General features: G+C 73.1%; 51 protein-coding genes. 24 read left to right on the plus strand and 27 right to left on the minus strand.

Annotation, left to right across the window (positions count from 1 at the left end):
• Positions 1-414: 414 nt before the first annotated feature.
• Positions 415-2400: an elongation factor G gene (locus FHS88_RS18035; protein WP_184486873.1), complete on the plus strand. Its 1986-nt coding sequence runs from the start codon at positions 415-417 to the stop codon at positions 2398-2400.
• Between the two features lie 64 nt (positions 2401-2464).
• A complete protein-coding gene (locus tag FHS88_RS18040; RefSeq protein WP_184486874.1) occupies positions 2465-4141 on the plus strand; it encodes a thiamine pyrophosphate-binding protein in 1677 nt (558 codons plus the stop codon).
• A gap of 51 nt (positions 4142-4192) precedes the next feature.
• On the opposite strand, the gene FHS88_RS18045 is transcribed toward FHS88_RS18040, so the two are convergent.
• The 14 genes from FHS88_RS18045 to FHS88_RS18110 all read right to left on the minus strand — a co-directional run bounded on the left by FHS88_RS18045 (position 4193) and on the right by FHS88_RS18110 (position 17295).
• Positions 4193-5368: a Bcr/CflA family multidrug efflux MFS transporter gene (locus tag FHS88_RS18045; RefSeq protein WP_338146649.1), complete on the minus strand. Its 1176-nt coding sequence runs from the start codon at positions 5366-5368 to the stop codon at positions 4193-4195.
• On the minus strand, positions 5365-6267 hold the full coding sequence (locus FHS88_RS18050; RefSeq protein ID WP_184486875.1) for a dihydrodipicolinate synthase family protein: 903 nt from the start codon (positions 6265-6267) through the stop codon (positions 5365-5367). Before FHS88_RS18050 ends, FHS88_RS18045 begins: the two co-directional genes overlap by 4 nt.
• A gap of 152 nt (positions 6268-6419) precedes the next feature.
• Positions 6420-7670: a molybdopterin molybdotransferase MoeA gene (locus FHS88_RS18055; protein ID WP_184486876.1), complete on the minus strand. Its 1251-nt coding sequence runs from the start codon at positions 7668-7670 to the stop codon at positions 6420-6422.
• On the minus strand, positions 7671-8201 hold the full coding sequence (gene mobB / locus FHS88_RS18060; RefSeq protein WP_184486877.1) for a molybdopterin-guanine dinucleotide biosynthesis protein B: 531 nt from the start codon (positions 8199-8201) through the stop codon (positions 7671-7673).
• Positions 8202-8280: 79 nt separating this feature from the next.
• Entirely contained in the window at positions 8281-9297 is a 1017-nt protein-coding gene (locus FHS88_RS18065) for a formate dehydrogenase subunit gamma (RefSeq protein ID WP_184486878.1), read from the minus strand.
• Positions 9297-9884 (minus strand): formate dehydrogenase FDH3 subunit beta, encoded by a 588-nt coding sequence (gene fdh3B / locus FHS88_RS18070; protein ID WP_456306808.1) that lies wholly within the window; start codon positions 9882-9884, stop codon positions 9297-9299. Before fdh3B ends, FHS88_RS18065 begins: the two co-directional genes overlap by 1 nt.
• Positions 9885-9908: 24 nt before the next feature.
• Entirely contained in the window at positions 9909-12848 is a 2940-nt protein-coding gene (locus FHS88_RS18075) for a formate dehydrogenase subunit alpha (RefSeq protein ID WP_184486880.1), read from the minus strand.
• Positions 12849-12872: 24 nt separating this feature from the next.
• Positions 12873-13109 carry a twin-arginine translocation signal domain-containing protein gene (locus FHS88_RS18080; protein ID WP_184486881.1) on the minus strand — a complete coding sequence of 79 codons (237 nt, stop codon included), beginning with the start codon at positions 13107-13109 and terminating at the stop codon, positions 12873-12875.
• A gap of 22 nt (positions 13110-13131) precedes the next feature.
• On the minus strand, positions 13132-13734 hold the full coding sequence (locus FHS88_RS18085) for a TorD/DmsD family molecular chaperone (protein WP_184486882.1): 603 nt from the start codon (positions 13732-13734) through the stop codon (positions 13132-13134).
• Between the two features lie 145 nt (positions 13735-13879).
• A complete protein-coding gene (locus FHS88_RS20595) occupies positions 13880-14512 on the minus strand; it encodes a DUF3306 domain-containing protein (protein WP_221244484.1) in 633 nt (210 codons plus the stop codon).
• Entirely contained in the window at positions 14509-15021 is a 513-nt protein-coding gene (locus FHS88_RS18095) for a DUF3305 domain-containing protein (protein WP_184486883.1), read from the minus strand. Before FHS88_RS18095 ends, FHS88_RS20595 begins: the two co-directional genes overlap by 4 nt.
• Complete coding sequence (locus FHS88_RS18100) at positions 15018-16058, minus strand: DUF6352 family protein (RefSeq protein ID WP_184486884.1); 1041 nt, start codon at positions 16056-16058, stop codon at positions 15018-15020. The genes FHS88_RS18095 and FHS88_RS18100 overlap by 4 nt, the downstream gene beginning before the upstream one ends.
• Complete coding sequence (locus FHS88_RS18105; RefSeq protein ID WP_184486885.1) at positions 16055-16603, minus strand: DUF6505 family protein; 549 nt, start codon at positions 16601-16603, stop codon at positions 16055-16057. The genes FHS88_RS18100 and FHS88_RS18105 overlap by 4 nt, the downstream gene beginning before the upstream one ends.
• The gene (locus FHS88_RS18110; protein ID WP_184486886.1) at positions 16600-17295 is read right to left on the minus strand and encodes a biotin/lipoate--protein ligase family protein; all 696 of its coding nucleotides are present in this window, start codon (positions 17293-17295) and stop codon (positions 16600-16602) included. Before FHS88_RS18110 ends, FHS88_RS18105 begins: the two co-directional genes overlap by 4 nt.
• 86 nt (positions 17296-17381) lie before the next feature.
• Here FHS88_RS18110 and FHS88_RS18115 point away from each other — a divergent pair, with 86 nt between their 5' ends.
• Positions 17382-19427: a 4Fe-4S dicluster domain-containing protein gene (locus tag FHS88_RS18115; RefSeq protein WP_211842490.1), complete on the plus strand. Its 2046-nt coding sequence runs from the start codon at positions 17382-17384 to the stop codon at positions 19425-19427.
• 106 nt (positions 19428-19533) lie between these two features.
• On the opposite strand, the gene aroC is transcribed toward FHS88_RS18115, so the two are convergent.
• The 3 genes from aroC to fabI are packed head-to-tail and all read right to left on the minus strand — an operon-like array spanning position 19534 to position 22133.
• Positions 19534-20640 carry a chorismate synthase gene (gene aroC, locus FHS88_RS18120; RefSeq protein ID WP_184486887.1) on the minus strand — a complete coding sequence of 369 codons (1107 nt, stop codon included), beginning with the start codon at positions 20638-20640 and terminating at the stop codon, positions 19534-19536.
• Positions 20641-20647: 7 nt separating this feature from the next.
• A complete protein-coding gene (locus FHS88_RS18125; RefSeq protein ID WP_338146651.1) occupies positions 20648-21286 on the minus strand; it encodes a LysE family translocator in 639 nt (212 codons plus the stop codon).
• A 4-nt stretch (positions 21287-21290) separates the two neighbouring features.
• The gene (gene fabI / locus FHS88_RS18130) at positions 21291-22133 is read right to left on the minus strand and encodes an enoyl-ACP reductase FabI (protein WP_184486889.1); all 843 of its coding nucleotides are present in this window, start codon (positions 22131-22133) and stop codon (positions 21291-21293) included.
• A 39-nt stretch (positions 22134-22172) separates the two neighbouring features.
• Between fabI and pdxH the strand changes: the two genes are divergently transcribed.
• The 5 genes from pdxH (at position 22173) to FHS88_RS18155 (ending at position 27094) form a co-directional block, all read left to right on the plus strand.
• Positions 22173-22853, plus strand: coding sequence for a pyridoxamine 5'-phosphate oxidase (gene pdxH, locus FHS88_RS18135; protein ID WP_184486890.1), 681 nt, complete (start codon positions 22173-22175; stop codon positions 22851-22853).
• A gap of 64 nt (positions 22854-22917) precedes the next feature.
• Positions 22918-24381 (plus strand): AAA family ATPase, encoded by a 1464-nt coding sequence (locus FHS88_RS21255; RefSeq protein ID WP_184486891.1) that lies wholly within the window; start codon positions 22918-22920, stop codon positions 24379-24381.
• 51 nt (positions 24382-24432) lie between these two features.
• Positions 24433-25311 carry a universal stress protein gene (locus FHS88_RS18145; RefSeq protein WP_184486892.1) on the plus strand — a complete coding sequence of 293 codons (879 nt, stop codon included), beginning with the start codon at positions 24433-24435 and terminating at the stop codon, positions 25309-25311.
• 127 nt (positions 25312-25438) lie between these two features.
• Positions 25439-26149: a pirin family protein gene (locus FHS88_RS18150; protein ID WP_184486893.1), complete on the plus strand. Its 711-nt coding sequence runs from the start codon at positions 25439-25441 to the stop codon at positions 26147-26149.
• Positions 26150-26269: 120 nt separating this feature from the next.
• Positions 26270-27094, plus strand: coding sequence for an aldo/keto reductase (locus FHS88_RS18155; RefSeq protein WP_184486894.1), 825 nt, complete (start codon positions 26270-26272; stop codon positions 27092-27094).
• 16 nt (positions 27095-27110) lie between these two features.
• Here the strand turns inward: FHS88_RS18155 and FHS88_RS18160 are convergent, their stop codons facing one another.
• Positions 27111-28520 (minus strand): TRAP transporter large permease, encoded by a 1410-nt coding sequence (locus FHS88_RS18160; protein ID WP_184486895.1) that lies wholly within the window; start codon positions 28518-28520, stop codon positions 27111-27113.
• Between the two features lie 4 nt (positions 28521-28524).
• Positions 28525-29073, minus strand: a complete 549-nt coding sequence (locus tag FHS88_RS18165) for a TRAP transporter small permease subunit (protein ID WP_184486896.1) — start codon at positions 29071-29073, stop codon at positions 28525-28527.
• A 197-nt stretch (positions 29074-29270) separates the two neighbouring features.
• On the opposite strand from FHS88_RS18165, the gene FHS88_RS18170 reads away from it, so the two are divergent.
• The 7 genes from FHS88_RS18170 to FHS88_RS18200 all read left to right on the plus strand — a co-directional run bounded on the left by FHS88_RS18170 (position 29271) and on the right by FHS88_RS18200 (position 37967).
• Complete coding sequence (locus FHS88_RS18170) at positions 29271-31286, plus strand: proton-conducting transporter transmembrane domain-containing protein (RefSeq protein ID WP_184486897.1); 2016 nt, start codon at positions 29271-29273, stop codon at positions 31284-31286.
• Between the two features lies 1 nt (position 31287).
• Entirely contained in the window at positions 31288-32247 is a 960-nt protein-coding gene (locus FHS88_RS18175) for a respiratory chain complex I subunit 1 family protein (RefSeq protein WP_184486898.1), read from the plus strand.
• The gene (locus FHS88_RS18180) at positions 32244-32912 is read left to right on the plus strand and encodes a hydrogenase-4 component E (RefSeq protein WP_184486899.1); all 669 of its coding nucleotides are present in this window, start codon (positions 32244-32246) and stop codon (positions 32910-32912) included. Before FHS88_RS18175 ends, FHS88_RS18180 begins: the two co-directional genes overlap by 4 nt.
• Positions 32912-34348 (plus strand): hydrogenase 4 subunit F, encoded by a 1437-nt coding sequence (locus FHS88_RS18185; RefSeq protein WP_184486900.1) that lies wholly within the window; start codon positions 32912-32914, stop codon positions 34346-34348. The genes FHS88_RS18180 and FHS88_RS18185 overlap by 1 nt, the downstream gene beginning before the upstream one ends.
• The gene (locus tag FHS88_RS18190) at positions 34345-35856 is read left to right on the plus strand and encodes a hydrogenase large subunit (RefSeq protein WP_184486901.1); all 1512 of its coding nucleotides are present in this window, start codon (positions 34345-34347) and stop codon (positions 35854-35856) included. The genes FHS88_RS18185 and FHS88_RS18190 overlap by 4 nt, the downstream gene beginning before the upstream one ends.
• Before the next feature lie 63 nt (positions 35857-35919).
• A complete protein-coding gene (locus tag FHS88_RS18195; RefSeq protein ID WP_184486902.1) occupies positions 35920-36453 on the plus strand; it encodes an NADH-quinone oxidoreductase subunit B family protein in 534 nt (177 codons plus the stop codon).
• Positions 36454-36638: 185 nt separating this feature from the next.
• A complete protein-coding gene (locus FHS88_RS18200) occupies positions 36639-37967 on the plus strand; it encodes a caspase family protein (protein ID WP_184486903.1) in 1329 nt (442 codons plus the stop codon).
• A gap of 9 nt (positions 37968-37976) precedes the next feature.
• Here FHS88_RS18200 and FHS88_RS18205 read toward each other — a convergent pair whose 3' ends face one another.
• Positions 37977-38402: a DUF1489 family protein gene (locus tag FHS88_RS18205; protein ID WP_184486904.1), complete on the minus strand. Its 426-nt coding sequence runs from the start codon at positions 38400-38402 to the stop codon at positions 37977-37979.
• 100 nt (positions 38403-38502) lie between these two features.
• On the opposite strand from FHS88_RS18205, the gene FHS88_RS18210 reads away from it, so the two are divergent.
• Together FHS88_RS18210 and FHS88_RS18215 are read left to right on the plus strand one after the other, a co-directional pair.
• Positions 38503-40854, plus strand: a complete 2352-nt coding sequence (locus FHS88_RS18210; protein WP_246420250.1) for a methyl-accepting chemotaxis protein — start codon at positions 38503-38505, stop codon at positions 40852-40854.
• 92 nt (positions 40855-40946) lie between these two features.
• On the plus strand, positions 40947-42002 hold the full coding sequence (locus FHS88_RS18215; protein ID WP_184486905.1) for an aspartate-semialdehyde dehydrogenase: 1056 nt from the start codon (positions 40947-40949) through the stop codon (positions 42000-42002).
• 12 nt (positions 42003-42014) lie between these two features.
• Here FHS88_RS18215 and FHS88_RS18220 read toward each other — a convergent pair whose 3' ends face one another.
• From FHS88_RS18220 to FHS88_RS18230, 3 genes are read right to left on the minus strand one after another with little or no spacing between them, the layout of a single operon-like run.
• The gene (locus tag FHS88_RS18220; RefSeq protein WP_184486906.1) at positions 42015-42881 is read right to left on the minus strand and encodes an EamA family transporter; all 867 of its coding nucleotides are present in this window, start codon (positions 42879-42881) and stop codon (positions 42015-42017) included.
• Positions 42878-43516 (minus strand): trimeric intracellular cation channel family protein, encoded by a 639-nt coding sequence (locus FHS88_RS18225; protein ID WP_184486907.1) that lies wholly within the window; start codon positions 43514-43516, stop codon positions 42878-42880. Before FHS88_RS18225 ends, FHS88_RS18220 begins: the two co-directional genes overlap by 4 nt.
• 27 nt (positions 43517-43543) lie before the next feature.
• Positions 43544-44785, minus strand: a complete 1242-nt coding sequence (locus FHS88_RS18230) for an MFS transporter (RefSeq protein ID WP_184486908.1) — start codon at positions 44783-44785, stop codon at positions 43544-43546.
• Between the two features lie 211 nt (positions 44786-44996).
• Between FHS88_RS18230 and sdhC the strand changes: the two genes are divergently transcribed.
• From sdhC to FHS88_RS18255, 5 genes are all read left to right on the plus strand, one after another.
• Positions 44997-45443 carry a succinate dehydrogenase, cytochrome b556 subunit gene (gene sdhC / locus FHS88_RS18235; protein ID WP_184486909.1) on the plus strand — a complete coding sequence of 149 codons (447 nt, stop codon included), beginning with the start codon at positions 44997-44999 and terminating at the stop codon, positions 45441-45443.
• Positions 45444-45447: 4 nt separating this feature from the next.
• The gene (gene sdhD / locus FHS88_RS18240; protein ID WP_184486910.1) at positions 45448-45843 is read left to right on the plus strand and encodes a succinate dehydrogenase, hydrophobic membrane anchor protein; all 396 of its coding nucleotides are present in this window, start codon (positions 45448-45450) and stop codon (positions 45841-45843) included.
• Between the two features lie 103 nt (positions 45844-45946).
• Positions 45947-47758 (plus strand): succinate dehydrogenase flavoprotein subunit, encoded by a 1812-nt coding sequence (gene sdhA / locus FHS88_RS18245; RefSeq protein WP_184486911.1) that lies wholly within the window; start codon positions 45947-45949, stop codon positions 47756-47758.
• 11 nt (positions 47759-47769) lie between these two features.
• Positions 47770-48552, plus strand: coding sequence for a succinate dehydrogenase iron-sulfur subunit (locus FHS88_RS18250; RefSeq protein WP_184486912.1), 783 nt, complete (start codon positions 47770-47772; stop codon positions 48550-48552).
• Between the two features lie 128 nt (positions 48553-48680).
• Positions 48681-50252 carry an ABC transporter substrate-binding protein gene (locus FHS88_RS18255; protein WP_184486913.1) on the plus strand — a complete coding sequence of 524 codons (1572 nt, stop codon included), beginning with the start codon at positions 48681-48683 and terminating at the stop codon, positions 50250-50252.
• Positions 50253-50295: 43 nt separating this feature from the next.
• Here the strand turns inward: FHS88_RS18255 and FHS88_RS18260 are convergent, their stop codons facing one another.
• The 4 genes from FHS88_RS18260 to FHS88_RS18275 are packed head-to-tail and all read right to left on the minus strand — an operon-like array spanning position 50296 to position 53972.
• A complete protein-coding gene (locus FHS88_RS18260) occupies positions 50296-51066 on the minus strand; it encodes a creatininase family protein (RefSeq protein ID WP_211842476.1) in 771 nt (256 codons plus the stop codon).
• Between the two features lie 46 nt (positions 51067-51112).
• Positions 51113-52645 carry a cryptochrome/photolyase family protein gene (locus FHS88_RS18265; protein WP_184486914.1) on the minus strand — a complete coding sequence of 511 codons (1533 nt, stop codon included), beginning with the start codon at positions 52643-52645 and terminating at the stop codon, positions 51113-51115.
• Complete coding sequence (locus FHS88_RS18270; protein ID WP_184486915.1) at positions 52642-53247, minus strand: DUF6134 family protein; 606 nt, start codon at positions 53245-53247, stop codon at positions 52642-52644. The genes FHS88_RS18265 and FHS88_RS18270 overlap by 4 nt, the downstream gene beginning before the upstream one ends.
• Positions 53247-53972: an SDR family NAD(P)-dependent oxidoreductase gene (locus tag FHS88_RS18275; protein WP_184486916.1), complete on the minus strand. Its 726-nt coding sequence runs from the start codon at positions 53970-53972 to the stop codon at positions 53247-53249. The genes FHS88_RS18270 and FHS88_RS18275 overlap by 1 nt, the downstream gene beginning before the upstream one ends.
• 119 nt (positions 53973-54091) lie before the next feature.
• Between FHS88_RS18275 and FHS88_RS18280 the strand changes: the two genes are divergently transcribed.
• Entirely contained in the window at positions 54092-54628 is a 537-nt protein-coding gene (locus FHS88_RS18280) for a SixA phosphatase family protein (RefSeq protein WP_184486917.1), read from the plus strand.
• 1 nt (position 54629) lies between these two features.
• Positions 54630-56216, plus strand: a complete 1587-nt coding sequence (locus FHS88_RS18285) for a CYTH and CHAD domain-containing protein (protein WP_184486918.1) — start codon at positions 54630-54632, stop codon at positions 56214-56216.
• The last annotated feature ends 19 nt before the right edge of the window (positions 56217-56235 follow it).

Raw genomic sequence — 56235 nt, forward strand, 5'->3', positions numbered from 1 at the left:
GAAGCCGGCACCGATGTACACGCCCTGCACCCGCGGGTCCCAGCCCTGCGCATTCGCCGCCATCGGCAGCGACAGCAGCGTCGCGGCAAGAAGCGTCTTCCTGAAGCTCATCGTCGTTCCTCGCATTCCGAGCCTGCATCGGCCCCGCCGATGCCCGTGTCGTCCCCCCTTGCGGGGTCTGGGATGCACATAACCACACTCCTCGGCGAATGGCGCGGCGTCCGTGGCGTCCTTTCAACATCTCCGGGGCGGTGTTGCATGCCGGTCACACCCTGTGGCTGCGCGGCGGCGACGGGGCGGCGGAGGTTTTTGCCCGCCTTGCCGCGCGCCCGGGTCTAGTCTCGCCCCTGGCGGCCCTTCCGCCAGGGCCGCCGCCAACACGGCCGGCCAACCGGCCGACAGCGGAGGAAGGCCATGAGCAACGCCCAGGACAAGGCCGCATCATCGTCGAGACCGGCCGAGGGGGCGCAGCCCCGTGCCGTCGCCCTCATCGGGCCGCAGGGCAGCGGCAAGTCCACCCTGTTCGACGCGCTGCTGGCCGCCGCCGGCAGCCCCTCCCCCCGCCGGGCCGATTCGCGCGCCCGGGCCATGGGGACCGAACTGCGCCTCGGCCATTGCGACTTCCTGGGCGAGCCCTGGGCGCTGCTCGACTGCCCCGGCTCCGTCGAATTCGCGCAGGAGGCCGCCGCCGCCCTCGCGGTCGCCGACCTCGCCCTGGTGGTCTGCGAGGCCGATCCAGCCCGCGCCGCGGCCCTCGCCCCCGCCTTCCACGCGCTCGAGCAGGCCGGGCTGCCCGCGATGGTCTTCGTCAACAAGGCCGACACGCTTGGCGAGACGCGCATCCGCGACACCATCGCCGCCCTCCAGGCCCATTCCCGGCGCCCGCTGGTGCTGCGCCAGGTGCCGATCCGCGAGGGCGGCCAGGTCACCGGCTATGTGGACCTGGTGAGCGAGCGCGCCTATCGCTGGCGCAAGGGCGAGCCCTCCGAACTGATCCGCATACCCGAACAGATGCAGGCCCGCGAGGCCGAGGCCCGCGCCGCGCTCGCCGAGGCGCTGGCCGACCACGACGACGCGCTGCTCGAGAAGGTGGTGGAGGATACGCTCCCGACACCCGAGGACCTCTATCGCCCGCTCCATGCCGATGTCGTCGCGGGCGCGCTCGATCCGGTCCTGCTCGGCGCGGCCGAGCGCCGGCACGGCGTGCTGCGGCTGTGGAAGGCGCTGCGCCACGATGCGCCGACGCCGCAGGAGACCGCCGCCCGCCGCGGCATCGCGCCCGAGGGCGAGGCGCTCGCGCAATGCTTCCGCACGGTTCATGCCGGGCATGGCGGGCGGCTATCCTATGTGCGCGTCTGGCGCGGCAGCCTGAAGGACGGTGCGACGGTGAACGGCGCGCGGATCGGCGGCATCACCCGCTTCCCCGCGGGCGAGCCCGCCAAGGTCGCCGAGGCCGGCATGGGCGAGATCGTCGCGCTCGGCCGGCTGGAGGGCGTCACGACGGGCGCCACCCTCTCGCCCTCCGGCACCGCCCCCGCGCTGACCTTCCCGGAGCCGCCGCCGCCCGTCTATGCGCTCGCCATCGCCACCGAGGACCGCAAGGACGATGTGAGGCTCTCCGGCGCGCTGCAGCGCCTCGTGGAGGAGGACCCCTCCCTCGGCATCCAGCACGATCCCGAGACCGGGCAGATCGTGATGAGCGGGCAGGGCGACATCCATCTCGGCCATGCCGTCGCGAGGCTCGCGGAGGCGCACGGGCTGCGCGTCTCCACCACCCGCCCGCGCATCGCCTACAAGGAGACGATTCGCGCGAGCGCCCGCCACCATGCCCGCCATCGCCGGCAGACCGGCGGGCATGGACAGTTCGCCGATGTCACGCTCGAGGTCTCCCCGCGCCCGCGCGGCGAGGGCTTCACCTTCGAGGACCGCATCGTCGGCGGCGCGGTGCCGCGCAAGTTCATCCCCGCCGTCGGCGAGGCGGCGGAGGAGGCGGCGAAGAAGGGCCCGCTCGGCAACCCTGTGGTGGACATCCATGTCACGCTGCTCGACGGCGCCTTCCACACGGTCGATTCCTCCGACATGGCCTTCGCCACCGCGACGCGCATGGCGATGCAGGAGGCGCTGGCCAAGGCCGACCCGGTGATGCTGGAACCCGTGGACCACGTCACGGTGCTCGTGCCGCAGGACAGCACCGCCGCCGCGCAGCGCCTGCTCAGCGGCCGGCGCGGGCAGATCCTGGGCTATGCGGAAAAGCCCGACTGGCCGGGCTGGGACGAGGTGGAGGCGCTGGTGCCCGAGGCCGAGCTGCACGACCTCATCATCGAGTTGCGTTCGCTCACCATGGGCCTCGGCACCTATCGCCGCCGCTTCGACCACCTCGCGGAGGCGCGCGGGCGCTGATCCCCCCTGGTCGCCGCGCGCAGGGCTGGCAGACTGCGCGCGGGACATCAGCGGGAACGTCGCCATGGAAAGCCAGTACACCGTCGCCGACCTCGTCGCGGACATCCTGCCGCGCATGGGCGTCGGCACGGTCTTCGGCATCGTCTCGGTGCACAACATCCCGATGCTCGACGCCATCGGCCGGCGCAACGCGCTGCGCTACGTGATGTGCCGCGGCGAGATGGGCGGGGCGCACATGGCCGATGCCTATGCGCGCGTCTCGGGCCATCTCGGCGTGCTGTTCACCTCCACCGGCCCCGGCATGGCCAACGCCATCCCCGGCCTGGTCGAAGCACGCTTCGCCGGCTCCCCCGTGCTGCACATCACGGGCCAGACCGCGACGCGGCACATCGACCGCGACGCCGGCACGGTGCACGACGTGCCGGGCCAGACGGCGATGCTCGCCGCCGCCTGCAAGGCCGCCTACCGCGTGCGCACGGCGAACGAGGCCTTCGGCGTGCTGGTGCGCGCCGCGGCCGAGGCGCTCTCCGCCCCGCGCGGGCCGGTGAGCGTGGAGATCCCGATCGACCTGCAGCGCGCCGCCATCGCGCGGCCCGCGGGCCTCGATGCGCTCATGCTGCCCGTCGCCGCGCCGCTGCCGCCCAACCCGGCCGAGCTCGACGCGGCGGCGGAGATCCTGGCCGTGGCGAAGCGGCCGATGCTGTGGCTCGGCAACGGCGCGAAGCAGGCGCGCGCGGCGGCGATGCGGCTGATGGGCCTCGGCTTCGGCGCCGTCTCCTCCTGGAACGGGCGGGGCATCATCCCCGAGGACCATCCGATGACGCTCGGGGGCATGCATGGCAACGGCTCACCGCGCGTGCAGGCCTTCTACGAGACGGTGGATGCGATGCTCGTCGTCGGCTCCCGCCTGCGCGGGCACGAGACGGGCGACTTCGCGCTGAAACTGCCGAAGGTTCTGATCCACGCCGATTGCGACCCCGCGGCCAATGGCCGGACCTATGCCAACAGCCTGTTCATCCATGGCGACGCCGCGCTGGTGATGGAGGGCATCGCCGACCGCCTGGCCGGCCGCGCCTCCGTGGAGCCGGGCTTCGCCGCCGACTTCGCCGCGATGAAGGCGCGCGCGCGGGAGGAGTATCTCGCGACGCTCGGCCCCTATGCGCCCTTCCCCGATGCGATCCGCGCCGCCCTGCCGCGGGATGGCGTCTGGGTGCGCGATGTCACCATCGCCAATTCCACCTGGGGCAACCGCATCTTCCCGATCTACGACCCGCTCACCGCCGTGCATCCGGTGGGCGTGGCGATCGGGCCGGGCCTCGCGCTGGGCATCGGCGCCGCCATCGCGGCCGAAGGGCGCAAGACCATCGCGATGTGCGGCGATGGCGGCTTCTCCCTCGGCCTGTGCGAGCTGTGGACGATGGCGCAGGAGAAGCCCGACCTGGTCGCGATGGTGATGAACGACGGCGGCTATGGCGTGATCCGCCACATCCAGGACGCGGTGGCCGATGGACGCCTGTTCGGCCACGACCTGATGACGCCGGATCTGCAGGGCCTCGCGGCGCTGGCGGGGCTGCCCTTCTTCCGCGTCTCCAGCGCCGGAAGCGTGGGCGAGGTCGTGGCGCAGGCGCTCGCGGTGCCGGGCCCGGCGCTGGTGGAGGTGGACATGCACGCCATCGGGCCGGTGCCGCCCTATGCGCCCTATGCGACGATGGGCAAGCACGCCGAACGCGCGCGGCGGTGACGGCGGGGGGCTTCGCACGCGAGGGCCGGACGGCCTTCGCGAAGCGAGGCCTCAGGGGGCGAGGACGCGGCGGGCGGTCCATCCCGCAACGGCGCAGGCCGCGACCAGCGCCGCCATGGGCACGGCCGTGCCGTCCTGCAGCGCGCCGAGCAGGCCGCCCGCCAGCGCCCCGGTGCCGAACTGCAGCGTGCCCATCAGCGCCGAGGCATTGCCCGCCACCGCGCCATGCGGGCCCATGCCGAGCGCGACCGTCAGCGGCATCACCGCCCCGATCATCGCGACGTAGCAGAACAGCGTGACGACGATGCCCGGAAAGCCGCCCAGCCCCGTCAGCGCCACGGCGAGCAGCGCGAGCCCGGCGACGAGCGCGACAGTCAGCACCACGGGGAGCAGCCGCGCCGCGGGCACGCGCTGCGCGAGCCGCGCGGTGAGCTGCCCGGCCAGCATGATGCCGACGGCATTCGCCCCGAAGTAGAAGCCGTAATGCCCCGGCGCGACGCCGTGCAGCTCCATGAACACGAAGGGCGAGCCGGTGATGTAGGCGAACATCCCGCCGATGATGAACCCGCCCGAAAGCGCATGGCCCATGAAGCGCGCATCGAGCAGCAGCCCTCGCCACACCCGGAGCGTCGCCAGCACGCCATCGCGCCGGCGCCGTTCGATGGGCAGCGTCTCGGGCAGGAACAGCGCCACCACCGCCAGCATCGCCGCGCCGTAGAGCGCCAGCAGCGCGAAGATGCCGCGCCAGCCGAACCAGGGCAGCAGCGCGCCACCGATGATCGGCGCCATGATCGGCGCGACGCTCATCACCAGCATCAGCGAGGCCATCAGCCGCACCGCGCCGCGCTCGTCCGTCACGTCGCGCACCACCGCGCGCGCGATGACCATGCCCGCGCAGCCGCCCAGCGCCTGGGCCAGCCGCGCCGCGGTCAGAGCGCCGATGTCGGGCGCCAGCGCGCAGGCCACCGAGGCGAGGCTGAACAGCCCGAGCCCGACGAAGAGCGGCCCGCGCCGCCCCAGCCTGTCCGCGAGCGGCCCGTAGAACACCTGCCCCGCCGCCATGCCCAGGAAATAGATGGCGAGCGTGCCCTGCACCGCCCCCGGCGTCGCCTGCAGCGAGGCCGCCAGCGCCGGGAAGGCCGGCAGATACATGTCCACCGAGAACGGCCCCATGGCCGCCAGCGCGCCGAGGATCAGCGCGTAGCGGCGGTGCGAGGCGCCGCTCACGCCTGCGGCGCCTCCGCCAGCGCGCGGGCGGCGAGCGCGAGCGCCTTCTCCACCGCCGCCCGCCCCTCGGCCGAGAGCGGTGCCTGCGGCGGCACCGGCTCGCCCACCGCGAAGCCCTGGATCTGCAGCGCGCCCTTGATGCAGGCGGCGAGCGAATGGGCGGCGAAGAGCTCGTTCACCCGCCACAGCACGCGCTGCAGCGCCATCGCCGCATCCCACTTCCCGGCGCGGCAGAGGTCGTAGAGGCGCACGCTCTCGCGCGGGATGGCGCAGGCGGGCCCGGCCATCCAGCCCTTGCCGCCGATCAGCATGACCGCCGCCGGGATGTGCGCCGAGGCCGCGAAGACGCCGAGCCTGCCCTCGCAGCGGTTCAGGATCGAGAGCAGGCGGCCCGTGTTCGTCGAGGCATCCTTGATCAGCACGATGCGGTCGTGGCGCGAGAGCGTCTCGATCGCCGGAAGCGAGAGGTCCGAGCGCTGGAAGTTGGGGTTGGTGTAGAGCACCACCGGCAACGGCGTGGCGTCCGCGATGGCGGTGAAATAGGCGACGACGCCGGCCTCGGAGACCGGGAAATAGGCCTCCATGATCGCGAGGATGCCGTCCACGCCGATGGCGGCGTAGTCCTTCGCCTGGCGCACCGCATCCGCGGTGGTGGTCGCGGCGACGCCGGCCACGACCGGCACGCGGCCGCGCGTCTGGTCCACCACGATCTCGACGATGCGGCGGCGTTGCGCGGCATCGAGATAGGCGAACTCCCCCGTGCTGCCGAGCGGCGTGAGGCCATGCACGCCGGCCGCGATCAGGTGGTCCACCAGGCGGCGCAACTCGCCTTCGAGGACGGCGCCATCCGGGGCGACGGGAGAGACGAGATAGGGAAAGACGCCTGAAAAGCCGCTCATGGTCGCGACACCTCGCTATGGCCTCGAAGGGGCGGCCGCAGCCATGGCATGGCGCCGCGAGGGCGGCAATCGGCCGCACCCGGCGTCGCTTCCCGCGCCGATCCCGCCGAAGCAGCGCGACGCCCGGCGCGCAGGGGCGGCAAGCCCGCCCGCTACAGCGCGCCGGCGAAGGGCAGCACGATCAGCGGATCACCCGGCGCGACCTCCGTCACCGCCTCGGGCAATTCCGCGAAGCCGTCCGACTGCGTGAGGGAGGAGAGCAGGCCCGCGCCCTCGCGGGCGAATTTCCGCGCGCGGGTGACGCCATTCGCGGTCGCGAGCGTGACGCGGACATACTCCCGCCGCCCGGCCTTCTTGCGGTAGGCGAAATCCGCGATCGCGGCATGGCGCGGCAGGGGCTCGGGCGCGGCGCCGGCGAGCCGCAGCAGCAGCGGCCGCGCGAGGTGCAGGAAGCACACCACCGCCGCGACGGGATTGCCCGGCAGCCCGACGACCGGCACGCCGCCGATCACCCCCATCGCCGCCGGCCGGCCGGGCTTCACCGCGAGCCGCCAGAAGACGAGGCTGCCGCCCGCCTCGATCGCGGCGCGCACATGGTCCTCCTCCCCGGTCGAGACGCCGCCGCTCGTCAGCAGCAGGTCGTGCCCCTGCGCGGCGGCAGCGAGCGCCGAGGCGGTGGCATCGGCCGCATCGGGCAGCCTGCCGAGGTCCGTGGCCGTGCAGGGCAGCCCGGCGAGCAGGGCAAGCAGCGTGAAACGGTTGCTGTCATAGGTCTGCGCCGCGCCGAGCGGCGTGCCGGGCTCGGCGAGTTCGTCCCCGGTCGAGAACACGCCCACCCGCGGCAGCCGCCGCACCGCGAGGCGCGCGAAGCCGAGCGCGGCGGCAAGGCCGATCTCCGCCGGGCCGAGGCGCCGGCCGGCCGCGAGCGCGACGCTGCCGGCCGCGACATCCTCCCCCGCCGGCCGCGCATTGGCGCCGCGCACAAGGCCGGGCGGGACGAGGATGGCCTCGCCCTCGCGCGCGACATCCTCCTGCATGACGCAGGTATCGGTGCCGGGCGGCATGGGCGCGCCGGTGAAGATGCGGATCGCCTCCCCAGGGCCCGCCGGCGCCGCCCAGGCCTGGCCCGCGGCGACGCGGCCCGCCTCGCGCAGGCGCGTCGGCGCGGCGGGGTCGAGGTCGGCATGGCGGAAGGCCCAGCCATCCACCGCCGCGTTGAAGAAGGGCGGCAGCGGCGTCCCGGCGACGAGATCATGGGCAAGCACACGGCCGCGCGCGGCGGCGAGCGGCACCGCCTCCTCCCCCGCCAGCGGCGGCACGCGCGCGGCGATCAGGGCCTGCGCCTCCTCCACCGACATCAGCGCGCCGCCGAAGGCGAAGCAGTCGTCGGAGAGCTGCGCCATTCAGGCCTCCTGCCGCATGTCCCAGCGGATCGCGCAGAGCGGCGCGGCATGGGCCGTCACAAGGTCCGCCACGCCTTCGATGTCGTCGAGGTCCACGCGCGGCAGGTCGTAGGGCGGCGGGGTGTCGGAGGCCACCGCAACGATTCCCGGCATCTCCGGCCGCATCCAGGGCTTGCCGTTGGCCGCGCGGTGGACCTCGATCTTCGGATGGGCGTCGCGCTTGAAGCCCTCGACGAGGATGAGGTCCACCCGGTCCATGCGCGCGAGCAGCTCGGGCAGGGCGGGCTCGGGCGCGGTGCCGAGCTCGGTCATCAGGGCCCAGCGCAGGCCCGAGGCGACCATCACCTGCCGCGCCCCGGCGCGGCGATGCTCGTAGGAATCCTTGCCCGGCACGTCCACGTCGAAGCGGTGATGGGCGTGCTTGAGGGTGGAGACGGAAAGCCCCCGCCGCATCAGGCAGGGCAGCAGCTTGACGATCAGCGAGGTCTTGCCCGCCCCGCTCCATCCCGCGAGGCCGATGATCCGCGTCACGGCGGCGATCCCTTCAAAAGGCACGGGCGCACGGCCTTCGCCATGCGCCCGTCATGCATGACGGTGCGGATCGCGGCGCTCAGTCGGCGCCGGCCGCCTTGGCCGTGCCGGGCGCATCCGCGCCACGGCCGGAGGCGAGCTCCTTCTCGACCCACAGGTTGTGATGCTGCTTCGCCCAGTTGAGGTCAACCTGCCCGGTCGTCATGGCGGCGGAGGCGCCCTCCATCCCGATCGTGCCGATGTAGATGTGGGCGAGCATCACCGCGATCATCAGCACCGAGACGATGCTGTGGATCATGTGGCTGAGCTGCATCCCCGCGATGTCGGTGAACATGAAGGGGAAGACGAGCATGTAGCCGGTGACGGCCACCGCCGCCCCGCCGAGGATGGTGATCCAGAAGATCCCCTTCTGCCCGGCGTTGAAGCGGCCGCTGTCCGGATGCGCGTTGCCGATCAGCCCGCCGCCGGCCTTGAGCCAGCGGATGTCCGTGCCGTTCGGGATGTTGTCCTTGATCCAGAGCAGCAGCATCAGCACGAGGCCGAGGGTGAAGGGGAAGGCGAGGAAGTTGTGCGCGTACTTCCCCCACTGGCTGATGGCCGTGAAGGCCTCCGGCCCCACGATCGGCAGCAGGATGTGCCGCCCGAAGGTCAGGTTCAGCCCCGAGAGCGCGAGGATGATGAAGGTCGAGGCCACCATCCAGTGGTTCGCGCGCTCGAGCAGGTTGAAGCGCTGGATGGTGCGCCCCGAGGGCCCGCCCTCGATCGGGATGCGGCCCTTGGAGAGGCGGAACAGCACCAGGATGCCGAGCATCCCGAGCACCGCCACGCCGCCCACCCAGGCGAGCGTCACGTTGTGGAAGTCCCGCCAGGACCGGCCCGCGGGCTGGATCAGGTTCGCCGCCTGCTGGTCGGGAATGGTGATGCGCCCGGCGACACGCCCGCCCTGGAGCGCCTTGAGCACTTCCAGCTCGTCGGCCACAGGCGGCAGCATCGGCGTCGGGTTGCCCGGCACGCCGGTGACCTGCGGATTGGTCTGCGCGTGGCCGGCAACCGGCGCGGCCAGGAGCAGCGCGAAGGCGAGGAACAGCGCGCGCATCAGATCGCCACCGTCTCGCGATAGGCAGTGCGCCAGCCCCAGGCGCCCGAGCCGTAGCCGCGCTTCTGCACGCGCTCGCGGTAGATCTGCGCGATCACCGCGCCATCGCCGGCCAGCAGCGCCTTGGTCGAGCACATCTCGGCGCAAAGCGGCAGCTTGCCCTCGGCGAGGCGGTTCGAGCCGTACTGGATGTACTCGGCCTGCGTGTTGTCGGCCTGCGGGCCGCCGGCGCAGTAGGTGCACTTGTCCATCTTGCCCCGGCTGCCGAAATTGCCGACGCGCGGATACTGCGGCGCGCCGAAGGGGCAGGCGTAGAAGCAGTAGCCGCAGCCGATGCACAGATCCTTGTCGTGCAGCACCACCGCGTCCGCCGTGGTGTAGAAGCACGACACCGGGCACACGGCGGCGCAGGGCGCATCCGTGCAGTGCATGCAGGCCATGGAGATCGAGCGCTCGCCCGGCTTGCCGTCGTTGATGGTGACGACGCGCCGGCGGTTGATGCCCCAGGGCACCTCGTGCTCGTTCTTGCAGGCGGTGACGCAGGCGTTGCACTCGATGCAACGCTCGGCGTCGAGAAGGAACTTCATGCGGGCCATCTTCGTGGTCCTCCCTTACGCCGCCGCACGGATCTGGCAGAGCGTGACCTTCGTCTCCTGCATGAAGGTCACGGGGTCGTAGCCGTAGGTCGTCACGGCATTGACGGATTCGCCGAGCACGATCGGGTCGGTACCCTGCGGGTACTTGCCGCGCTGGTCCTCCTGCATGAACCAGCCGGCGAAGTGGAAGGGCATCCAGGCCACGCCGGGCCCCACGCGCTCGGTGACCAGGGCCTTCATGCGGGTCCACTTGCCTTCCGGCATCTCGGGCCCGCGCACCTGCACCCACTGGCCGTCGCGGATGTTCCGCGCGGCGGCGTCACGCGGGTTGATCTCGATGAACATGTCCTGCTGCAGCTCGGCGAGCCACTTGTTCGAACGCGTCTCCTCGCCGCCGCCCTCATACTCCACGAGCCGGCCGGAGGAGAGGATGATCGGATAGTTCGGCGCCACCTGCGCCATCCGGTTCTGGATGGACTGGCCGAGATGCGGCAGGCGGAAGCCGCGCCGGTCGGGCAGCGTCGGATACTGCGCGATCAGGTCGGTGCGCGGCGTGTAGATCGGCTCGCGGTGCACCGGGATCGGGTCGGGCAGGTTCCACGCATTCGCCCGCGCCTTGGCGTTGCCGTAGGCCATCACGCCGTGCTCCATGGTCACGCGAATGATGCCCATGGAAAGGTCGGTCGCCCAGGAGGCGGTGCCGCCCTGCCGGGCGATGGAGGCCTTCTCCTCCTCCGTCAGTTCGGCATCCCAGCCGAGGCGCGCCATCACCGCGGTCGTGAACTCGGGATAGCCGTCGGTCAGTTCGGATCCCTTGGAGTAGGAGCCTTCCGCGAGCAGCGAGACGCCGTTGCGCTCCACGCCGAAGCGCGCGCGGAAGGTGCCGCCGCCCTCCTTCACATGGAGGTTGGTGTTGTAGAGGATGTGCGTGCCCGGATGGCGCCATTCCGGCTTGCCCCAGCAGGGCCAGGGCAGGCCGTAGAAGTCGCCGCGGATCTCGGCCGGCGCATCCTCCTTTGCGCGCAGCGTGACCAGGTCGAACTTGTCCTGGTGCTGCATGTGCAGCTTCAGCCGCTCCGGGGACTGGCCGGTGTAGCCGGTGCTGATCGCGCCGCGGTTGATCTCGCGCAGGATGCTCTCGGCGGTCGGCTCGTTGTTGCGGATCTCGTAGTTCTTGAAGATCTCGGCCTGGAAGCGGATCGGCATGTTCCGCCGCTCCGCCGCGCGGTCGAGCGCGCCGGCGAGCTGGTAGAGCGCGAAGTAGTCCGACTTGGATTCGAAGATCGGCTCGACGATCTTCTCGCCCCACTGCACCGAGCGGTTCGAGGCCGTCCGGCTGCCGCTGCATTCGAACTGCGTGCAGATCGGCAGCAGGTAGGTGTTGTCCCGCCGGCCCGAGAGCACGGCGAAGGTGGTCGGGTGCGGGTCGGCCACCACCAGCAGGTCGAGCTTCTCGAGGCCCTTCACCGCCTCGGGCATGCGCGTGACGGTGTTGCCGCCATGGCCGAACACCATCATGGCCTTGAAGTTGTCGCGCTGCGCGAGGCCGGTCTGCGCGTTCACCGGCATCGTCGCCGCGTCGAAGTAGCGGGTGGTCGGAATGCCCGGCGTGGTCATCATCTGCGGGCTGTCGAAGCGCGCGACCATGCTCTCGTAGGAGACGTTCCAGACGCGCGACCAGTGCCGCCACGCGTTCTCATCGAGGCCGTAATAGGCCGGCAGGGTCGTCACATCGAGGCCGAAATCCGTCGCACCCTGCACGTTGCAGTGGCCGCGGAAGATGTTCGCCCCATTGCCCTCGCCGCCGACATTGCCGGTGGCGAGCAGCAGGATCGAGAAGGCACGGACATTCGCCGTGCCGACCGTCTTCTGCGTGGCGCCCATGCACCAGATCAGCGTCGCCGGCTTCTCCTTGGCGAACATCTCCGCCACCTTGCGGAGCTGCGCGCCGGGCACGCCGGTCACGCGCTCGACCTCGGCCGGGTTCCACTTCGCGACCTCGGCGCGGACATCGTCCATGCCGTAGACGCGGCTCCGGATGAACTCCTTGTCCTCCCAGCCGTTCTCGAAGATGTGCCAGAGCATGCCCCAGATGACGGGGATGTCGGTGCCCGGGCGGATGCGCACGTATTCGGTCGCGTGGGCGGCCGTGCGCGTGAATCGCGGGTCGATGACGATCATGTTGGCGCGGTTCTGCTCCTTGCCGCTGAGCACGTGCTGCAGCGACACGGGATGCGCCTCCGCCGGATTCCCGCCCATGATGATCATGGTCTTGGAATTGCGGATGTCGTTGTAGGAATTGGTCTGCGCGCCGTAGCCCCAGGTGTTCGCGACCCCCGCCACCGTCGTCGAGTGGCAGATGCGCGCCTGGTGGTCCACGTTGTTGGTGCCCCAGAAGGCGGCGTACTTGCGGTAGAGATACGCACCCTCGTTGGAGAACTTGGCGCTGCCCAGCCAGAACACGGAATCGGGGCCGGAGGCCTGGCGGATCGCCATCAGCTTGTCGGCGATCTCGTTCAGCGCGGTCTCCCAGGTCAGGCGCTGCCACTGGCCGTTGACCAGCTTCATCGGATACTTGATGCGCCGGTCGCCGTGCACGAGCTCGCGCACCGCCGCACCCTTGGCGCAATGCGTGCCGCGGTTGATCGGGCTTTCCCAGGTCGGCTCCTGGCCCACCCAGACGCCGTTCTGGACCTCGGCCGTGACGGTGCAGCCGACCGAGCAATGGGTGCAGATGTTCTTGATGCGCCGCACCGGCTGCTGATGGTCCATCGGCCCGGCGGCGGCCGGGCGGACGGTGGTCAGCGGGATGGCGCCGAGCGCCGACAGCCCGACGCCCGTAACACCCGCCTGCTTGAGGAAGGCGCGGCGGTCGAGCCCGCCCGAGGACAGCCCGGCATAGGCCGCGGCCAGGCGCTGGCGGCCGGCGCGCGCTTCGGAACGCTTGATCAGCATGGGGTTTGCCTCCCTCTTGTCTCGTCAGCCGCCGTAGCGGTTGGTGCGGTAGAAGGCCTGCACATGCGCGCTGTTGGCCTGGTAGCGCGCCTTCAGGCGATCGGCCTCGTTCTCCTTGCGCGCCGTCCCGGCCGGCACGGAATCCGCGCGGATCGGACCGGCTGCTTCCGCCACGCCGGCCGCGGCGGCGGCCGCGCCCCCGATCCCGAGCGCCTTCAGGAACCCTCGACGTTCAGCCACCTGCTTGTCCCTCGTGCTCATGGTCCGTGCCTCCCGGCCTCGCTCATTCCGGCAGCCCGAGGGCTGCCTGCTCGATCTCGATCACGATGCGCCCCAGCGCGCCCACGGCGCGGTAGAAGCGCGCGGCCTCCGCCTTCTCAAGGTCGGCGAAGAAGCGGCCGGCCCAGGGGCGCAGATGCCGCTGGAAGAAGGTCTCCGCCTCGGCCGCGCCGCCCGCGAAGCCGCCGGAAAGCAGCCCCGCATAGACCTCGCATTCCGAGGCGATGTGGTCCTCCGGCTCCGCCACGCCGGCGGCGCGCTCCAGACCGAGGCGCAGCATGTCGCCGCGCAGCTCCGCCAGGGGCCGTTCGTGCAGGAAGCCGGTCAGGTAGTAGGATGCGTAAGGAAGAAGCTCGCCGCGGCCGAGACCGATGAAGAGGTCGTGGTATTCGCGCTCGACGGCGACGGGATCGGTGGCGGCAGCGGCGGCGGCGAGGCCGCGATAGGCCTCTCCCAGCGGCGTGGGCTCGCCGCGAAGGCCCGCCAGCGCCGAGAGCAGCCCGGCATCCGGCGCGGCGATCATCAGACGCCCGAGCAGCGCGAAAAGCCGCGCCCGCTCGGTCGTCAGCACGTCCGCCCTGCTGTCTGCCGTGCCCTGCCCGGACATCTTCAGACCTCGTCCCCGCTCCCCGAAAACCCGATCAATCTACTCCGGATCGTGCCCCCGCCGCAATGCATTGGAGTCGTTGTTCTTTCAGCGGAACCGGCTTGTTGTTGCGAATGCTTCGCAACATCAAATAGAGGCGCCGTATTCAGGCCGGCATGGCGGAGCCGTGCCGGCGCGGCGCGGGCGCGGCCGGCCGCTCATCCCCGGGCGCGACCGGCGGCGGCGCGATGGCCTCGGCCGCCGGCGGCTCCGGCTCGGCGGGCGCCGGAGCGGGCGGCATCTCGGCGCCGGCTGCAACCGCCACCTGCACCGGCCCCTCGGCATCCGGCGCAGGCCGGTCCTCCCGCCGTTCCTCGCCCTCGAGGCCGAGGATGCGCGCGGCCATGCGCTGCACGTCACCGGGCAGATCGAGGCCGAAGCCCGGCACGCCGTCCGGCGCGTTGAAATCCCAGGCGTAATCCGCCGGCCCCACGAAGTCGCGGATCGCCGGATCGAGCGACCACGCCTTGCGCAGCGCCGCATGCCGCAGCGCCGCCGGCACGCCCTTGCGCAGGAAGGCGGTGAAGTCGCTCTCCGCGGTCAGGGACTCGATCGGCGGCAGGGAGGCGGGGTCGAAGGGCGGCTCGGCCGGCTCCGCCCCGGCGGCGGGCGCCGGCGCGGCGGGTGGCGCCGCTGCGGGCGCGGCGCGCGCCGGCGCCTCCGGCTCGTCGAGCGGTTGCCCGGCCTCGGCGGCGCGCTTGCGGCGCGACCAGCGGGAGAGGAAGCCGTCCTCGCTCATGCCTCCTCCACGCGCGAACGCCGGCCGAGCGCATCGGTGTCGGCGCGGTCGCGCTTGCGCTTGTGGAACTCCCGGACGCGATGGTGCTCGGCGACGAAACGCTCCACCACCAGCCGCAGCCGCGGCGGCATCGGCAGCGCCTCGAGCAGGTCTGAGCCCGACTCGGCATAGAGCTGCGCCTCGCCCGCATCCACCGTGACCGTCTGCAGCGCATAGCCGGGCGCGGCCTCGGTCGGGCGCAGCACCACCCACACGCGCGGCGGCTCCTGCTGGAGGTTGTGGATGTAGTTGTCGGTGTCGGTCGGATGGAGCGCGACCTCGGCCTGCCCGGCGAGGAAGAGCGTGCGCCCCCCCTCCTCGCGCAGCACGGTCCAGGGCGGCACGTCGGGGCAGTCCTCGAGCACCTCGCGCGGCTGCCACACATGCTCGGCCCAGGGCGTGACGCCGGGCCGGCGCTCCACCACCACGCCGACCGCGATGCGGACCGTGCCGGGCACCTCGAGGCTCATGCCGCCGCCTCGCGCGCCATCAGCGGCAGGCCGGCCGGCAGGTTCTGCGGCTTCATCCGCACGCGGTTCGCCGCATCCATCGCCAGCGCGAGATAGACCGGCCGCCCGGCCACCCGGGGCAGGACGCGCGCGGCGTCGCGGAACTCCAGCACGCCGAGCCAGAGGATGCGCGCGAGGCGCTCCTGCCGCACCTTCCGGCCATGCCAGAGATCGTTGGCGATCGCGGTGGCCTCGGCATCCAGGCCGACATGCCAGGTCCAGTCGCGGTCCTCGATCACCGGCACGGCGCGGATCGCCACCTCCTCGCCCAGCATGTGGCGGATGAAGCGTTCCAGCATGCGGGCGATGCCGCGCGCGCCCTCCCGCCCCTCGGCGATGTCGAGGGCGAAGTCGTGCGCGTCCGACCGGCCGTGATAGAGATGGGCATTGGCCTCGTTCAGCACGTCGAGCTCGACCTCGCGCGGCGGCGCGCCGGCCTCCACGAGCAACTGGCCGAGCGCGCCGAAGCCGCCGTCCCGGCCGCGCATCTCCACGACCTCCTCGTCGGCGAGCAGCGTCGCGCCCTGGTGGATGCCCGCGCGCTGGGTGCGGTAGAGCAGCTCGCCCGCGCGCAGCACGAAGGGATCGCCCTCGCCTTCCAGCGCGGCGCGCGCCACGAGATGCGTCAGCATCTGCAGCAGGATGGGCGGGATGCCCGCGACACCCTCCCGGTAGAGGGCGAGCCAGGCGGCCTCCAGCGAGGGCTGCGCCATCACGCGGTCGCGGAAGCCGAGGAAGTGGCGGAAGTTCTCCCGCGCGTCGGCATCCGCCAGCGCGGCGATGCGCGCCGCCTCCACCGGCTGCTCCGGCTCGGCCATCAGCGCGGCGTGCAGGGCGCGCTCGGCCGCGCAGGCCTCCTCGGGCGGCACCAGTTCGGGCCGGGCGAGGAAGGCGCGCCAGAGATCCGGCGTGGCGGCGAGCCGCCCGTGCTCGTCGAGGTCGCAGAGATGGTGGCCGGAGGCGACCCAGAAATCGCCGGGGGCGAGAAGGCCGCTCATCGCGCATTCCTCGCCATCCGCGCGAGGTCGGGGCGCAGCGGCGGCTCCTCCTCGCCCTCCACCGCCACCGCGGCGAAGACGGGCAGGCTCTCGAAGGCGCGGTGCTCCCGCGGGCGTTCGTGCAGGGTGCGGAAACGCTCGCGCACGGCGCCATCCTCCAGGCTGCGGCTCAGCGCGACCAGCGTGCCGGGGGGGTGTTCGCAGAGGGATTCGGCGAAGGCGACCTCCTCCTGCGCCGCCGCGCGCGCCGCCGCCTCGTCCGGGGCGCCGTAGGCGGCGCGCAGATGGGCGGCGAGGGCGGCCACCGCCTCCTCCCGCTGCGCCGGCGTCGCGCTCGCCACCTGCACCAGCGTGGACCAGCCGAAGGAGGACAGGCCGAGGAAGCCGGCGCGGAAGGCCTGGCGCCGCTTGCCCTCCAGCCTCTCCACCTCCTCGTCCCAGAAGCAGAAGCCGCCGGGCACGGCCCATTCCCCGGGCTCGGCCGCGCGCGGGAAGACCAGCGCGTCCGAGGGGTCGAGCCGGATGGTGCGCAACAGCCGCGTCATGCCGCGACAGCCTCGGCCAGCGGCCGGCGTTCGCGCGCCGCGCCGCGCTGGATGACGAGATCCCCCGTCGCGGGATCGAGCCCGCGCCGCGCGCCCTCGGCCAGCGCCGGATCGAGCCGCGCGAGGTAGCGTTCCGCCACCACCCGGAAGCCGCCGGCCTGCCAGTCCGCGAGATTGGCCATCAGGTGGCGCGCCCAGGCGGCGGTCATCTCGGCCGGCGTCGTCTCGTTGAAGCCTTCCTCGAACAGGGTCGTCCGCCCCGGGTCTCGGCCCGGCTCGGCCTCGGCGACATCGGCGAAGGCGGCCTCGATCCCGACCACCAGCCAGGGCGGGACCGCCGCCTCCGCGCAACCGGGTGGGGCGGCGAGCTTGGCGCGGCCGACCACGCCGCCATTGACGCGGATCGTCGCCGGCCAGTCGAAGGTCAGCGGCACCTCGGGCGGGCCCAGCGCGCCGGCGGCGTCGGCGAAGGCGGCGAGGCCCGCGATCAGCGCCGGGCGCGCGGCGGCGAGCGGCTGTTCGGGCTCGAGCACCACCGCCGCCTCGATGCGCGACCAGGACCGCACCCAGACGAGGCAGCCCGCGCCGTGGCGCGGCGCCTCGGCGATGGCGCGCGCCATGGCATCGCCCGCCTCCCGCAGCGGGATGATCGGGCTGAAGACGCTCGGCAGGTCGGGCAGGCCCTCGGACACTCCGCTCCCTCGCACTCCGGTGACCCGCGGCATATATGCGCCCGGCCCCGCGCGTCCAATCGGGGCCTTGCGGGGGATTTGGGACGATGGGCGGAACGGAGGGGCGCATCGCCCTGGTGTGCAGCTGCGAGGACAGCATGGTCCTCGACGGGCGGGCGATCGCGCGCGGCTGCGGGGCGGAGCTGCGGACCGCGGAACAGCTCTGCCAGGCGCAGCTCGACCGCTTCATGGCGGCCCTTGCCACCGGCCGGCCGCTGACGGTGGCCTGCACCGCCCAGGCGCCGCTCTTCGCGCAGGAAGCCGCCGAGGCCGAGGCCCCCGCACCCGCCTTCGTCAATGTGCGCGAGCACGCGGGCTGGTCGCGTGAGGGCAAGGCCGCGGGCCCGAAGATGGCCGCGCTGATCGCCGCCGCGGCGGTGCCCATGCCGGCGACGCCGCTGGTGCCGCTCGAAAGCCGCGGCGTGGCGCTGGTGCTCGGCCGCGACGCCGCGGCGCTGGAGGCGGCGTCGCGGCTGCAGGACAGGCTCGACCTGACGGTGCTGCTGACCGGGGCGGAGGAGGTGACGCCGCCCCGCGCCGCCCCCTTCCCGGTGATGAAGGGCCGCGCCCGCGCCGCGCGGGGCTGGCTCGGCGCTTTCGAGATCACGGTGGACGGGGCGGCGATGCCCCGCCCCTCCTCGCGCGCGCGCTACGAATGGGGGCCGGGCAAGGACGGGGCGATCAGCCGCGCCGACATCGTGCTGGACCTCAGCGGCGGGCAGCCGCTGTTCCCCGCCCATGAGGTCCGCCAGGGCTACCTGCGCGCCGACCCGGCCGATGCGGCCGCCATCGAGCGCGCCATCGCCGCCGCGGCCGAGCTGGTCGGCACCTTCGACAAGCCGCGCTTCGTCGCCTTCGAGGGCGCGCTCTGCGCCCATGCGCGCAACCGGCGCAAGGGCTGCACGCGCTGCCTCGATCTCTGCCCGACCGGCGCCATCACGCCGGGCACCGGGGAGCGCAAGGACCAGGTCGAGATCAGCGCCGAGATCTGCGCCGGATGCGGCGCCTGCGCCGCGGTCTGCCCGACCGGCGCGGCGACCTACACCCTGCCACCGCCCGCAGCACTCGCGGCGCGCCTGCGCGCGCTGCTGCTCGCCTATCGCGAGGCGGGCGGCGAGGCGCCGGTGGTGCTGGTCCATGACGAGGCGCAGGGCGAGGCGATGCTCGATGCGCTCGCGCGCCATGGGGAGGGGCTGCCGGCGCGCGTGCTGCCGCTGCGCGTGAACGAGCCGACGGCGCTCGACCTCTCGCTGATCACCGGCGCCTTCGCCTGGGGCGCGAGCGCGCTGCGCGTCCTGCTGCCGGGCCGGCGCAGGCATGGCGCGGAGGGGGTTCTGCGCAACCTCGACTACGCCAATGCGGCGCTGGCCGGGCTTGGCCTCGGCCACGCGGCGCCGCGCGCGGCCACGATCGAGACGGACGATCCTTTCGCGCTGGGCGAGGCGCTGGCGGCGCTGCCGCGCGCGCCCTTCGCCTTCGCGCCCTCCACCCACCAGGCGATCGGCACGCCGCGGGAGATGGCGCTGCAGGCCTTCCGCGCGCTGCGCGCCGCCGCGCGCGCGCCGGCCGGGACGGTGCCGATGCCCGCCCTCGCCCCCTTCGGCGCGGCGCTGGTGGAGACGGGCGGCTGCACGCTGTGCCTCGCCTGCACGAGCGTCTGCCCGACCTCGGCCTTCAGCGCCAACCCCGACAGGCCGCAGCTGCGCTTCCTCGAGGATGCCTGCGTGCAATGCGGCCTCTGCGCCGCGACCTGCCCGGAGAAGGTCATCACGCTCGAGCCGCGGCTGAATTTCTCCGAGGCCGCAGCGTCGCCGCAGGTGGTCAAGGAGGAGGAACCGGCGGCCTGCCCGCGCTGCGGCAAGCTGTTCGGCACCAAGGCCTCGATCGCGCGGGTGAAGGCGAAGCTCTCGGCGCACTGGATGTTCGCCGACCCGGCGCGCGCTGCGATCCTGGAGCTTTGCGAGGATTGCCGCATCACCGAGGCGACGACGGGCGGGCTCGATCCCTATGCCGGGCCGGAGCGGCCGGTGACGAGGACGACGGAGGACTACCTGCGGGAGGCGGAGCGGGCGAAGCGCGAAGGCAAGGCGTAGCGCCGCGGGCGGGGAGCCGCCCGGAAGGCCCTTCGGTCCGGGTCGCCGCGGCGCCGCTCCCCTCTTGAGGGGCGCGAGGCATCCGGGTGCGGCGGGTTCCCGCCCCTCAGTTCCTCGGCAGCCGCGCGGTGGCCGGGGCGTCCGGGTTCTGCGCCCGGTGCCGCAGCAGGTGATCGGCGAGCACGATGGCCATCATGGCCTCGCCCACCGGCACGGCGCGGATGCCCACGCAGGGATCGTGGCGGCCCCTGGTCTGGACCTCCACCTCTCGCCCATGGCGGTCCACCGAGGCGCGCGGCGTCAGGATGGAACTCGTCGGCTTGACGGCGAAGCGCGCCACGACCGGCTGGCCGGTGCTGATGCCACCGAGGATCCCGCCCGCGTGGTTCGACTGGAAGGCGACGGTGCCGTCCGGGTTCATGCGCATCTCGTCGGCATTCTCGGCGCCGGTGAGGGCGGCGGCGCCGAAGCCGTCGCCGATCTCGACACCCTTCACCGCGTTGATGGACATCAGCGCGCCCGCGAGATCCGCATCGAGCTTGCCGTAGATCGGCGCGCCGAGGCCGGGGGGCACGCCCTCGGCCACGACCTCGATGACCGCGCCGACGGAGTTGCCGGATTTGCGGAGTTCCAGCAGCCGTTCCTCCCAGCGCGCGGCGGCGGCGGGGTCGGGGCAGAAGAAGGCGTTCTTCTCCACCGCATCCCAGGACCAGTTGGCGGGGTCCACCCAGTCCCCGCCCATGGCGACGAGGGCGCCGCGGATGCGGACATCGGGGCCGAGCACCTTGCGCGCCACCGCGCCGGCGGCCACCCGCATCGCCGTCTCGCGCGCGGAGGACCGTCCGCCGCCGCGATAGTCGCGGATGCCGTATTTCAGTTCGTAGGTGAGGTCCGCATGGCCGGGGCGGAAGCGTTCGGCGATCTCGGAATAGTCCTTCGAGCGCTGGTCGGTGTTTTCGATGTGCAGCGCGATGGGCGTGCCGGTGGTCAGCCCGTCCATCACGCCCGAGAGGATGCGGACCTGGTCGGGTTCCTGGCGCTGGGTGACGAATTTCGACTGGCCGGGGCGGCGGCGGTCGAGGAAGGGCTGGATGTCGGCCTCGCTCAGCGCCAGGCGCGGAGGGACGCCGTCCACCACGCAGCCGATCGCGGGGCCGTGGGATTCGCCCCAGGTGGTGACGCGGAAGAGGTGGCCGAGGGTGTTGTGGGACATGGCTCGGTTAGTGTGCCGGGCGGCGCACCAGCGCTAGCATCACGCCGAGCGTGCAGAGCAGCGCACCGCAGCCTTGACGCAGCCGAATCACCAGCCGCGCGCGGCGCGTCATGCCCGCCCGCGCCGCACCAGCGCCGATGGCGACCACAAGGTCCACACCGGTGTTCAGCAGCACCGAGACGGCGCCCAGTACGACGAAGCCCGCCACCGGGTCGCCCTTCGCCGGGTCGAGGAACTGCGGGATGAAGGCGAGGAAGAAGGCTGCGGTCTTGGGATTGAGCGCCTCGACCAGGATGCCCTCGCGGAATGCGCGGTTCCCTCCGCTCGCGGGCGGGATGGCGAGGTCGAGCGGCCGGCCCGCTTCCCGAATGGTGCGCAGGCCGATCCAGACCAGGTAGGCCGCGCCGGCCAGCTTCACGAGGGTGAAGGCTTCCGCGCTGGCCAGCAGCAGGGCCGACAGGCCGAGCGCGCCCGCCGCGACATGTATGAACCCGCCGATGCCGGTGCCGAGGGAGGAGGCAACGCCTTCTCCGCGCCCGCCCGAGAGGCTGCGCGCCGCGACATACATGATGCCTGGCCCCGGCGTGACGGCCAGAAGCAGTGCCGCGCCGATGTAGAGCAGAAACCCACCCGCGTCGAAGGGCACCCTGTCAACCCTTCTCCACCGTGATATCCGGCGCATCCGGGTTCTTCATCCCCACGATGTGGTAGCCGGAATCCACGTGGTGCACCTCGCCTGTCACCCCCGCCGCCAGGTCCGACAGCAGGTAGAGGCCGGACCCGCCCACCTCCTCGATCGTCACGTTGCGGCGCAGCGGCGAGTTGTACTGGTTCCACTTCAGGATGTAGCGGAAATCGCCGATCCCGCTCGCCGCGAGCGTCTTGATCGGCCCGGCGGAGATGGCGTTCACCCGGATGCCGCGCTCGCCGAGGTCGGTCGCCATGTAGCGCACGCTGGCCTCCAGCGCCGCCTTGGCCACGCCCATCACGTTGTAGTGCGGCGTGACGCGCTCGGCGCCGAGGTAGGAGAGGGTCAGCAGCGACCCGCCCGCCTCCATCAGCGCCGCCGCCCGCTGCCCGACCGCGACGAAGGAGAAGCAGGAGATGTCCATCGCCTGCAGGAAGGCCGCGCGCGGCGTGTCGAGGTAACGGCCGCGCAGATACTGCTTGTCGGCATAGCCGATGGCATGGACCAGGAAGTCGATCTTCCCCCAGGCCTTGGCCACCGCGTCGAAGGCGGCGTCCATCGAGGCGTCGTCCGCCACGTCGCAGGGCAGCACGAGGGAGGAGCCGACGCTCTCGGCCAGCGGCTTCACGCGCTTCTCCAGCGCCTCCCCCTGGTAGGTGAAGGCGATCTCGCCGCCCTGGGCGGCGACCGCGCGGGCGATCCCCCAGGCGATGGAGCGGTCGTTCGCGACGCCCATGATCACCCCGCGCTTGCCCTGCATCAGGGTGCCGGTCGCGATCCGGGGTTCTGGCGCGGCGTCGTTCATCACTCGTGACCCGTCCTCTGCATGGTCGGGGGTGGTGCCATGGCGGGGGGGCGCGGGCAAGGGGTTCGCGCCCCTTGCCGCCCCGCCGCCCCGCCCCGATACAGGCGGCAGCAAGGAGTTGCGCAGATGAGCGGCATCGCCACCACCGAGGATCCGATCGCCATCTTCGAGGCCTGGCTGGCGGAAGCCACGGCCTCCGAGCCCAACGACCCGAACGCCGTCTGCCTCGCCACCGCGACGCCGGAGGGCCTGCCCTCGGCGCGGATGGTGCTGCTCAAGGGCGTGGATCGCCGGGGCTTCGTCTTCTACACCAACCTCGAGAGCCGCAAGGGCACTGAGCTCGCCGCCAACCCCAACGCCGCGCTGTGCTTCCACTGGAAGTCCCTGCAGCGCAGCGTGCGCGTCGAGGGCCCCGTCGAGCCCGTCAGCGCCGCGGAGGCGGATGCCTATTTCGCCTCCCGCGCGCGCACCTCGCGCCTCGGCGCCTGGGCGTCGAAGCAGTCGCGCCCGCTTGAATCGCGCTTCGCGCTCGAGAAGGCGGTGGCGGAATACGGGCTGAGATATGCCGTGGGGGAGATCCCGCGCCCGCCGCACTGGTCGGGCTTCCGGGTGCTGCCCCGGCGCATCGAGCTGTGGCGCGACATGCCCTTCCGCCTGCACGAGAGACGGCTGTTCCACCGCGAGGGCGAAGGGTGGCGGATGGAGATGCTGTATCCGTGACGGGGCGCGCGCGCGCCGTCGTGCCGCCGATGCCCCGCGCGGGCCGGTGCGCGCGCGGCCTGCCGTGATTCCGCCCTGCCAGGCCGAGGCCGCCGCCTTCCTCGCCCGGCTCTCCGGCGCGCGCCCGGTCGAGACGCATATCTCGGCCGTCTATGTCGGCCACGACACCGCCTGGAAGATGAAGAAGGCGGTGGCGCTCGGCTTCCTCGACTTCACCGCCCTGGCCGACCGCGAGCGTTTCTGCCGGCGCGAGCTGGAACTGAACCGGCCGCAGGCGCCGGGCATCTACCGCGACGTGGTGCCGCTCACGCGCGGCCCCGACGGCGCGCTGCGCGAAGGCGGAGAAGGCGCGCCGGTCGAATGGGTGCTGCGGATGGCGCCGATCCCGGCCGGGGACTTCCTCGATGCGATGCCGCTGACCGAGGCCCTGCTCGATGCCGTGGCCGATGCGGTGGCCGCGATGCACGCCGCGGCGCCGAGGGCCGCCACGGACGCCCCGGCGCGCATGGGCGCGATCCTCGAAGGCAATGTCCCCTCGGCGCTGCGTGCGGGGCTTCCGGCGCAGCGCATCGCGGCCTGGGCGGCGGCGGCGCGGGCCGAACTCGCCCGCGTCGCGCCCGCCCTCGCCGCCCGCGATGCCGCGGGCTTCGTGCGCCGCTGCCATGGCGACCTGCATCTGGGCAATCTCTGCCTCTGGGAGGGACGCCCGGTGCCCTTCGACGCGCTGGAATTTGACGAGACGCTCGCGACCATCGATGTCGGCTACGACCTCGCCTTCCTGCTGATGGATCTCGACCTGCGGCATGGCCGTGGCGCGGCGAACCGCGTGCTCAACCGCTACGTGGCGCGCAGCGGCGATGCCGGGCTCTGCGCCGGGCTGCCGCTGTGGCTCTCCCTGCGCGCGATGATCCGCGCGCATGTCGAGGCGGCGCGGGAGCGGCCATGGCAGGCGCTGCTCGATGCGGCCGAGGCGCATCTGCGGCCCGCGCCGCCGCGCATGGTGGCGGTGGGCGGGTTGCAGGGCACCGGCAAATCCACCCTCGCACGCGCGCTCGCGCCCAGCCTCGGCCGGGCGCCAGGCGCGCTCGTGCTGCGCACGGACGAGGTGCGCAAGCGGCGCTTCGGCGTCGCGCCCGAGCAGCGCCTGCCCCCGGAAGCCTACGCCGAGGCCGTCAGCGCGGAGGTGCACGAGGAGGTCCATGCGATGGCCGCGGCCGCGCTCGCGGGCGGGCAGTCGGTGGTGCTCGACGCGGTGTTCCTCGATGCGCGCCAGCGCGCCCGCGCCGAGGCTGTCGCGCGGGCCGCCGGCGTGCGCTTCGACGGGCTGTGGCTCGAGGCGCCGCTCGCGGTGCTGCGCGCGCGCGTGGCGTCGCGCCGCGACGACGCCTCCGACGCGACCGAGGCGGTGCTGCTGCGCGCCGCGCAGGCGGATCCCGGCCCCATCACCTGGCACCGCATCCGCGCCGAGGACGGCGCGCTCGCCGCGGCGCGGGCGGCCCTTGGCATGGATGCCGGTTCCATGTGCTAGGATGGGTCGTCGCGCGCCGGCGAACGCGACGCGAGAGGGGAGCTTCGTACCATGGCCTATCGTCGCCTGCTGCTGCCGCTGACGGGAACCGCCGCCGGCGAGGCTGCGCTCGCCACAGCGCTGATCACCGCCCGGATCTGGGGTTCGCACGTCCATTGCCTGCATGTGCGGGTGGATGCGCGGGACGTGGCACCGCTGGCCGGCGAGGGCCTGTCGGGCGCGATGATCGAGGAGATGATGGCCGCGACCGAGCGCGAGAGCGGCGAGCGCGCCGAGCGCGTCCGCGCCCTGTTCGAGAGGTTCACCGCCGGCCTCGGCGGCGTCACCCTCGCCGACAACCCCGACACCGCGGCCAAGACCGAAGGGCCGACCCTCTCCTTCGAATCCATCGCCGGGCGGGAGGAGGACATCGTCGCGCAGACCTCGCGCCTCTATGACATGGCGGTGGTGCCGCACCCGGATGCGGGCGAGGATGTCTCCTCCTCCGACGCGCTGCACGCCATCCTGTTCGATTCCGGCCGCCCGGTGCTGATCGCGCCGCGCACCGCGCCCGCGGACATCGGCACGCGCGTCTGCGTGGCCTGGAACGGCACGGCCGAGAGCGCAGCCGCGGTCGCCGCGGCGCTGCCCTGGCTGCACAAGGCCTCCGCCGTGCGCATCCTCTGCGCCGACGAATACCAGCGCCGCGGCCCGAAGGCCGAGGGCATCCAGGCCTATCTGCGCTGGCACGCGATCGAGGCCGAGATCTTCCCCTTCAAGCCCCAGACCCGCGAGGTGGGCGCGGGGCTGCTGGGCGCGGCGCGCGACTTCGGGGCGGACCTGCTGACCATGGGCGCCTATTCCCATTCCCGCCTCAGGCAGCTCATCCTCGGCGGCGTCACGCGGCATGTGCTGGAGAACGCCGAGATCCCGGTGATGATGTGCCGCTGAGCACGGCATCATCACCGCACTGAATGGAGATGATCCGCCCGGCTGCGTGGCGCGCGGCCGGGATGTGCCCCATCTGCCGGAACGACAGGACGGCCCGCCCGCGCGGGCCCGGCAGATGGAGCGAACCATGATCGAACGCCGCCCCTTCTCGAGCCTCGGCAAGGCGAATTTCGGCTGGCTCAACGCCAACCACCATTTCTCCTTCGGGCGCTACATGAACCCCGAGCGCATGGCCTGGGGCCGGCTGCGCGTCTGGAACGACGACGAGATCGCCCCCGGCACGGGCTTCGACCCGCATCCGCACCGCGACATGGAGATCATCACCTATGTCCGCGAAGGGGCGATCACGCACAAGGACAGCATGGGCAACGAGGGCCGCACCGAGGCCGGCGACGTGCAGGTGATGAGCGCCGGCACCGGCGTGGTCCATGCCGAGTACAACCTCGAGCCCGGGCGGACCACGCTGTTCCAGATCTGGATCCTGCCCGACCGCCAGGGCGTGAAGCCCTCCTGGGGCGCGAAGAAGTTCCCGAAGGAGAAGCGCGAGGCGGGGTTCGAGGTGCTGGCCTCCGGCCGGCCGCAGGATGCCGGGGCGGGCGCGCTGCCGATCAACGTGGACGGCGCGGTGCTCGCCACCACGATGCGCAAGGGCCAGACGCTGGTACAGCCGCTCGGGGCCGGACGCGCGGCCTATCTGGTGCCCGCGCGCGGCGCGATCACGGTGAACGGCACGGCCGCGCAGGCGCGCGACGGCATCGCCATCCGCGACGAGCGGGAGTTCACCATCACGGCCGATGACGACGCCGAGATCGTGATGGTCGAGGTCGCGGCCGAGTAGCGCCCCGCCCGTGCCGGCGGCCCGTGCGGGCCCTTCGCGCCGCACGGCCCGCCCGGGGCGGATCCCGGACCGGCGCGAACTGGTCTAGCCTTGGCGCCTGATGTGCCCGGAGGCCCCGCCATGCCGACCCTGCCCGACGGAACCGCCATCCCCGCCCTCGGCCAGGGCACCTGGCACATGGGAGAGAGCCGCGCGGCGCGCGAGCGGGAGGTCGCGGCGCTGCGCCTCGGCCTCGACCTCGGCATGACGCTGATCGACACCGCCGAGATGTACGCCGATGGCGGCGCGGAGGAGGTGGTGGGCGAGGCCATCGCCGGCCGGCGGGATGAGGTCTTCCTCGTCTCCAAGGTCTATCCGCACAACGCCTCCCGCCGCGGCGCGGTCGCGGCCTGCGAGCGCAGCCTGAAGCGGATGCGCGTCGGCACGATCGACCTCTATCTGCTGCACTGGCGCGGCTCGGTGCCGCTGGAGGAGACGGTGGAGGCCTTCGAGGCGCTGCAACGCGCGGGCAAGATCCGCCACTGGGGCGTGTCGAACTGCGACGTGGACGACCTCGAGGAACTCGGCCCCGCGCTGGCCCGTTGCGCGACGGACCAGGTGCTCTACAGCCTCGAGCACCGTGGCGCGGAGTTCGACCTGCTGCCCTTCTGCGCGAGGCACCGCATGCCGGTGATGGCCTATTCGCCGATCGGGCAGGGCGGCAAGCTGCTGCGGCACCGCGCGCTGCACGAGGTCGCCGCGCGCCATGGCGCGACGCCGGCGCAGGTGGCGCTGGCCTGGACGCTGCGGGATCCGAACATCGTCAGCATCCCCAAGGCGGCCGACCCGGCGCATGTGCGCGAGAATGCCGCGGCGCGGGAGATCACGCTGACGGGCGAGGACCTCGCGACTCTGGACGCCGCCTTCGCCCCGCCCAGGCGCAAGCGCGGGCTGGCGATGTTGTAGCGGCGTGTCGCCGCCGTCAGCGGAACACCGGCACCTCGTCCTGCTGCGGCTCCGGCGCCGGCACCTCGATGCGCACGCTCGCCGGGTCCACCCCCGTGCCGCGGTCGAGCCAGTAGGTCACGCTCTCGGGCCACATGATGACGATGGCCACGAGCGTGAGCTGCAGGCACAGGAACGGGATGGCGCCCCAGTAGATGTCCTTGGTCAGCACCTCCTTCGGCGCGACGCCGCGCAGGTAGAACAGCGCGAAGCCGAAAGGCGGGTGCATGAAGGAGGTCTGCAGGTTCACGCAGAGCAGCACGCCGAACCAGACGAGGTTGATGTCGAGCTTCTGCGCCACCGGCACCAGCAGCGGCACGACGATGAAGGCGATCTCGAAGAAGTCGAGGAAGAAGGCCAGCAGGAAGACCGCGATGTTGACCGCCACCAGGAAGCCCGTCTGCCCGCCGGGAAGGTGGCTGAGCAGGTGCTCGATCCAGATCGAGCCGTCCACGCCCTGGAAGACCAGGGTGAAGACCGTCGCGCCGATCAGGATGAAGATCACCATGGCGGTGATGCGCATGGTGTTGCCCATCGCCTCGAACAGCAGGGCCCAGGTGAAGCGGCGGTTGATCACGGCGACCACGATCGCGCCCATCGCACCCATCGCGCCCGCCTCCGTCGGCGTCGCGAGGCCGAGGAAGATGGTCCCGAGCACCAGGAACATCAGCACCAGGGAAGGCACCATGCCCTTGATGACGCGCCAGTAGAGCGGCCAGCCGCGGATGGTGCGCGCCTCCTCGGGCAGCGGCGGCACCTTCTGCGGCCAGATCAGGCTGACCACCGCGATGAATGCGAGGAACAGCAGCACCTGCATCATCGCCGGGCCGACCGCGCCGGCATACATGTCGCCCACGCTCTTGCCGAGCTGGTCGCCAAGCACGATCAGCACGAGGGATGGCGGGATGAGCTGCGCGATGGTGCCCGAGGCCGCGATGACGCCGGTCGCGATGCGCATGTCGTAGCCGTAGCGCAGCATGATCGGCAGGCTGATCATGCCCATTGCGATCACGCTCGCGGCCACCGTGCCGGTGATCGCGCCCAGGATCGCGCCCACCACGATGACCGCATAGGCAAGCCCGCCCGGCACCTTGCCGAACAGCTGCCCGGTCCCTTCGAGCAGATCCTCCGCGAGCCCGCAGCGTTCGAGGATCGCGCCCATCAGCGTGAAGAACGGGATCGCGAGCAGCACCTCGTTCGAGAGGATGCCGAAGACGCGCAGCGGCAGGTTGCCGAGATAGGCCGGGGTGAAGAAGCCGAGCTCGATCGAGAGGAAGCCGAAGAACAGCCCGACGGCCGAGAGGCTGAAGGCCACCGGGAAGCCGAGCAGGAGGAAAACCACGAGGCCGCCGAACATCAGCGGCGGCATCCATTCGAGGCTGATCATCGCCTCACTGCTCCAGCTTCTCGTAGGCGGCGACGCGCGCCGCATCGTCCTCGATGCCGCGCAGCGCGGCGATGCGCTTGACCAGCTCCGCAAGCCCCTGCAGCACCACCAGCGCGAAGCCGAGCGGCAGCAGCAGCTTCACCGGCCAGCGGATCAGCCCCCCGGCATTGGGCGAGACCTCGGCCCGCAGCCAGGAATCGAGGAAGAAGGGCCAGGTCATCCAGGTGAGCAGCGCCATGCCCGGCAGCAGGAAGAAGACGATGCCGAAGACGTCGATCCAGAGCCGCGTGCGCTCCGAGGCCATGCCATAGACGAGGTCCACCCGCACATGCCCGTTGCGCCGAAGCGTATGCGCCGCGCCGAGCATGACGATGCCGGCGAAGAGATACCACTGCACCTCGAGCCAGGCGTTGGAACTGAGCGAGAAGCCGTAGCGCATCACCGCATTGCCCGCGCTGATCGCGCAGGCGGCGAGCACGCACCATTCGGCGGCCTTGCCGAAGGCGGCACTCAGCGCGTCCACGCCGCGGCTCAGGCCGAGCAGCGCGCGCATCTACTCCGTGGCCGGGCCCTTCGAGGCCCTCTCCCGCTGGCGGCGCATGGCGCCCTGCCCCCCATCTTCTCCCGGCCGCGGACCGGGGCGGCGCCGTCCTAGACCCGGCGCGGGGCCAATGCAAACCTCCCCCCGGGGCTGGCCTGCCGGTCGGGCGGGGCTTATCCTGTGCGCGTGACTCGGTGCCGACGCCGTCCATGCTGACGGCCCTCGCCCTGCTGGTCGGTGCGCTGCTGGCGCTCGGCGTCGCCGCGCTGGCGCTCGCCCGCAGCGCCGCAGGGGCGAAGACGGTGCATGGCGCCTGCGTCGGCGCTGGCGCGGTGCTCGTGCTGGGCGGGCTCGCCGGGCTTTCCGGCGGCGCCACGGCGCTGGACCTGCCCTTCGGCCCGCCTTGGGGGGCGATGCGCCTCGCGCTCGATCCGCTCGCCGCATGGTTCCTGCTGCCGCTCGGCATCGTGGCCGGCTGCGCCTCCCTCTTCGCGCTGGGCGGGATCCACGGCCCCGTGCCGGCACGGCTGCTTCTGCCCTGGCCGATCTTCCTCGCGGGCATGCTGCTCACGGTCCTCGCGGCGGACGGCTTCACCCTGCTGCTGGGCTTCGAGGCGATGTCGCTCGCCTCCTGGGCGCTGGTCGCGCACGATACGGCCGAGGCGGAAAACCGGCGCGCCGCACGCATCTATCTTGGTTTCGCGGGCTTCGGCGGGCTGACCCTGGTGCTCGCGCTGGGCCTTTCGGCGGGCGGGGCGGGGGATGTCGCCTTCGCGGCCCTGCGGGAGGCGCCGCCGGATGGCTGGCGCGCCGCGGCGGTGTTCGCCCTCGTGCTCGCGGGTGCGGGGTCGAAAGCCGGGCTGTTCCCGCTGCATGTCTGGCTGCCGCTCGCCCACCCCGCGGCGCCGAGCCACGTCTCGGCGGCGATGTCCGGCGCGATGACCAAGGTCGCGCTCTATGTCCTCGTGCGTTTCGCCTTCGACCTGATGGGCGCCGCGCAGCCGCTCTGGCTCGGCATGCCGCTGATCGCCCTTGGCGCCGCCTCGGCGGTCATCGGTGCGCTGCGCGCGGCGCTGGAGGAGGATGCCAAGACGCTGCTCGCCTGCTCGACCGTCGAGAATGTCGGGCTGATCGCGATCGGGCTCGGGCTCGCGCTGGCTTTCCGCGGGGCGGACCTTCCCGCGCTGGCCGCGCTCGCCACCGCCGCGGCGCTGCTGCACGCGCTGAACCACGCGGTGTTCAAGACGCTGCTGTTCCTCGCGGCCGGCGAGGTGCTGCACGGCGCGCTCTCCCGGCGCCTGGACCGCCTCGGCGGACTCATTCACCGCATGCCCTGGACGGCCTGGGCGGCGCTGGCGGGCGCGGGCGCCGCGGCGGCGCTGCCGCCGCTCTCGGGCTTCGCCTCGGAATGGCTGCTGCTGCAGGCGCTGCTCGCGGCCTGGCGGGTCGGCGATCTCGCCTTCCAGATCGGGGTTGCGGCGACGGCGGCGCTTGCGGCGCTGGCGGCCGCGCTCGCCGCCGCGGCGATGGTCCGCTTCTGGGGGCTGGTCTTCCTCGGCCGCCCGCGCTCGCCGCGCGCGGCGGGCGCAGAGGAGAGCGGCGGCGCGGCGCGCATCGCGCTGCTGGTGCCGGCGGGGCTGACGGTGCTGCTCGGCCTCCTGCCGGGCGTGATGCTCGACCTGGCCGAGCCGGCGCTGCGCCAGCTCTCGGGCGTGGCGGCGCCGCGCGCGGGCTTCCTTGCGGTCGGCGCCGCCGATGGCGGGGCGCGCTACTGGCCGCTCGCGGCGGCGCTGCTCCTGGCCGCGGCAGTCGGCGCCGCGCTCTGGGCGGTGCGCCGGCGGGCACCGCCGGGCATCGCGCGCGGCCCGACCTGGGATTGCGGATTCATCGCCGCGCCGGCGCATCTGCCGTTCGGGGACCCGGCGACCCAGCCCAGCGCCGCCGGCTTCGCCCAGCCCCTGCGGCGGATGCTCGGCGACAGTCTCCTCGCGGCGCGCGAGCACGTGACCATGCCGCCGCCGGGCAGCACGGCGCCGGCGCGGCTCGATGCCGGCTTCCGCGATCCCGCGCTCGCCGCCCTCGAAGGCCCGCTGCCGCGCTGGCGGGATGCGGTCGCCGCGCAGGCCGAACGCCTGCGCGACCTCTCGATCCGCCAGTGCCTGGGGCTGAGCTTTGGGGCCGTGGTGCTGATGCTCGCGCTGCTCGCCTGGCTGGAGGCGCGCTGAGATGGCCCTCGTCTGGTCCCTGCTCGCCCAGGCGCTGCATGTCGCGCTGATCCTCGCCGCCGCGCCGGTGCTGGCGGGCGTGGTGCGCTGGCTCAAGGCGCGGATGATGGGAAGGCGCGGGGCGCATCCGCTGCAGCCGCTGCGCGACCTGCTGAAGCTGCTGCGCAAGACGCCGGTGCTCGCGGAGAACGCCTCCGCCGTCTCGCGCGCCGCGCCCTATGTGGCGGCGGGTGCGGCGATCGCCGCGGCGGCGCTGGTGCCCTCCTTCGCGCGCGGCATGGCCTTCGCCCCGCTCGCCGACCTGATCCTCGTGGCCGGGCTGCTGGCGCTCGGGCGCGTGGCCATGGCGCTGGCGGGGATGGATGTCGGCACGCCCTTCGGCGGGCTCGGCGCCGCGCGCGAGATGAGCTTCGCCGCGCTGGCCGAGCCGGCACTGGTGGTCGTGGCGCTGACGCTCGCCATCCTCGCCGGGACGACGAACCTCGATGCCATCGCCGCGACCCTGCGCGAGGGCGGGCTCGGCCTGCGCGTCTCGCTCGGCTTCGCGCTGGTGGCGCTGCTGGCGGTGGCGGTGGCGGAGAATGCGCGCATCCCGGTGGACAACCCGGCGACGCATCTCGAACTCACCATGGTGCACGAGGCGATGATCCTCGAAGCCTCGGGCCGTCACCTCGCGCTGTGGGAATACGCGGCGATGCTGCGGCTGACGCTGTGGCTCGCCCTGATCGCGGCGGTCTTCCTGCCCTTCGGCCAGGCGCCGGCGGGGGCGGCGCCGCATCTCTGGATGGTCGGGCTGCTTGCCTGGGTGGCGCAGATGGGCGCGCTGGCGCTGGCGCTCGCGGCCTTCGAGAGCGCCATCGCCAAGATGCGCGTCTTCCGCGTGCCGGAGTTCCTCGGCGCGGCGATGCTGCTCGGGCTGCTCGGCGCGGTGCTGCTCTTCGTCTCCACGAGGCTCACATGAGCTTCGGTCAGCTCGGCTACGATGTCGCGCATCTGCTCGGCGGCGGGGTGCTGCTGCTCTCCTTCGTGCTGCTCTACCAGCGGCGGATCGGGGCGGTGATCAACGCCTTCGCCATGCAGGGCGCGCTGCTGGCGCTGGCCGCGGCCTGGGCGGCGCACGCGCAGGGCGTGGCGGGGCTCTACCTGACGGCCATGCTCACCATGGCCGCGAAGGGCGTGCTGATTCCGCTCGCGCTGCATGCCACGGTCCGGCGGCTCGACCTGCACCGCACGGTGGAGACGGCGCTCGGCATCGGGCCCTCCCTGGTGGCTGGCGTGGGGCTGGTGGCGCTCGCCATCCTCGTGGCGCTGCCCGCGACCGAGGGCGCGCGGGCGCTGGCGCGCGAGGATCTCGCGCTCGCCCTTTCGGTCGTGCTGCTCGGCATGCTGATGATGATCACGCGACGCAACGCCATCAGCCAGGTGATCGGCCTGCTGTCTCTGGAGAACGGGCTGATCCTCGCCGCCATCGGCGTCGCGGGCATGCCGCTGGTGGTCGAGCTCTCGACCGCCGCGCTGGTGCTGATGATCGCCGTCGTCGCCGCCGTCTTCGCCTTCCAGATCCGCGAGCGCTTCGACACGCTGGACACGGCGAGCCTCGAGGAACACCGCGGGGAGCGGCGCTGATGTCCCTGCAATGGGCCATCGTCTTCCTGCCCTGGCTGGGCGCCGCGGCGCTCGCGGCGGTGCCGCGGCTCCGGCCGGCGACGGCGGGCAATGTCGCGCTCAGCGGCCTGACCTTCGCCATGGCGCTCGCGCTGGCGGCGCAGCCCTTCGGGCAGGAGGGCTGGACGCGGGTGGACGCGCTGAACCTGCCCTTCCTCGTGCTCTCCGCCTTCGTCGGGCTGACCACCGCGGTCTTCTCGGCCGCGACGCTCGACCAGGAGGGCTTCGACCACTGGCGCATCCGCGCCTACCACGCCGCCTACCAGGTGTTCATGGGCGCGCAGTTCCTCGCCCTGCTTGCGGACAATCTCGGCGTGATGTGGGTGGCGATCGAGATCGCGACCCTCGCCACCGTCTCCATGGTCGCGGTGCACCGCACGCCCGCCGCCTTCGAGGCGGCTTGGAAGTTCTTCATCCTCTGCGGCGTCGGCATCGCGCTCGCGCTGTTCGGCACCATCGTGCTCTATCTCGCCGCGCAGCCGCTGCTGCACGAGGAGAACGGGCTGTCCTGGGCGGCGCTGATGCAGGTGGCGCCGGACTGCGCGCCGGGCACGCTCAACCTCGCCTTCGCCTTCCTGCTGCTCGGCTACGGCACCAAGGCGGGGCTGGTGCCCCTGCATTCCTGGCTGCCCGATGCGCATGCGGAGGGGCCGGTTCCGATCTCGGCGGTGCTGTCGGGCCTGCTGCTCAACGCGGCAATGCTCGCGGTGCTGCGCGCGAAGTCCATCGTGGGCGCGAACCCGGAGGCGATCGCCCCGGGACCGTTCCTGCTCGGGCTCGGGCTCGCCACGGTGACGCTGGCGGCGATCGCGCTGTGGCGGCGGCGCGATGCGCGGCGTTTCTTCGGCTGGAGCAGCATCGAGCACATGGGGATCGCCGCCTTCGCCTTCGGCCTCGGCGGCGCTGCCGCGAACCTTGCCGGACTGCTCCACCTGCTCGGGCACTCGCTGGTCAAGAGCGCGGTGTTCTTCGGCGTCGGCCGCGCCGCGCAGGCGAAGGGCAGCCAGAAGATCGCGGACATCCAGGGGCTGGTGACGACGCATCCGGCGCTCGGCTGGGGCCTCGCCATCGCCATCGCCGGCATCGCGGGGCTGCCGCCGATGCTGCTCTTCGCCTCCGAGTTCCGCCTGCTCTCGGCGGCGGCGGCGCAGATGCCCTGGCTCGCGCTCGCGCTCGCGCTCGCCATGGTGGTGGCGCTGGCCGCGCTGGTCACGGTGCTGCAGGCGATGTGCTTCGGCCCGCCCACGCCGGATGCCGCGGGCGCCCTGGATGGCTGGCGCGAGGCCGCGGCCGCCGCGCCGCTCTGGCTGCACCTCGCCGTCGCGACGGCGCTCGCCCTCGCCATGCCGGCCGGGCTTGCGGCGATGCTCGCCGAGGCGGCACGGGTGATCGGATGAGCGCCGTCTCCCTCATCCGCGCCGGCGCCCCGCAGGGCGCGCGGCCTTTCGAGCGGCACCTGCTCGGGCCCGAGGCCTGGTCCCGGCTGCCGCAGGCGCTGGCAGCCGATCCCTCGCTGGCGCTGCTCGCCCTCTGGGCCGAGCCGGGCATGGTCCATGCCGCCTTCCTCGACGAGGCGGCCGGCGCGCCGCTGCTCGCCTCCGTCCCCGCCGAGGGCGGGCGCTACGCGGCCCTCTCGCCCGCGCGCCCCGGCGCGATCCGCTTCGAGCGCATGATCCGCGACCTCTGGGGCCTGGTCGCCGAGGGCGCGGTGGATCTGCGCCCCTGGCTCGACCACGGCCGCTGGCCGGTGATGGGCCCGATGTCCGCCAGCCCCGCGCCGATGCCCGGCGCCGAGCCGCCGCAACCGGCGTTCCTGCCGGCCGAGGGCGAGGGCATCCACCAGATCCCGGTCGGGCCGATCCATGCCGGCGTGATCGAGCCCGGCCATTTCCGCTTCCACATCCAGGGCGAGGTCGTCGTCCGGCTGGAGGCGCGGCTCGGCTACAAGCACAAGGGCACGCTCTCGCTCATGCTCGGCAAGTCGCCGCGCGCCGCAGCCGCCTTCGCGGCGCGGCTGTCCGGCGATTCCACCGTGGCCCATGGCTGGGCCTTCGCCGCGGCGGCGGAGGCCGCGCTCGGCCTCGCCGTGCCGCCGCGCGCCGTCGCGCTGCGCGCGCTGATGGCCGAGCTGGAGCGCATCCACAACCACCTCAACGACTGGGGCTTCGTCTGCAACGACGCCGCCTTCGCCTTCCCCCACGCGCGCTGCGGCCTGCTGCGCGAGGGCGTGCTGCGCGCCTGCCAGGCCGCCTTCGGGCACCGGCTGATGATGGACCGCGTGCTGCCCGGCGGGGTCGCGACCGACCTTGCCCCGGACGGCGCGGCGGCGATCCTCGCGGCGCTCGCGGCCGTCGAGGCCGAGGTCCCGGCGCTGATGCGGATCTACGAGAGCCATGCCAGCCTTCAGGACCGCGTGGTCGGCACCGGCTTCCTCGACCCCGCCCATGCCCAGGCCTTCGCCGCCGGCGGATTCGTCGGCCGCGCCTCCGGCCGCCGCTTCGATGCGCGCTTCATGCCGGGCTATGCGCCTTACGACCTTCTGGCCCCGCCGGTGGCGGTCGAGGCCGGCGGCGACGTGGATGCGCGCGTGCGCGTGCGCGTCGCGGAACTGCGGAACTCCGTCATGCTCGCGCGCCGCCTGCTCGCGGAACTGCCGGAGGGCGCGACGATGGCCCCGCTGCCGGAGGGCGGCGGCGAGGGGACGGCGCTGATCGAGGGCTTCCGCGGCGAATGCCTCGCCTGGATGCGGCTGGACGATGGCGGGCTGATCCGCGGCGTCTTCCTGCGCGATCCGTCCTGGCTGCAATGGCCGCTGCTGGAGGCGGCGATCGAGGGCAACATCGTGGCCGACTTCCCGCTCTGCAACAAATCCTTCAACTGCTCCTACAGCGGCGTGGACCTGTGAGGCCGTCATGATCCGCTTCGACGCGACCGGCGCGGCGCCTCCCCTGCCCCGGAGGCACGCCTGATGCTCTGGCCCCGGCTCGCCCGCGCCCTGCTCGCGAAGCCGCTGACCGACCCGGCGGTGGCCGCGCCCGCGGAAACCGTCGCGGCACTCGCCGAGCGGCTGGCCGCCACGGCGCGCGCGCGGCTCGGGCGCAGCCTCGCGATCCGCGAGGTGGATTCCGGTTCCTGCAACGGCTGCGAGCTCGAGGTGAACGCGCTGCAGAACGTCGCCTACGACCTCGAGCGGTTCGGGCTGCGCTTCGTCGCCTCCCCGAAGCATGCCGACGTGCTGCTGGTCACCGGCCCGGCCTGCCGCAACATGGCCGAGGCGATGGAGCGCGCGCTCGCCTGCACGCCCGAGCCGCGCTGGGTGGTGGCGGCCGGCGACTGCGCGGTGGATGGCGGCGTGTTCAAGGCCAGCTACGCGACGCATGGCGGCGTCGGCGCGGTGCTGCCGGTGGACCTGCTGATCCCGGGATGCCCGCCGAGCCCGGCACAACTGCTCGAGGGGCTGCTGGCGCTGCTCGAGGCCGAGGCGGAGCCGCGCAAAAAATAGGGCCGGCTGGACGGATCCAGCCGGCCCACAGACCCCATCCCGCAGGAGGGGCAGTGCTGCGACGGCCTGCCGGGAATAAGCCGTCGCGACGCCCCCCTTATCGCCCCTCCGGCCTCACGGCGCCGTGGCAGCGGCCTTAATTTCCTGCAACTATTGGAGAATGGGTGGCCCAAGGGAGGTCCCGCATGCCCCCACGCATCCTGCGCGCCGTCCTCGCGGTGGCGGCGCTGTGCCTTCTCGCCGCCGCGTGGCCCGGGGCGGCGCTCGCGCAGCAGCGGGTCGCGCTCGTCGTCGGCAATGGCGCCTACCGCGCCGTGCCGCGCCTCGCCAACCCGGTAGCCGATGCCGAAGCCGTGGCGGAGGCGCTGCGCGCCGCCGGCTTCCGCACCGAACTGCTGCGCGATGCCGGCAAGGAAGCCCTCGGGGCCGCGCTGCGCCGCTTCGGCGCGGCGGCGGAGGGCGCCGAGCTCGCGCTGTTCTACTTCGCCGGCCACGGCATCCAGATCGGCGGGGAGAACCACCTCCTGCCGGTGGATGCGCGCCTCGCCCATGTGCGCGACGTGGACTACGAGCTGGTCGGCGTGCCGCTGGTGCTGCGGACGATGCAGGGCGCGCGGGCGCGGGTGCTGATCCTTGACGCCTGCCGGGACAACCCGCTGGCGGCGCAGATGCGCGGCCTCAGCGCGACGCGCTCGGTCGGCCGCGGGCTCGCGCGGGTCGAGAGCGTGGATCTCGGCACCCTGATCGCCTTCTCGACCAGCCCCGGCGCGGTGGCGCTCGACGGCGCCGGGCGCAATAGCCCCTTCACCCAGGCGCTGGTCCAGCACCTCGCGACCCCGGGGCTGGAGATCCGCCAGTTGATGACGCGGGTGCGGCGCTCGGTGGTCGAGGCGACGGGCGGGCAGCAGATCCCGTGGGACAACAGCAGCCTGATCACCGAGGTGGTGCTGCGGCCGGGCCGGGCGCCGGCGGTCGCGGCGGCACCCCCGCCGCCGGCACCGGCCGTCGCGGCGCCGGCACCGGCGCGGCCCCAGGCGCCAGCCCAGGCGCCGCCTGCCCAGGCCGCCCTCGCGCCCGGCGCCTCGGCCCGGATCATCGAGGTGGCGACGCGGCAGGGCATCCCCCTGCCCAACCCCATGCCGGCGGTCGCCGCGGCCCGCGGGGCGCATCCGCTGGTCGGCATCTGGGGCGGCGAGGCGCGCTGGAACCGGGCCGGGCGCACCTACATCCTCGCCGTGCTGTCGGTGGATGCGGCGAGCGGCACGGCGGATGTGCTGATGGGCACCGGCGCCGGCGTGCCCGGCACCATGGCGTCCGGCTACCCGCCCGGCTGGGCGCGCGTCGCGGCGCGGGTCTCGGGCGGGACGCTGCGCTGGCAGGACGAGCGGGGCGACCTCTACGAGGCCCGGCGGACGGATTTCTTCGGCGAGCTCGTCGAGATCAAGCACACGCGGATCGGCGGCGCGCGTGTCGGCAACCCGAGCGGCGAGATCGCGCTGCCGCGGCTCGAATAGCGGCCGCGCTCAGATCAGGCAGAGCTCGGCGAGGTCCTTGCGCAGCCGGGGCGGCAGGCGATCGAGGCCGAGGGCCGCGGGGCGCTCGCGCGCCACATCCGGCGGCGCTTCCTCGGGCTTGAGGTAGCGCCAGCCCTGGAAGGGCTTCACCGGCCGGGCCTCGACCGGGACCAGGGTGGGGTCGAGCAGAAGCGCCGCGCAGGGCACGCCCTCGTCCCATTCCTCCTCCCGGATGCCGAGGATGCGCTGGCGCACCCGCACGAAGCCGGCCACCACCCAGTAGATGGAGCCTCCGGCCGTGACCTCCTCGATGCGCTTGGGGAACATGCGCGTCCAGGCGCGCAGCGGCGGGTCCGTGCGCAGCCGCTCCTGCTGGATGGCCGCAAGTTGCGCGACGTCCTTGGGCCCGACGGAGAGCTTGATGAGGTGCAGCACGCCCCTGCATGTCGCACCCGGCCCGGAGTCGGCAAGGGGCAAGGCTCGGTCGGGCGGCATCCCCGCCGCTTCACCGCGGCTTAAGGCAGGCGCCGGCAGGATGCGCCGTCCCGACCTGCACGAGGCCCCTATGCGCGCATTCCAGAACCTGTCCGTCGGCCTGAAACTCGCCACCGCCGGCCTGCTCACGCTCCTGATGCTCGGCGGGATCATCGGCACCGTCGTCCTGACCGGAGAGGAGCTTTCCGCGACCGTGGCGCGGCAGGAGCGGCTCAGCGAGGCGAGCCGGCTGCTGACCCAGGCGACGAGCGCCGCCTCCGGCGCGCCCTTCCGCGAGCGGATGGTGCTCGGAGCGAACACCGCGCAGGAGGTGGAGGCGGCGCGCGAGGGCGCGGCCGCGGCGCTGGCCGCGACGGTGCGCGACACCCGCCGCGCCGCGGAGATCGCGGGCGACCCCGCGGCCGCCGCAGCACTGGCCCGCGTCGCTGAGGATGCCGAGGCCTACGGCACCGCGATCGCCGCACAGGCACAGGAGCGCCTGGCCGTGCTGCGCGCGCGCGACGAGGTCTTCTTCGCGCGGACCGCCGAATACGACCAGTCCTTCGAGAGCGCGAACGCGACGATCGAGTTCGACCTCTCCGGCGAATTGCGGGAGGATGTGCGGGCGCGCTTCACCACCTTCCATCAAGGCGTGAACGACATGCGCGCCTCGACGCTGCGCTACCTCGCCACCGGGGACGCGGCGCAGGCGCAGCGCGCGCGGCGGGCGGCGGCGCAGGCGCGCGTGCACATGCGCGGCGCCATCTCGGCCATCGGCGGCAATGCGCGCGCGAAGGAGGAGCTGGAGCGCATCGGCCGGCTCGCCGAGCAGGCGGCGGAAGGGGCCTTCGCGGCCATCGACACCGGCCTCGCGCTCGCGCGGATGACCGAGGAGCAGGCGCGGCCGGCGCGCGAGCGGATGCTGGAGGCGGTCGCCGCCGCCAATGCCCGCCTGCACGAGCTCAACGCCGCGGCGGGGGATGCGGTCTCCTCCGCCCTGACCGGGCAGACCCGCACGGTGCTGGGCACGGCGGCGGCGATCGCGCTGGTCCTGCTGCTCGCCGCCGTGGTGCTCTCGCGCAGCATCGGCGCGCCGCTCGGCCGCATGGCGACGACCATCACGGCGATCGCACGCGGCGATGCCGGCGTGACCGTGAGCGACCGCGGCCGGCGCGACGAGATCGGGCGCATCGCCGAGGCGGTGGAGGAGCTGCGCAGCACGGTCGGCGAGGCGTTCCGCCGTGGCCAGATCATCGAGCAGATCCCGATCGGCGTGATGATCGCGGACCCGAAGGACGGGTTCCGCATCAGCTACGCCAACGCCTTCTCGATGGACCTCGTCCGCCAGATCGAGGACCACATGCCCGTCAAGGCCGGCGAGGTGATGGGCCAGTCCATCGACATGTTCCACAGGAACCCGGGGCGCATCCGCGCCATGCTCGCCGACCCGGCGAATCTTCCGCACAAGGCGCGGGTGCGCATGGGGCCGGAGACCCTTGATCTCACCGTCACTGCCGTGCGCGATGCCTCCGGCGCCTATGCCGGGGCGCTGCTCGCCTGGCACCGCGTGACCGAGCAGGCGCGGCTCGCCGACACCTTCGAGGCCGATATCGGCGCCGTGGTGAACTCGGTGGCCAGCGCCGCGACGCAGCTCCAGGAAGCGGCGCAGAGCCTGACCGAGGCCGCCGCCGGCGCGGGCCGCGAGGCGCTCGCCGTCTCCGAGGCCGGGATGCAGGCCAATGCCGATGTCCAGGCGGTCGCCGCCGCCGCCGAGGAGATGGCCGCCTCCGTCGAGGAGATCACCCGGCGCGTCGCCGAGGCCGCCGAGGTCGCCCGCCAGGCGGTGGCCGAGGCCAAGGCGACGGATGCGACCGTGCGCGGCCTCGCCGAGGCGGCCTCGCGCATCGGCGACGTGGTGCGCCTGATCGGCGAGATCGCGGGCCAGACCAACCTGCTCGCGCTGAACGCGACGATCGAGGCCGCCCGCGCGGGCGAGGCCGGCAAGGGCTTCGCCGTGGTGGCGAGCGAGGTGAAGAACCTCGCCGGCCAGACCGCCAAGGCGACCGAGGAGATCGGCCGCCAGATCGCGGAGATGCAGGGCGTCACGACCCAGGCGGTGGACGCCATCCGCGCCATCGGCACCACGGTGGACCGCACCAGCGACATCGCCACCGCCATCGCCGCCGCGGTGGAGGAGCAGGGGGCGACCACGCGCGAGATCGCGCGCAGCGCCGCGCAGGTCGCCCAGGCGACCGAGACGGTGGCCCGCCGGATCGAGGGGATCCGCTCGGCCGCCGAAGCAACCGGCGGGTCGGCGGGGGCCGTGCTTCAGGCCTCCGGCGTGCTTTCCGGCGATTCGGCGACGCTGCGCGAGCGCGCCGAGGGCTTCCTGCGGGCCATCCGCGCCGCGTGATGGTTGCGCGCCCGTCGCGGGTGGCGGTTTGCCCTCCCCGCGACGGCGCCGCGCCTGCTACAGCACGCCTGCAATCTCGGGCAGGAGTGGTGATGGCCTACAGGGTCGCAGTCGTCGGCGCGACCGGCGCGGTCGGGCGGGAAGTGCTCAAGACCCTCGCCGAACGGGGCTTTCCGGTCGGCGAGGCCGTGGCGCTGGCCCAGGGCCGCACGGTGGGGGCGGAGGTCTCCTTCGGCGAGGCGGCGGTGCTGAAGGTGCGCGACCTCGACCGCTTCGACTTCGCGGGGATGGACCTCGCGCTGTTCTCGGCCGGCGCGGCGGTCTCGGCCGCCCATGCGCCGCGCGCGGCGGCCGCAGGCTGCCTCGTCATCGACAGCACGCCGCGCTTCCGCATGGAGCCCGGCGTGCCGCTCGTGGTGCCGGAGGTGAACCCGCAGGCCATCGCGAAGCGGCCGCGCAAGGGCATCGTCGCCAACCCGGACGGCGCCGCCATCCAGATGGTGATGGCGCTGAAGCCGCTGCACGACATCGCGAAGGTCAGGCGCGTGGTGGTCGCGACCTACGAATCGGTCTCCGGCGCGGGCAAGGAGGCGATGGACGAGCTGTGGTCCCAGACCCGCGGCGTCTTCGTCAACGACCCGCCGGCGCCCGAGCAGTTCACCAAGCCGATCGCCTTCAACGTCATCCCGCACATCGACGCCTTCATGGAGGACGGCGCGACGCGCGAGGAATGGACCATGGCGGTCGAGACTCGCAAGATCCTCGACCCCGACATCCAGGTGATGGCGACCTGCGTGCGCGTGCCGGTGATGATCGGCCATGCCGAGGCGGTGCATGCCGAGTTCGAGCGGCCGATCACCGAGCGCCAGGCGCGCGAGGTGCTGCGCGCCGCACCGGGCGTCACGCTGCTCGATGCGCGCGACGATGGCGGCTATGCGACGCCGATCGAGATCGCGGGGGAGGATGCGGTGTTCGTCTCCCGTCTGCGGCGCGACCCGACGGTGCCGAACGGCCTCGCCTTCTGGTGCGTGGCGGACAATCTGCGCAAGGGCGCGGCGCTGAACGCGGTGCAAATCGCCGAGGCGATGCATGCCAACGGCACGCTCGGCACGCGCCTCGCCGGCATCCTGCCGGCGTCGGAGGGCTGATCCGCGCGCCCTTCAGCGCCTGCGGCCCGGCCGGGCGATCAGCAGGCCCGCCGCGGCGATCAGCGCGCAGCCCGCGAGGCCGAAGCCGTCCGGCACGCGACCGAACAGCGCCGCATCGAGGCCGAGCGCGAAGACGATCCGCGAATAGTGCCAGGGCGCGAGGCCCGAGACCTCCGCCCGCCGCACCGCGCCGGCGAGGCAGAGCAGCGCCGCGGTCTGCACCGCCGTGTAGAGCAGCACGAGGACCAGCCCCGCGAGGTCCGGCCAAACCCAGAGAAATGGCATGGCGGGGCCGAGCATCGCCACGCCGACCAGCGCGCCCTGCAGCGTCGCGTCGCGCTCGGTCGCGACATCGCGGATGCGGCGCGTGAGCACCTGGTAGAGCGCATAGATGAGGGCCGCCGCCACCGGCACCGCAGCCGCCCAGGTGAACAGCTCCCCGCCCGGGCGCACCACCAGCAGCATGCCGGCGAAGCCGATGCCGACAGCGGCCCAGCGCCGGCCGTCCACGCGCTCGCCCAGCACCAGCGCGCCCAGCGCCACCAGGATGACCGGCGCGGTGAAGCCGAGCGCGGAAGCCTCCGTCACCGGGACCAGCGCATAGCCGAGCACGGCGATGGTGGTGGACAGGATCAGCGCGGCGGCGGCAAGGCGCTGGTCCCGTGCCCGCTGGGGCGCGAGCAGCCGCCGCACCGCGCCGCCGGGGTCGGGCAGCAGCGGCAGCAGCGCGGCGGCCGCGGCGAGCACCACGAGGGAGCGAAGGAAGGTGATCTGCACCGGATCGAGGCTCGCCGAGAGCAGCTTCGCGATCGCGTAGCCCAGCGTGTAGAGCGCACCCGCCGCGAGCGTCAGCAGGATGGCGAGCGCGTCGCGGCTCACCGGCGGTCCGGGTAGTCGCGGCCCGGCCGCGCGCGATAGGCCGGCAGCGACCAGCCGGCGAGGATCGCCGCCGCGCGCGCGCCGAAGGCGACGAGGCCGCCGAGGCTGATCGCGGCATCGCGGCCGAGCCCCGCATCCAGCGCCATGACGAACACCGCAGCACCCAGCGCCGCGGCGGTGGCGTAGATCTCGCGGCGCAGGACCAGAGGGATCTCGGCGCAGACGATGTCGCGCAGGATGCCGCCCGCGGTCGCGGTCACGGTGCCCATCAGCACCGCCACCCAGGGCGCGGCGCCGGCGCGCTGCGCGGCCTCGGCCCCGAGCACGGCGAAGAGGCCGAGGCCGACGGCATCGGCCCAGAGCAGCACGATGAAGCGCCGCTCGATTAGATGCGCGGTGAAGAAGACGACGAGGGCAAGGCCCGCCGCCAGCGCCACCATGCCCGGCGCATCCAGCCAGAAGACGGGCCGGTCGAGGATCACGTCGCGCACGGTGCCGCCGCCGAAGGCGCAGAGGCAGGCGACCAGCATGAAGCCGACCGGGTCGAGCTGCTTGCGCGAGGCGCTGAGCGCGCCGGCGATGGCCAGCACCGCGACGGCGGCCCAGGTCAGGGCGGCGAGCAGGTCGTCAAGCATGGCGCGGCCGCCCGCGCCCGGCGCGCCTCATTCCGCCGCCACCGGCGCCCGCCGCCGGCTGCGGGCCTCGGCCTGCGCCGAGCCGGCGCAGAGCAGCGACAGCGCGAGCAGGGCCGCGACCACCGGCAGCACCAGCCCCGGCTGACCGAAATCGATCAGCAGCCCGAGCGGGACCGGCGTGATCGCCCCGCCGAGCGGCAGCCCCGAGGAGACGAAGCCGAAGACCTTGCCGATCTCGCCCGGCGGCGAGGCGTCCTTGAGCATCACGTCGCGCGGCGTGCGCGAGGCGCCCATCGCCAGCCCGCCGAGCAGCCCGACGACCGGCAGCAGCATCTCGGGCAGCGGCATGAGGCCGAGCATCAGGATCATGGCGATGGCGAAGCCGGTCAGCACGATGACGAAGCCGATCAGGTTGCGGCTCGTGCGGTCCACGATCCAGCCGCCCACCAGCGTCCCGGAGGTCGCGCCGACCATGTAGCCGGTCAGCACCATGGAGGCGACGGCGACCGGCGTGCCCCAGAGCTGGCCGAGCACCGTGATCACGAAGGCCTGGATCCCCGAGCCCGCCATGGAGGAGAGCAGGAAGAAGCCGAAGAACAGCAGGATCGGCCGCGAGAGCAGCAATTGCCGACCGCTCGGCGCGTCCGTCGCGCGCGCCTTGGGCTTGGCCTGGTCGCGCAGGATGCGGCTCTGCACCAGGATCGCGAGCACCACCGGCACGCCGAGCAGCCCGACCGCCAGCAGCGCCCCGCGCCAGCCGATCAGCGCGGCGAGCAGCGCGATCACCGGCGGCGCGAGGGCGAAGCCGAGATTGCCGGTGAAGGTGTGCAGCGCGAAGGCGCGGCCCATGCGCGACTTGTCGATCGAACCGGCGAGGATCGCGTAGTCGGCCGGGTGGATCACCGAGTTGCCGATGCCCGAGAGCACCGCGAGCACCCAGATGGCCCAGATGCCCGGGGCCGCCGCCATGGCGGCGATGGAGAGCGCCATCAGCAGCGTCCCGCCGACCAGGAAGGGCCTGGCGCCGTAACGGTCCACCCAGAAGCCGACCGGCGTCTGCAGCAGGGCGGTGGTGCCCGACATCAGCGCGACCGCGAGGCCGAGCTCCGCGAAGGAGGCGCCGAACTCCTCCCGCCAGATCAGGAACAGGGGCGGCAGGCACAGGACGTAGAAATGCGACAGGAAATGCCCGGTCCCGATCAGGGCGATGATGCGGGCGTCCTGCCCGGCGGTGGCGCCGGACGGAAGGGGCTGCGTCTCGGCGGACATGGCGCGGCCTTGCAGGGTGGTCTTGGGTGCAACGCTGCGCCCGCGGGGCCGCCCGGTCAACGTGGCAGGGGCGCGGTGCGGGCGTGGCCGTGCCCGCCCCGCATCCCGCCGCGATTTGACGCTGTCCCGCGCCGCACCATACAAGGGGCGCCACGAAGGCCGGCCCCCGGCTCGGGGACGGGGCAAGCGGCCGCCTGGAGTGTACGGACCCATGTCCAAGATCACCGACACGCGGGAGGCCGTCATGGTCGGCCGCCGGTCGGACGGCAGCCTCGTCCGCCGCCCGCTTTCGCCGCACCTGCAGGCCTATGACATGCTGCAGATGACGAGCGCCCTCTCCATCACCCACCGCATCACCGGCGTCGTCTGGTCGGTCGGGCTCGTCTTCCTGGTCTGGTGGCTGCTGGCCGCCGCCTCGGGGGAGGCGGCCTTCAACGGCGTGATGTGGTTCCTCGGCTCCTTCGTGGGCGTGATCGGGCTGATGGGGCTGACGGCCGCGGCCTGGTATCACACGCTCGCCGGCATCCGGCATCTCTACTGGGATTCCGGGCGCGGCTTCGACCTGCCGACCACCTATCTCACGGGCCGGGCGGTGCTGATCGGCACCGCGGCGCTGACGGCGCTGACCTGGCTCATCATGCTCATCGCCTGGATCTGAGCCCATGGCCGCGCCGACGATACGCTCCCTCCGCACCCCGCTCGGCCGCGTCCGCGGCCTCGGCGCCGCCCGCGGCGGCACGCATCATTGGTGGATGCAGCGCGTCACCTCGATCGCGCTGCTGCCGCTCACGGTCTGGCTGGTGTTCAGCCTCGCGACCATGCCCGACAGCACCTGGCAGCAGGCGACCGCCTGGATCGGGCGGCCGTTCAACGCGGTGCTGCTGCTCGCCTTCCTCGCCGCCGCCTTCCACCACACCGCGGCCGGGCTGCAGGTGGTGATCGAGGACTATGTCCGCGGCGAGATGGCCCGCCTCGGCCTGCTGCTCGCCGTCAAGGGCGTGTGCGTCCTGCTGTGGCTCTCGGCGTCTCTCGCCGTGCTGCGCATCGCGGTCCGGTAGGCCCTGGCGGGGTCGCCAAGGCTGCCTAGCTTGGGATCATGAGGACATCATCGCGGGCCGGAGGGCGCATTCCCCGCCGCGCGGAACGAACGAGACGGAAGCGATGAACGCGATCAGCAAGCCTTCCAACGGCGCCTACCGCATCGTGGACCACACCTATGACGTGGTGGTGGTGGGCGCGGGCGGCGCCGGGCTGCGCGCCACCTTCGGCATGGGCGCGGCCGGCCTCAAGACCGCCTGCATCACGAAGGTGTTCCCCACGCGCAGCCACACCGTCGCCGCCCAGGGCGGCGTCGGCGCGGCGCTGGGCAACATGGGCGAGGATGACTGGCGCTGGCACATGTACGACACCGTGAAGGGGTCGGACTGGCTCGGCGACCAGGACGCCATCGAATACATGTGCCGCGAGGCGGTGCCGGCGATCATCGAGCTCGAGCACTACGGCGTGCCCTTCAGCCGCACCGAGGACGGGCGCATCTACCAGCGCCCCTTCGGCGGCCACATGACGCATTACGGCAAGGAGCCCGCGATGCGGGCCTGCGCCGCGGCCGACCGCACGGGCCATGCCATCCTGCACACGCTCTACCAGCAGTCGCTGAAGCACAATTGCGAGTTCTTCGTCGAGTATTTCGCCCTCGACCTCATCATGGACGACGAGGGCGCCTGCCGCGGCGTCATCGCCTGGTGCCTCGAGGACGGCTCGATCCACCGCTTCCGGGCGCAGACCACGGTGCTGGCCACCGGTGGCTATGGCCGCGCCTATTTCTCCTGCACCTCGGCGCATACCTGCACGGGCGATGGCGGCGGCATGGTGCTGCGCGCCGGCCTGCCGCTGCAGGACAACGAGTTCGTGCAGTTCCACCCGACCGGCATCTACGGCTCGGGCTGCCTCGTGACGGAAGGCGCGCGCGGCGAGGGCGGCTACCTGACGAACTCCGAGGGCGAGCGCTTCATGGAGCGCTACGCGCCCACCGCGAAGGATCTCGCCTCGCGCGACGTCGTCTCCCGCGCCATGTCGATGGAAATCCGCGAGGGGCGCGGCTGCGGCCCGCTCAAGGACCACATCCACCTGCACCTCGAGCACCTCGGCGCGGACATCCTGCACGAGCGGCTGCCCGGCATCTCCGAGACGGCGAAGATCTTCGCCGGGGTGGACGTGACCAAGGAGCCCATCCCGATGCTGCCCACCGTCCACTACAACATGGGCGGCATCCCGACGAACATCCATTGCGAGGTGCTGAACGCCACCGGCAAGGACCAGGACCGGGTGGTTCCGGGGCTGATGGCGGTGGGCGAGGCGGCCTGCGTCTCGGTCCATGGCGCGAACCGCCTCGGCACCAACTCGCTGCTCGACCTGGTGGTGTTCGGCCGCGCCGCGGCCCATCGCGCGGCGGAGACGCTGAAGCCCGGCGCCTCCCAGCCGCCGCTGCCGCCCAAGGCGGGCGAGAAGGCGCTCGACCGCTTCGACCGCGTGCGCAACGCGAAGGGCAGCACCTCCGTGGCCGAGCTGCGCCTGACCATGCAGCGCACCATGCAGACCCACGCCGCTGTGTTCCGCACCTCCGAGCTGCTGAAGGAGGGTGTGGAGAAGATGGACAAGGTCGCGGCCGGCTATGCCGACATCCGCATCGCCGACCGCTCGCTGATCTGGAACTCCGACCTGGTCGAGGCGCTGGAGCTCGACAACCTCATCGGCAACGCCCTGACCACCGTCTATGGCGCCGAGGCGCGCAAGGAATCCCGCGGCGCCCACGCCCATGAGGACTACCCCGAGCGCGACGACCAGAACTGGATGAAGCACACCCTCGCGCGCGTGGACGACAACTACGCCGTGAGCCTCGACTACCGCGACGTGAAGATGCGCACCCTGACCAACGAGGTGCAGGTCTTCCCGCCCAAGGCGCGCGTCTACTGAGGAACCGACCGATGGCCACCTTCACGCTTCCGAAGAACTCCACGGTCGGCGAGGGCCGCACCTATCCCGCGCCCGCGGGGGCGAAGAACGTCAAGGCGTTCAAGATCTACCGCTGGGACCCGGACGCGGGCGCCAATCCGCGCACCGACACCTACGAGATCGACCTCGACCAGTGCGGCCCGATGGTCCTGGACGCGCTGATCAAGATCAAGAACGAGATCGACTCCACCCTCACCTTCCGCCGCTCCTGCCGTGAGGGCATCTGCGGCTCCTGCTCGATGAACATCGACGGGCTGAACACGCTCGCCTGCCTCAAGCCGATCGAGGAGGTGAAGGGCGATGTCCGCATCAACCCGCTGCCGCACATGCCGGTGGTGAAGGACCTGGTGCCGGACCTCTCCCAGATTTATGCGCAGCTCCGCTCCATCGAGCCCTGGCTCAAGGCCGACACGCCGCCGCCGCCCGACGGCGAGCGCCTGCAGTCCAAGGAGGAGCGCGCGAAGCTCGACGGGCTGTGGGAGTGCATCCTGTGCTTCTGCTGCTCCACCGCCTGCCCCTCCTACTGGTGGAACGGCGACCGCTACCTCGGCCCCGCGGTGCTGCTGCAGGCCTATCGCTGGATCGCCGACTCGCGCGACGAGGCCACCGGCGAACGGCTCGATGCGCTCGAGGATCCGTTCAAGCTCTATCGCTGCCACACCATCATGAACTGCACACGGACCTGCCCGAAGGGGCTGAACCCGGCGCAGGCGATCGGCGAGATCAAGAAGCTGATGGTCGAGCGCCAGGGCTGAGCAGCCCGGCCTGCCGCGATCCGCGCCGCGCTCCCGCCCGGGGGCGCGGCGCTTTTCGTTGCGGCGGGGGTGGCGCCGGGGGGCGCGCGGGGGCTAGCCTCCCGGCAACCACAACCGGGAGACCCCCAATGTCCAGGACGCTTCATGTGCTGCTGGCCGGCGCCGCGATCGCCCTCGCGCCCGCCGCGCATGCCCAGACGCTGACCCTTGCCTCCGCGGCCCCGGTCACGTCCATGGACCCGCATTTCCACAACCTGGGTCCGAACAACGCCATGATGATGCATGTGTTCGACCGGCTGGTGGAACGCGACGGGCGGGCGCGGCCGCATCCCGCGCTGGCGGTCTCCTGGCGCGCCATCAATGACCGGCTGTGGGAATTCAAGCTGCGCGAGGGCGTGACCTGGCACGACGGGGGGCCCTTCACGGCCGAGGACGTGGCCTTCTCCTTCGCCCGCGTGCCGAACGTGCCGAACAGCCCGGGCGGCTTCCAGGGCTTCCTGCGCGCGATCGAGCGCGTCGAGGTGGTGGATGCCCACACGCTGCGCCTGCATACGCGCCAGCCGCATCCGCTGATGCCGCTCGACATCGCCTCGGTCTCGATCATCGCCCGCCACGCCGCCGAGGGCGCGGCGACCGAGGACTTCAACTCCGGCCGCGCCGCGATCGGCACCGGGCCCTACAGGCTGGTGTCCTACCGCCTCGGCGACCGCACCGAGCTCGAGCGCAACCCCGCCTATTTCGGCGGCGCGGAGCCCTGGGCGCGGGTGAACTACCGCATCATCACCAACGACGGCGCGCGCACCGCCGCCCTGCTCGCGGGCGATGTGGACCTGATCGAACAGGTGCCGACCTCCGACCTCGCGCGGCTGCGGCGGGACCAGCGCGTGACGATCAGCAGCATCCCGAGTCTCAGGACCGTCTATCTCGTGCCGGACTACGGCCGCGAGGGGAACGATCCGCAGATCACCGACCATGCCGGCAACCCGCTGCCGGCGAACCCCTTCCGCGATGTGCGCGTCCGCCGCGCCCTCTCCATGGCGATCAACCGCCAGGCGCTGGCGGAGCAGGTGATGGAGGGTGCTGCCACGCCGACCGCGCAATGGCTGCCCGAGGGCGCCTTCGGCTACGATCCGAGCGTGCGCCCCCGCCCCTTCGACCCCGATGGCGCGCGGCGGCTGCTCGCTGAGGCCGGCTATCCGGACGGCTTCCGGGTGACGCTCACCGGCCCCAACGACCGCTGGCCGAATGACGGGCGCCTGACCCAGGCGGTGGCGCAGATGTGGACGCGCATCGGCGTCCGGACGCAGGTGCAGGCCTTCCCCTGGACCGGCTTCGTGCCGCGGCGGATGCGCTTCGAGTTCGCGGTGCAGCTCGCGGCCTGGGGCTCCAGCACGGGCGAGGCGTCGAACTTCCTCGCCAATGTCGTGGCCACCCGCGACCGCGCCCGCCTGACGGGTGCCAACAACAATGCGCGCTTCTCGGATCCGGTCTTCGACGACCTCCTGGCCCGCGCCTCGGCCACCATGGACGATGAGCGGCGCGAGGCGATGTGGCACGAGGCGGTGGCGCGCTATGCCGAGACCGAGCCCTACATCCAGCTCATCCAGTATGTGAACACCTGGGCGGCGCGGCGCGGCTTCACGCACGACCCGCGCATGGACGAGCGGACCATCGCGATGGGCGTCCGCCGGGCGCAGTAGCGCCCGCTTGCGGAGGGCGGGGCGGCCGCGCGCCGCGCCCTCTCTAGGTCCAGAGCCGCTCGCGCGAGAGTTCCTCGGCGATGATCGTGCTGGCGGTCTCGAGCAGCGCCTCGCCCTTCGCCGCACTCGCCGAGCGCGCATCGCCGATCACGCCGCTCTCCGTCATCTCGCGGAAGGAGCGCCGGCGGATCATCGCCGCGGGCTGCCCTTCGGGCCGCGTCGAATGTGGGCCATGCGCCTCGGCCAGCCTTCCGGGCCGCACCGCCGCGGGCATCAGCGCCATGACCATCGAGGTTTCCGCCTCGCAGGCGTGCAGCACCGTGGACTGGCGTTCGAGGATCGGGGCGAAGCCGTCGCCCACCAGATGCCAGTAGGTTCCGGCGGCGACCGCGATGCCCAGCTCCACCTGGCATTCGCCCGCCACCACGGCGACCGCCTCGGCATTGCCGCCATGGCCGTTCAGCAGCATCACGCGCCGGAATCCCGCCCGCGCGGCCGAGCGCACCACGCCCTTGAGCAGCGCCGAGAAGGTCGAGAAGTCGAGCGTGACCGTCCCCCCGAAAGCCACGTGATGCTCCGCGAGCCCGGTCCAGACGCAGGGCATCACCACCACCGGCCTGCCCGCGGCGGCGAGGCGCCGCGCCGTGCGCTGCGCAACCGCGGTGGCGCAGAGGATGTCCACGCCGGTCGCCAGATGCGGCCCGTGCTGTTCGAGCGAGGCGACGGGAACGATCACGATCGCGCCCTCGGCGGCGCGCGCGTTCAGCTCCGCGAAGGTCAGCCTCATCCACTCGATCTCGGTCTCGCTCGCCATGCCCCTCTCCGTCTCTGCGGCGGCGCCGAGGATGGAGCGCGGGCGTTCAGCCGTCGAGGGCGGCGAGGAACCGCCCCGCCTCGGCGCGCATCGCCGCGACATTGCGCGGGTCCATCCGCGCGAGGCTTCTCAGCGGCAGCGCCATGCGCGGGTTCGCCGCGAAGCGATCGGCGTGGCGGGCGATGAAGTCCCAGTAGAGGAAGTTGAACGGGCAGGCGCGCGGTCCCGTCGCCTGCTTCGGATCATGCGCGCAGCCGCGGCAGTAGTCGGACATGCGGTTGATGTAGGCCGCCGAGGCGGCATAGGGCTTGGAGGCCATCAGCCCGCCATCGGCATGGATCGCCATGCCGTGCGTGTTCGGCAGCGCCACCCACTCGAAGGCATCCGCATAGACGGCGAGATACCAGGCATTGATCTCCGCCGGCGCGATGCCGGCCAGCAGCGCGAAATTGCCGGTGACCATCAGCCGCTGGATGTGATGGGCGTAGGCGAGATCCCGCGTCTGCGCGACCGCCTCGGCCATGCAGCGCATGCTGGTCGGCGCGCCCCAGTAGAAGGCCGGCAGCGGACGCCCCGCGCCGAGCGCGTTCTCCGCCGCATAGCCCGGCATCAGGTGCCAGTAGATCCCGCGCACATATTCCCGCCAGCCGAGGATCTGGCGGATGAAGCCCTCCGCGGCGTTGAGCGGGGCATGGCCGTCGCGCCAGGCCTGCTCGGCGCCGCGGCAGGCCTCCATCGGATCGAGCAGGCCGATGTTGAGGCTGGTCGAGACCAGCGAGTGGAACAGCGTCGGCTGCCCCGCCGCCATCGCGTCCTGGTAGTCCCCGAAGCGCGGCAGCCGGTCGCGGATGAAGGCGTCGAGCGCGGCGCGGGCGTCGCGCGCCGTGACCGGCCATGCGAAGCCCTCGAGCGCGCCGAAATGCGCCCCGAAGCGCGCGGCGACGAGGGCCATCACCTCGCGCGTGATGCCATCAGGGGCGAAGCGCGGCGGGGGCGGCGGCGCCATCCCCTCGGGCAGGGCCGAGCGGTTCTCGGCATCGAAGTTCCATTGCCCGCCGGCCGGCGCGTCGCCCTCCATCAGCAGGCCGGTCATCCGCCGCATCTCGCGGTAGAAGAACTCCATGCGATACGACTTCCGCCCTTCGGCCCAGGCGCGGAAACGCGGCAGCGGGCAGAGGAAGCGCGCATCCTCGCGGATCTCGACCGGCACGCCGGACGCCGCCTCCCAGCCGCGCATGTCCTCCAACACGCGCCACTCGCCCGGATGCGTCGCGACGATGCGCGCGGGGCGGTGGCGGGCCACCGCGCGCAGCACCTCGCCGCGGAAGCCATGCGTGTTGGCCGGATCGTCGAGGCGCACATGGTCCACGCGCACGCCCCGGGCCGCGAGCGCGCGCGCGAAGTGCCGCATGGCCGAGAGCACCAGCACGATCTTCTGCGGATGATGCGGGACATAGGTGCATTCCTCCTGCACCTCCATCATCAGCACGGTGTCGCGCGCCGGATCGAGGTCGCGCAGCGCGGCGATGTCCCGCGCGCACTGGTCCCCGAGCACGACGCGCAGCGCGCCGCCCTTCATGCCGCTTCGTAGACGATGTCGTTCCCGTCCTCGCCGCGCGCCGAGAAGCCGACCCAGCGCCCCGCCGCGTCGAAGGCGACGGTGGCGGAGACATCGCCGCTGCAGGTGAAGGACGGCCCGCCCGCCGAACCGCGGCGCGATTCCCAGGACAGCGCGAGCGCCCGGCCCGTGGTGGTGCCGAACAGCGGCACCGCCCCGCCCATCCGGCGCATCTCCCACCACGACAGCGGTGCGGCATCCGGCGCGAGGCGCTGCGGGCCTTCCGTGCCCTCCAGCAGCACCGCGCCGGGGGTGGCCTCGCCGCGCACCTCGACGATGCGCCCGTTGCGGTTGAGGCGGGAGGCGACGCGCAGGAAGCGGCCTTCGCGCGTCACCTCCTCGTAGCGGTGCTCGTAGCGATAGACGACGACGCCCATCACCTTCGGCACGATGGCGAGCTCCGAGGTCGCGACCCGCTCGCCGCCGCGCTGGGCGAAGCGGACGACATGCGTGCCCACGGCATCGCCCCGGCGCCGCACGCGGAAGGCGATCTCCTGCCCGCCGGGCGCGGCGGCCATGACGAAGGGCGCCGCAAGGCCGAGAAGCGCGTGCCGCCGCCGCATCATCCGCGGCTCCGCACGGTCGAGCGGCCGCCATCCACGGCCAGCACCTGGCCGGTGATCCAGCCGGCCTCGGGCGAGAGCAGGAAGGCGGCCGCGGCGGCGGGGTCCTCGCCCTCGCCGAGCCGTGGAATGGGGTGTTGCGCGGCCAGCGCCTCGGCCATCTGCGGGTTCCCGATCAGCGGCGCCGCCATGGCGCTGCGGGTGAGCGAGGGGGCGATGCAGTTGACGCGCACCGCGGGCGCGAGTTCCGCCGCGAGCGCCACCGTCAGCCCCTCCACCGCCGCCTTGGCGGCGGCGATGGCCGCATGGTTGGCGAAGCCGGCGCGCGCCGCAACCGTCGAGACCAGCACCACCGCCCCGCGTGCCGCGACCAGCGCCGGCTGCGCCGCCTGCACCGCCAGCGCAGCCCCCAGCGCATTGAGGCGGAAGGTGGCGAGGAAATCCTCCTCGGTGGTGCGGCGCAGCGGCTTGAGCAGGATCGAGCCGGCGCAATAGGCGAGCCCTGCGATCTCCGGCCCGGCCGCGGCGATCGCCGCGGCAAGGGCGCGCCCATCCGTCGCATCCGCCGGCACGGCGAGGCTGCCGGGCAGGCCGGCCGCGAGCGCCTCGAGCCGCGCCGCATCGCGCGCCACCAGCACCAGCCGCTCGCCGCGCTGCGCCAGCCGCCGCGCCAGCGCCGAGCCCATCGCGCCGGTCGCCCCGACCACCACCACGGTCCGTGTCATCGTCCCTCCATCCCTTCGTCCCGGCCCGGCGCGGAGATGGGCCCCGCGACGGCTTTGGCGAGGGGCGCGGGGGGATGGGCGCGACAGCCGCGCCGCGGCGTGGCAGGATGGGCGGCGAGATGCGCCAGCTCCTTCTGCTCCGCCACGCGAAATCCTCCTGGGACGACCCGATGCTCCCCGACCATGCGCGGCCGCTGAACGCGCGCGGGCGGCGCGCGGCGCAGGCGATGGCGGCGGCGATCCGCGATCTCGGCCTCTCGCCGGACGTGGTGCTGGTCTCCTCGGCCCGGCGCACGCTGCAGACGCTGGAGGCGATCTCGCCCTTCGCCGACAGCCCGCTGGTCGAGCCGATGGACGACCTCTACCTCGCCCCCTGGCCCCGGCTGCTCGAGATCCTGCGCCGCGCGCCGGAGACGGCGCGCTCGGTGATGCTGATCGGCCACAATCCCGGGCTGCAGGACCTCGCGCTCGCGCTGGCCGGCGCCAAGGGCATGGCCGGCGCGAACGCCGCCGCCGCCCGCCGCATGGCCGAGGGCTTCCCGACCTGCGCGCTGGCCGAGTTCAGCATCGCGACGCCGTGGCACGACCTCGACGAGGGCGCCGGCCGGCTGATCCGCTTCCTGGTTCCGGCGGATCTGCCCGAAGCGGTGCTCTGACATGCCGGCCGGCCATGCAGGGTCGGCCCGCGCGCGCACCGCCGAGGCGGATGGCGAGCCGCGCGCCGAGGCCGCCGAGGCGGAAGCCCGCGCGGCGGAGCCCGAGGCGGCGCTGAGCCTCGAATTCGTGCTGCCGCCCGAGGCCGCCGCGCGGTTCGGGCGGCAGGCCGCGGTGTCGCGCTGGCGCGTGGGGCGCGCACGCAGCCTGCCGGGCGACCGGATCTGGTTCGACACGCCGGAGGGCACGCTCGCCGCCCAGGGCCTGATCGTGGAGGCGCCCGCCCGGGGGCCGCGGCGGCTGTTGCGCATCCGGCCCGAAGCCGCCGGCCCCTGGCATCCCGGCCAGCCCGCCTCGGTGCTGCGCGAACTCGCCGCCGATGCCGTGCCGGAGGAGGCGGAGGGCGGCGGCCTCGCGGCCATCGCCGCCTTCGCCGGCCGCGAGCACGCCTATCGCCTCGCCCCGCCGGAGGGGGCGGTCGAGGCGCGGCTGCTCACGGGCGAGATCCGCAGCGTCGCCGCGCAGCGGCCGGCGGCGCGGCTGACGCTCTCCGGGGCGCCGGCGGCGGTGCTCGCCGTGGCGCGGGCGCTGGCGGCGGACCTGCCCATGCTGCCGCCCACGGCCAACCTCGCCGAGGAAGGGCGGGCGCTGGCGGCCGGCGCCCCGGCGCGGCCCTTCCGCCAGGGGGCGCCGGACACCTCGGCCGCGACGACGGCCGAGGAGGCCTTCCGCCACGCCATCGGCCACCTGCTCGAGGTGGTGCGGCAATGCACCGCGCGCATCGCGCCCGAGGCGACGCCCGAGCCGGTGCACCAGGCGCGGGTCGCGCTGCGCCGGCTGCGCTCGGTGTTCCGCGTGTTCCGCCGCGCGACCGACTGCGCCGCGCTGCGCGCGCTGGATGGACGGCTGCGCGAGGTGCTCGCGGTGCTGGGGCCGGCGCGTGATTGGGACGTGTTCCTCGGCGGCATCGCGGCCGATGTCGCCGCCGCCTTCCCCGGCGACCGCCGCATCGAGGCGCTGCTGCGGGCCGCGGCGAAGGAGCGCGAGGCGGCCTATGCCGCGGTTGAGCGGATGCTGGAGGGCGCGGCCTGGCGGATGCTGCTGCTCGACGCGCTCGAGGTCCTGCTACTGCGCCCCTGGCGGGAGGGTGCCGAGGAGGCGCGGCGGGAGGTCCTCGACGCCCCGGCCACGGATTTCGGCCGCGAGATCCTGGACCGTCGCTGGACCAGGCTGCGCCGCGCGGGCGAGGACTTCGCGAGCCTGACGGCCGAGGAACTGCACGAGCTGCGCCTGGACGGCAAGCGGCTGCGCTACGCGGCGGAACTCTTCGCGCCGCTCTTCGGCCCCAAGGCCGGGCGCCGCTTCCTGCGCCGGCTGGCGGCGCTGCAGGACGGGCTCGGCCTCGCGAATGACGCGGCCGTGGCGCGCGGGCTCGTCGCCCGCCTCGCGCGGCAGGGCGATGCCGGCCGGGCCTGGGCGGTCGGCGTGGTGGAGGGCTGGTCCGTGGCGCGCGTCGCGGCCGATCGTGGCGCGGCGCGCGAGGCCTGGGACCGTCTGCTGCGCAGGGATCGTTTCTGGTCAAGCGACTAGGCCGGATTGTTGCAACGAC

It is taken from the genome of Neoroseomonas alkaliterrae (genome assembly GCF_014199195.1).
Lineage (GTDB): Bacteria > Pseudomonadota > Alphaproteobacteria > Acetobacterales > Acetobacteraceae > Neoroseomonas > Neoroseomonas alkaliterrae.

Coding starts and splice junctions, on each gene's coding strand:
- FHS88_RS18035 (WP_184486873.1), top strand. CDS start 415: ATGAGCAACGCCCAGGACAAGGCCGCATCATCGTCGAGACCGGCCGAG.
- FHS88_RS18040 (WP_184486874.1), top strand. CDS start 2,465: ATGGAAAGCCAGTACACCGTCGCCGACCTCGTCGCGGACATCCTGCCG.
- FHS88_RS18050 (WP_184486875.1), bottom strand. CDS start 6,267: ATGAGCGGCTTTTCAGGCGTCTTTCCCTATCTCGTCTCTCCCGTCGCC.
- FHS88_RS18055 (WP_184486876.1), bottom strand. CDS start 7,670: ATGGCGCAGCTCTCCGACGACTGCTTCGCCTTCGGCGGCGCGCTGATG.
- FHS88_RS18065 (WP_184486878.1), bottom strand. CDS start 9,297: ATGCGCGCGCTGTTCCTCGCCTTCGCGCTGCTCCTGGCCGCGCCGGTT.
- fdh3B (WP_456306808.1), bottom strand. CDS start 9,884: ATGAAGTTCCTTCTCGACGCCGAGCGTTGCATCGAGTGCAACGCCTGC.
- FHS88_RS18075 (WP_184486880.1), bottom strand. CDS start 12,848: ATGCTGATCAAGCGTTCCGAAGCGCGCGCCGGCCGCCAGCGCCTGGCC.
- FHS88_RS18080 (WP_184486881.1), bottom strand. CDS start 13,109: ATGAGCACGAGGGACAAGCAGGTGGCTGAACGTCGAGGGTTCCTGAAG.
- FHS88_RS18085 (WP_184486882.1), bottom strand. CDS start 13,734: ATGTCCGGGCAGGGCACGGCAGACAGCAGGGCGGACGTGCTGACGACC.
- FHS88_RS20595 (WP_221244484.1), bottom strand. CDS start 14,512: ATGAGCGAGGACGGCTTCCTCTCCCGCTGGTCGCGCCGCAAGCGCGCC.
- FHS88_RS18095 (WP_184486883.1), bottom strand. CDS start 15,021: ATGAGCCTCGAGGTGCCCGGCACGGTCCGCATCGCGGTCGGCGTGGTG.
- FHS88_RS18100 (WP_184486884.1), bottom strand. CDS start 16,058: ATGAGCGGCCTTCTCGCCCCCGGCGATTTCTGGGTCGCCTCCGGCCAC.
- FHS88_RS18105 (WP_184486885.1), bottom strand. CDS start 16,603: ATGACGCGGCTGTTGCGCACCATCCGGCTCGACCCCTCGGACGCGCTG.
- FHS88_RS18115 (WP_211842490.1), top strand. CDS start 17,382: ATGGGCGGAACGGAGGGGCGCATCGCCCTGGTGTGCAGCTGCGAGGAC.
- aroC (WP_184486887.1), bottom strand. CDS start 20,640: ATGTCCCACAACACCCTCGGCCACCTCTTCCGCGTCACCACCTGGGGC.
- fabI (WP_184486889.1), bottom strand. CDS start 22,133: ATGAACGACGCCGCGCCAGAACCCCGGATCGCGACCGGCACCCTGATG.
- pdxH (WP_184486890.1), top strand. CDS start 22,173: ATGGCGGGGGGGCGCGGGCAAGGGGTTCGCGCCCCTTGCCGCCCCGCC.
- FHS88_RS18145 (WP_184486892.1), top strand. CDS start 24,433: ATGGCCTATCGTCGCCTGCTGCTGCCGCTGACGGGAACCGCCGCCGGC.
- FHS88_RS18150 (WP_184486893.1), top strand. CDS start 25,439: ATGATCGAACGCCGCCCCTTCTCGAGCCTCGGCAAGGCGAATTTCGGC.
- FHS88_RS18155 (WP_184486894.1), top strand. CDS start 26,270: ATGCCGACCCTGCCCGACGGAACCGCCATCCCCGCCCTCGGCCAGGGC.
- FHS88_RS18160 (WP_184486895.1), bottom strand. CDS start 28,520: ATGATCAGCCTCGAATGGATGCCGCCGCTGATGTTCGGCGGCCTCGTG.
- FHS88_RS18165 (WP_184486896.1), bottom strand. CDS start 29,073: ATGCGCGCGCTGCTCGGCCTGAGCCGCGGCGTGGACGCGCTGAGTGCC.
- FHS88_RS18170 (WP_184486897.1), top strand. CDS start 29,271: ATGCTGACGGCCCTCGCCCTGCTGGTCGGTGCGCTGCTGGCGCTCGGC.
- FHS88_RS18175 (WP_184486898.1), top strand. CDS start 31,288: ATGGCCCTCGTCTGGTCCCTGCTCGCCCAGGCGCTGCATGTCGCGCTG.
- FHS88_RS18180 (WP_184486899.1), top strand. CDS start 32,244: ATGAGCTTCGGTCAGCTCGGCTACGATGTCGCGCATCTGCTCGGCGGC.
- FHS88_RS18185 (WP_184486900.1), top strand. CDS start 32,912: ATGTCCCTGCAATGGGCCATCGTCTTCCTGCCCTGGCTGGGCGCCGCG.
- FHS88_RS18190 (WP_184486901.1), top strand. CDS start 34,345: ATGAGCGCCGTCTCCCTCATCCGCGCCGGCGCCCCGCAGGGCGCGCGG.
- FHS88_RS18195 (WP_184486902.1), top strand. CDS start 35,920: ATGCTCTGGCCCCGGCTCGCCCGCGCCCTGCTCGCGAAGCCGCTGACC.
- FHS88_RS18200 (WP_184486903.1), top strand. CDS start 36,639: ATGCCCCCACGCATCCTGCGCGCCGTCCTCGCGGTGGCGGCGCTGTGC.
- FHS88_RS18210 (WP_246420250.1), top strand. CDS start 38,503: ATGCGCCGTCCCGACCTGCACGAGGCCCCTATGCGCGCATTCCAGAAC.
- FHS88_RS18215 (WP_184486905.1), top strand. CDS start 40,947: ATGGCCTACAGGGTCGCAGTCGTCGGCGCGACCGGCGCGGTCGGGCGG.
- FHS88_RS18225 (WP_184486907.1), bottom strand. CDS start 43,516: ATGCTTGACGACCTGCTCGCCGCCCTGACCTGGGCCGCCGTCGCGGTG.
- FHS88_RS18230 (WP_184486908.1), bottom strand. CDS start 44,785: ATGTCCGCCGAGACGCAGCCCCTTCCGTCCGGCGCCACCGCCGGGCAG.
- sdhC (WP_184486909.1), top strand. CDS start 44,997: ATGTCCAAGATCACCGACACGCGGGAGGCCGTCATGGTCGGCCGCCGG.
- sdhD (WP_184486910.1), top strand. CDS start 45,448: ATGGCCGCGCCGACGATACGCTCCCTCCGCACCCCGCTCGGCCGCGTC.
- sdhA (WP_184486911.1), top strand. CDS start 45,947: ATGAACGCGATCAGCAAGCCTTCCAACGGCGCCTACCGCATCGTGGAC.
- FHS88_RS18250 (WP_184486912.1), top strand. CDS start 47,770: ATGGCCACCTTCACGCTTCCGAAGAACTCCACGGTCGGCGAGGGCCGC.
- FHS88_RS18255 (WP_184486913.1), top strand. CDS start 48,681: ATGTCCAGGACGCTTCATGTGCTGCTGGCCGGCGCCGCGATCGCCCTC.
- FHS88_RS18260 (WP_211842476.1), bottom strand. CDS start 51,066: ATGGCGAGCGAGACCGAGATCGAGTGGATGAGGCTGACCTTCGCGGAG.
- FHS88_RS18265 (WP_184486914.1), bottom strand. CDS start 52,645: ATGAAGGGCGGCGCGCTGCGCGTCGTGCTCGGGGACCAGTGCGCGCGG.
- FHS88_RS18270 (WP_184486915.1), bottom strand. CDS start 53,247: ATGCGGCGGCGGCACGCGCTTCTCGGCCTTGCGGCGCCCTTCGTCATG.
- FHS88_RS18275 (WP_184486916.1), bottom strand. CDS start 53,972: ATGACACGGACCGTGGTGGTGGTCGGGGCGACCGGCGCGATGGGCTCG.
- FHS88_RS18280 (WP_184486917.1), top strand. CDS start 54,092: ATGCGCCAGCTCCTTCTGCTCCGCCACGCGAAATCCTCCTGGGACGAC.
- FHS88_RS18285 (WP_184486918.1), top strand. CDS start 54,630: ATGCCGGCCGGCCATGCAGGGTCGGCCCGCGCGCGCACCGCCGAGGCG.